This is a genomic window from Salipiger sp., assembly GCF_048261495.1.
GTDB lineage: Bacteria > Pseudomonadota > Alphaproteobacteria > Rhodobacterales > Rhodobacteraceae > Salipiger.
The window spans coordinates 169085-225302 of record NZ_JBLXFX010000005.1 but is presented as its reverse complement, the minus strand read 5'-3'; the positions used below and the strand labels follow the sequence as shown (position 1 = coordinate 225302).

Below are 56218 nucleotides of genomic sequence, written 5' to 3'. Positions count from 1 at the left end.
CCGGCGTGAAGATGTACACGGCCGAGTGGAACGGCGACTCCAAGGGGTGGGCGCTGAACGATCCCGCCGCCTACAGGTGCTTCGAGCTTTGCGAGAAGCTGGGGATCAAGAACATCCACGTCCACAAGGGCCCGACGATCATCCCGCTGAGCCTCGACGCCTTCGACGTGCGCGACGTGGATTACGCGGCGACCGACTTCCAGAACCTGAACTGGATCATCGAACACTGCGGGCTGCCGCGCCTCGATGAATTCTGCTGGATCGCCACGCAGGAAACCAACGTCTACGGCGGGCTCGCCGTTGCGCTTCCCTTCATCCATGCCCGCCCGCGCTATTTCGGCGAGGTGATCGCAGAACTGCTTTTCTGGCTCGGCGAGGACAAGCTGCTCTTCGGGTCGGACTACGCGATCTGGACGCCGCAATGGCTGGTCGAGAAGTTCTGGAACTACCAGATCCCCGAGGACATCGCGCAGGAACGCGGCGTGCAATTGACCGATGCGATCAAGGAAAAGATCCTCGGGCTGAACGCGGCGCGGCTCTACGACATCGACGTCGCGGCCAAGACGGCGCAGCTTTCCGGCGCTCCGGTGCAGATCGCGGCGGAGTAGGGCCATGCTGATGACGGACATCGTCAGGGCCGACCTCGAGATGGAGGTCTGGGAATGCCTGGAGACGGTGACCGATCCCGAACTCGACGAACCCGTCACCGAGATGGGCTTCGTCGAGCGCGTGGAGGTCATCGACGGCCGCCGGGTCGAAGTGGATTTCCGGCTGCCGACCTACTGGTGTTCGCCCAATTTCGCGTTCCTGATGGCCTTCGGCATCCGGCGCGCGGTCTGTGCGTTGCCCTGGGTCCAGGACATGCAGGTCACGCTGGGCGATCATTGCTTCGGAGAGGAGGTCAACGAGGGGGTGAACAGCGGCCGGGCCTTCGGCGAGGTCTTCGCGCACTATTGCGACGGCGCCGACCTGGCCGAGGTCGCGGACAAGTTCCTCGCCAAGGCCTTCGACCGCCGGCAGGAGGTCATGCTGCTGGGGTTGCGCAAGCGCGGGATGACGGCGGGGGAAATCGTCGCGATGACCCTCGGCGCGTTCGACCGGATCCGCTTCGAAAGCAGGCAGGAGGCGGCGCAGAAACCGCGCTACCGTGAGCTGCTCCTGTCGCGGGGGCTGGCGCGCGGCCCGGACGATCCGGCCTTTCCGACCTGGGAGGGCAGGCCCCTTTCGGCACGGGCGCTGCCGGATCACCTCGAACGGCTGCGGGGCACCCGCATCAACATGGAGTTCAACGGGGCGATGTGCCGGGGCCTTGCCTCGACCCGCTACAAGGAGGTCGAGATCGGTCCCGACGGGCCGACCCTGGTGGATTTTATCGCCGGTCGCGTGCCGCCGCGGGAGAGCGTGGCGACGCGCAAGTAACGGACAAGACCGAATGTTTAGGGAGGACACCCGCGGCAGGCCCGCGCGGTGAAGGAGGAAGACATGGCAAAACTGCTTGTACACGGAAAATTCGCCCGCAAGGCGCTGGCACGCGGGGTCGCGCGGCTTGCCGCAGCGGTGGAACCGACGCTGGGGCCCAAGGGCATGAACGCGATGGTGGACCGCCCGGTGGGCACCCCGCTCATCACCCGTGACGGGGTCAGCATCGCATCGGAAATCGAACTGCGCGACCGCTTCGAAAACATGGGCGCACAGGTGGTCCGCGAGGTTTCGATGCAGACCAACGAGGTGGCGGGCGACGGCACCACCACCGCCATCGTTCTGGCAAACGCGCTGATCCAGCGTGGCGTGGCCCTGACCGACAACGGCGTGAAGCCGGTCGATCTCTGCAAGGGCATCGACATGGCGGTGCAGCGCATCGTCAACGCGATCGACCAGTCGTCCCGCGATTGCGAGGCGAACCCCGACTACCTGAAAGCCGTGGCGCGGGTGTCGGCCACCGATCCAGACCTCGGGGATCTCGTGGCCGAGGCCTTTCGCAGGGTCGGCCGCGAAGGCGTCATCACCGCCGATTTCGGCGTCACCATCGAGACGACGATGGAGGTGATGGAGGGCATGTCCTTCGAACGCGGCTACATCTCGCACCACATGGTGACGGACCGCGAGCACATGGAGGCGGTGCTGCGCAATCCGCTGATCCTGATGACCGACCAGAAGATCCTGCAGCCGTCGATCCTGGACGGGGCCATTGCGATCGCCGAAGGTGAGGGGCGTCCGCTGCTCATCATCGCGGAGGAAATCGCGCCCGAAGTCGTGATGAAGCTGCTCGGCAACGGCGGGGCGGGCAAGTTCCTCATCGTGCATCCTCCGGAATACGGCCATTGGCGCAGCGCCATGATGGACGATCTGGCCATCATCACCGGCGGCGAGGTTCTGGCCCGCGACCTCGGCAAGAGGATCGAGGATGTCACCCGCGACCAGCTCGGCGGCTGCGAAATGGTCCGCTCGACCGCCTCCGCCACCAGCGTTCTGAGGGGCGAGGGCGATCACGACGCGGTCGTCGCCCGGCGCAACCAGGTGCAGCGGATGCATGACGTGGCACCGCCGAATATCGAACAGGACAAGCTGCGCGAGCGCCTTGCCAAGCTCTCGGGCGGCAGCGCGATCATCTATGCGGGCGGCTTCACCCCGGTCGAACAGAAGCGCAAGGTCCAACTGATCGAGGACGCGCTCTGCGCCGTCCGCGCGGCGGCCGAGGATGGCGTCGTCGCCGGGGGCGGCACGGCGCTGGCCCAGGCGGCGCCGGTGCTCGACAACCTCACCGCCATCGGCGACGTGGGCAAGGGGATCGCCCTGGTGCGGGGCATCCTGACCCAGCCTCTCCGGCGGATCGCCACCAACGCGGGGGCCGATGCCGACGCGGTGGTCGAGGCGATCACCGCCGGCGCGGCGGGGCACGGCTACGACGCTGCGACCGGTGTCTACGGCGACATGTTCGAGGCCGGGATCATCGACCCCGCGCGGGTGCCCGCCTCGGCGCTCGTGAACGCCGCATCGGTCGCCACGCTGATCCTCACGACGGAAACGCTGGTCGGCGATCTGGACGAAGGCGAGGCCGACCCGACCGAAGGCGCGGCCCGCGGCGGCGGCGCCGAACTGCTCGGCCGTCCGTAACACCGTGTCCGGCCGTGCGCCCGCAACGGCGCGCACGGCCCCGATCCCAGGAAAGGAGCCCGAAAAATGAAGGCTGCAAGACTATACGAATACGACCCCGCGATGAACGTGGAGCTGAAGATTGAAGACGTTCCCCCTCCCACAATCACAGCTCCGGACGAGGTGGTCGTCAAGGTCGGTGCGGCAGGCCTGTGCCGTACCGACCTGCATATCATCGAAGGTGTCTGGAAGGACATCATGGACGGCGAAGGCTCGCTTCTGCCCTATGTCATGGGGCACGAGAACGCCGGCTGGGTCGAGGATGTCGGCAGCGCCGTCACCTCGGTCAAGCCCGGCGACGCGGTGATCTGCCACCCGTTCCGCAGTTGCGGCATCTGCCTCAACTGCCGTTACGGGCACGACATGTACTGCGATCACGGGCTGTTCCCCGGGCTCGGCCTCGATGGCGGATTTGCCGAGTACTTCAAGACCAACGAAGCCTCGCTCATCAAGCTCAACACCGGGATCACGCCGTTGTCGGTGGCGCCCATGGCCGATGCGGGCATCACCGCCTACCGGGCGGCCAAGAAGGCGGCGAAGCTTCTCCAGCCGGGCGGCTACGTGCTGCTTCTGGGGATCGGCGGGCTGGGGCACATCGCGCTCCAGGTGCTCAAGCACACCTGCGGCGCGCGGGTCATCGCGGTGGACCGGGAACCGGGGGCGCAGCTTCTGGCCAAGGAGCTGGGCGCGGACATCGTCCTGTCCGGCGGGCCGGACCTGATCCAGGAGGTCAAGGACCTGACCGGCGGCGGTGCGCATGTGGCCATCGACTTCGTCGGCGAGCATGGCACCGAGAACACATGCTGGAAGCTGCTGCGCCAGGGCGGAGAGCTCATCATGGTGGGCTACGGCGGCACGGTCGAAGTGCCGACGCTCGAACTTGTCGCCAACGAGATCAAGATCGGCGGCAGTCTTGTCGGGGATTTCATCGAACTGGTCGAACTGATGGAGCTGAATGCCGACGGGAAGGTGAAGATGCACCAGACCGAATACAAGCTGGCGAACATCAACCAGGCCATCGACGATTTCAAGAACCGCCGCTTCACCGGGCGCGGCGTGATCGTTCCCTGAAACTGGCCTGAAACCGGAAAGCCGGGGCGGTGCGCCGTCCCGGCCCTTCCCCGGAAGAACGGAAGAGATCATGAAACATCAGTCACCCGACGCGCTGCGCCGCAGGGCGATCACCGGGGCAGGGGCCTTTGTCATCGGGTCGGGCTTCGTTGCCGGAACCGTCGGAGGCTGGGCGATGCAGCTCGACCACCTGCCCTCCGATACGATGGCGGGGCTGATCCTGCTGGCGCGCGACCTCCACGCCGGCGACGGCTTCCCGGACGAGGCCTTTGCCGTGGCGCTCAAGGGGTACGACACCAAGGAGGCGCGCCCGATGATCGAGACCGGGATTGCCGCGCTCGACGACGTGGCGCGGTTGCGCGGTTATCGCCGCTATCTCGACATGGACTACGAGGCCGACCGGCAGGAGGTCCTGCGCGAGGTTCACGACAGCGCCTTTGTCCGCAGCCTGCGCGCCGGTCTGGTGACGGCGCTGCACGGCCGGATGGCGCGCTCCGCGGTGCCCTGATCAGTCTCGGGGAATGTCGTACTGCTTGATCTTGCGGTAGAGCGTCGGGCGCGAAATGCCGAGGGTCGCGGCGACGCGGGTCAGATTACCCTTTTCCGCCAGCATGGCGCGCCGGATCGCCGAAGCCTCGACGTTTTCGAGGTTCACCGGCCCCTGCGACATCTCGATGTCATGGGACAGGCCGAAGCCGCCGACCGGCTCGAGGATTTCGGCCGGAAGATCGCGCAGCGTGACCTCGGTCCGGGTTTTGAGCAGGTGCAGTCTCTCGACCATGTTGCGCAGCTCGCGCACGTTTCCGGGCCAGCGATAGCTGCGCAGGCGCTCCAGCACGTCGGGCGGAAACTCCAGCCGCTCGCGCGAGAAGCGGGTGGCGTAGGTCTCGTTGAAATGTTCCAGCAGCAGCAGGATGTCGTTGCCGCGCTGGCGCAGGGGCGGGACGTCGATGGCGACGATGCCGATGCGATAGAACAGGTCGCGGCGGAACCGGCCGGTTTCCACATCGTCACGCAGGTTGCGGTTGGTCATCGCGACCAGCTGGACATTGACCGGACGCCGGGCGCTGTCGCCGATGCGGTAGACCGCCTTCTGTTCCAGCGCCCGCAGCAGGTAGGGCTGGAGTTCGACCGGCATGTCGCCGATCTCGTCCAGGCAGAGCACACCGCCGTCGGCCTGTTCGAACCTGCCGGCCTTGCCGCCGCGCACCGCGCCGGTGAAGGCCCCCTCGACATGGCCGAAGAGCTCGGCGCCGATCAGCTCCTTCGAGATGGCGGCACAGTTCACCGTGACATAGGGCGCGCCGCCCCGCGGCAGGCGGCTGTGGACGAGGCGGGCGAACAGCTCCTTGCCGACGCCGGTTTCGCCCTGGATCAGCACCGTCACGTTGGCGGCTGCGGCACGTTCCGCAAGTTCCATCGCCTCGAGCATCTTGGGCGCGGAACCGACGATGACGATCTCGTCCTCGTCGACATTGGCGCGGGCCTTGATGCGGACCGAATCCTCGAGCCGCACCCGCGCGGCACGGCTTTGCTTGAGGAACAGCGCGGCACCGCGCAGGCGGCCCTCGAACTCCAGCCGTTCGATTCCGTCGGTTTCCAGTTCCGGCGGCAGCGCGGCCTTGATGTCGCTGTCGGACATGCCGGCGCTGAGGGCGAGCAATTGACGACCGACGGCAAGGTCCGGACGCGGAAGGTGCAGCTTGTCGTCCAGCCCGCGGCGGAACAGGATGCGCCCGGCCTTGTCGAGCAGCAGAACGCTGTTGCCGGGGCGGGTGGCATCGGAATTCAGGAAGGCTTCGAGAAGCAGCGTCCGCTCCTCGCGCTGCTGTTCGGCCAGCGCGATCTCGATCTCTCGGGCGGCGGCGACGACGAGCGCGATGTTGTGGCGGCGGAAGATGTGCGGCGGCCCGGAAAGGTCGACGACCCCGATCACGCTGCGATCGAAGGGATCGAAGATCGGCACCCCGGCGCAGGTCCAGGCCTGCACGCCCTGGCAGAAATGCTCGGCGGCGTGCACGTATGTGGCCTTGCCGGTCTTGAGCGCGGTGCCGATGCCGTTGGTCCCGATGGCGTCCTCGTTCCAGATGCCGCCGATTTCGAGGTGGATCTCCTGACCCTCGTCCAGCACCGAATGGTCGCCGATGGCGTCGATGATGACGCCGTCCTTGTCGGTCAGGATCAGGATCGCCTTGGCCTCGGCCAGGTGCGGTTCGAGCCGGGCGAAGGCCGATTTCGCCGCCTGCCGCAGCGAGGCGTTGCGGCGGCGCAGGCGATGGAGGTTGTCCTGGTCCTCTATCTTGCGGGATTGCTGTTTCGAGGCGTCGACGCCCATGGTCAGGCTGCGCTGCCAGGATTGCACGATCTCGTTGCGCACCGGCGCATCGGCGACATCGGCAAGGGCATGGCCGGTCACGTAGTTCTCCCAGGCCTGCCGGGTCCGGCCTTCGGAATATTCCGGGCTGGACGTCCGGGGGGGCTGCGCACGCGTGAAGTAGCTTGATCTTCGCATATCTGGCTCAGTGTCTGCCTGGCTTGGAGCGTGTCGTGCTCTCGTGAAAGCGGAGGCGCCTGCGCCTCCGCCGGTCCCTCATGGCGCCGTCACTGTAGTCCGAGTTCCGTTCCTATGGCTTCGGCCAGCGCCTTGTCGTCGAAACCGCGATGGATTTCCGTGCCGTCGAGCGGGCGCAGCGCATCGAGCATCTCGCCTTCGACGGGTGAGTAGAAGCCGTTCTCGGCGGTGGCGAGAACAAAGCGTCTGCCCGAGAAATTGCCGCGGATCTCTCCCAGAAGCTGGATCTGCCTGCCGCTGTTCAGGTCCGCGAGAACGACGCGGTTGTTCATGCTGACCTTGACGTAGGGCCGGGGCGCTTCGGCGCCGCGCGACCGGCCGAGGTCGTGGATCAGCAGGCCGTCGGGTTTCGGCGTTTCCTTCGCCTTGGCCATGGTCTGCTGCATGGCGGTGTAGCCACCGCCGCTGATCTGGTCGGCGAGCTTTTTGATGACGTGAGAGTTTTCAGATATCAGTCGCTTGGCCTGCGCGTCTTCACGACGCGGCCCGTCGCGTTTCGAGAAAATATCCAAGTGCCGTCCTCCCTGCACAAAAGATTAACAGAATAGAAACATCCTGCATACGTTATTTTGTTGGCTCTGTCGGTGTCCGGCTGCCAATGCGCCGACACGGGTGCCACGGAAATGGCCGGTCCGGAAAGGCGGGCTTTGTGCGCGTCATGCGCCGCGCCGGGCTGTGCGATCCGGGCCGGATCGCGACGTGGCGCGGGTCGGTGACGGCGCCGGATGTCCTCCGGAAGGCGGCTCGTTGACGCAACGGCAGCTCCCCGAGGGAAACCGGGCGCGGGTTAATCCGCGCCCGGCAAGACCTTAGGCCAGATCGAAACGATCGGCGTTCATCACCTTGGTCCAGGCGCGGACGAAGTCGCGCACGAACTTGCCGGCGTTCCCGGTGGCGGCATAGACCTCGGCCAGCGCCCGCAGTTGCGAGTTGGAACCGAAGACCAGATCGACGCGGCTGGCCGTCCACTTGGGCGCGCCGCTGTCGCGGTCGGTGCCGACGAAGGTCTCGGTCGATCCGCCGTCCGATTTCCACGCCGTGCCCATGTCGAGCAGGTTGACGAAGAAGTCGTTGCTCAGGGTGCCGACGCGGTCGGTCAGAACTCCCGCATCCGAGCCGCCGTGGTTCGCACCCAGGACCCGCAGACCGCCGACAAGCACCGTCATCTCGGGCGCGGTCAGCGTCAGAAGCTGGGCGCGGTCGACGAGCAGTTTCTCGGTCGGAACGGTGTAGTCGGCCTTGAGATAGTTGCGGAACCCGTCCGCCTCCGGCTCCAGCACGTCAAAGCCTTCGGCATCGGTCTGCTCGGCGCCCGCATCGGTGCGGCCGGGGGTAAAGGGCACCTCGACGGCGTGTCCGCCCGCCTTTGCCGCGGCTTCGACGGCCGCCGTGCCGCCCAGAACGATCAGGTCGGCAAGCGAAACCTTCTTGCCGCCGGTCGCGGCCGCATCGAACTCCGCCCGGATGCCGTCAAGCACCGCAAGAACGCGCGAGAGCGACTCGGGCTCGTTCACGTCCCAGTCCTTCTGGGGCGCCAGACGGATGCGCGCGCCGTTGGCACCGCCTCGTTTGTCGGAGCCCCGGAAGGTCGCGGCAGAGGCCCAGGCGGTCTTGACCAGATCCGCCACCGACAGGCCGGAGCCGAGGATGCGGTCCTTGAGCGCGGCGATGTCGGCCGCATCCACCAGCGCGTGGTCGCGGGCGGGGATCGGGTCCTGCCAGAGCAGATCCTCGGCCGGCACGTCCTTGCCCAGATAGCGCGCCTTGGGGCCCATGTCGCGGTGGGTCAGCTTGAACCAGGCGCGGGCAAAGGCATCGCGGAAGGCCTCGGGATCGGCGTGGAACCGGCGCGAGATCTGCTCGTAGACCGGGTCCATCCGCATCGCCATGTCGGCGGTGGTCATGATGGTCTTGACCTTCTTCGAGGGATCGTGCGCGTCGGGCGCCATATGCGCCTCGTCGACACCGACCGGGGTCCACTGCTGCGCACCGGCGGGCGAGCGCGTCAGTTCCCATTCGTAGCCGAAGAGCAGGTCGAAATAGCCGTTGTCCCACTGCGTCGGGGAGGCGGTCCAGGCGCCCTCGATGCCGCTGGTGATGGTGTGGCCGCCCTTGCCGCTCTCATGGGTCGACATCCAGCCGAAACCCTGCGCGGCGATATCCTCGCCCTCGGGCTCCGCCCCGACCAGCGCGGCATCGCCCGCGCCGTGGCACTTGCCGAAGGTGTGGCCGCCGGCGGTCAGCGCGACGGTCTCCTCGTCGTTCATGCCCATCCGGGCAAAGGTCTCGCGGATGTCGCGGCCCGAGGCGACGGGATCGGGATTGCCGTCCGGTCCTTCGGGGTTCACGTAGATCAGGCCCATCTGCACGGCGGCCAGGGGGTTTTCAAGCACCCGGTCGCCGGAATAGCGGCTGCCCGGCTTGTCCGAGGTCGCCAGCCATTCCTCTTCCGTACCCCAGTAGATGTCTTCCTCGGGCTCCCAGATGTCGGCACGTCCGCCGCCGAAGCCGAAGACCGGGCCGCCCATGGATTCGATGGCGCAGTTCCCGGCGAGGATCATCAGATCCGCCCAGGACAGCGCGTCGCCGTATTTCTGCTTCACCGGCCAGAGCAGGCGCCGCGCCTTGTCGAGATTGGCGTTGTCCGGCCAGGAATTGAGCGGCGCGAACCGCTGCGAACCGGAGGAGGACCCGCCCCGCCCGTCGCCGGTGCGGTAGGTGCCCGCGCTGTGCCAGGCCATGCGGATGAAGAACGGGCCGTAATGGCCGTAATCCGCGGGCCACCACGGCTGGCTGTCGGTCATCAGCGCGTAGAGATCGGCCTTGACCGCGTCGAGATCCAGCGCCTTGAACGCCTCGGCATAGTCGAACTCCGTATCCATCGGGTCCGACAGCGGCGTGTTCTGGTGCAGGATCTTCAGGTTCAGCTGGTTGGGCCACCAGTCGCGGTTGCTGCGCAGGTTCACCGTGGTGTGCCGGGACGCGCCATGCATCACCGGGCATTTGCCCGGCATATCGTTACCATCCATTGAAGGACTCCTTTTGTCGAATGAAATCAGAGGTTTTCCGGCCGCTGCCGGGAGGATCGGGGCGATGTCCGGGAAAGTCGCAAAGCCGCGCCGCCACCTGTCGTGGCGCCGGTCCGGCGTGTCGATGTTCCTCCCCCGTGACGTTCCGGAATCACTCTAGCCTTGTGCGGCAATAAAAATAAGTTGAATGTTCTGATTGATGCGATAGATTTTTCTAATGGCGAACCTGACCCTGAAACATCTGCGCTATTTCGATGCGCTGGCGCTTCACGGGCATTTCGGGCGCGCGGCGGAGGCCGCGTCGATCACCCAGCCCGCCCTGTCGGTTCAGATCCGCGACATGGAGACCGAACTGGGCGTGACGCTGTTCGAGCGCGGGCCGCGCCAGGTCCGCCTGACGCAGGTCGGCGAGGATGTGGCGCCCCGCGTGCGCGACATCCTGAGGGCGCTGGACGAACTCGGCGACATCGCCCGCGCCTCGCGCGATTGCCTTGCGGGCCGACTCAGGATCGGGGTGATCCCGACCATCGCGCCCTATCTGCTGCCCTCGATCATCTCGCGGCTGTCGCAAAGCCATCCCGCGCTCGAGATCCATGTGCGCGAGACGCTGACCTCCCGCCTGATCCAGGAACTTTCCGACGGGCGGCTCGATGCGGCGATCGTGGCCTTGCCGGTCTCCGAACCCTCGCTGACCGAGGTGCCGCTGTTCTCGGAAACCTTCGTGCTGGTCCGTCCCGAGGTCGACGAAAGCGTCCCCGTTCCCGACCGCGAAACGCTGCGCGAGATGCGGCTGCTGCTGCTGGAGGAGGGGCATTGCTTTCGCGATCAGGCGCTGTCCTTCTGCAACGTGCGCTCCGCGCTCCCGCGCGAGATGCTGGACGGCAGTTCCCTGTCGACGCTGGTGCAGATGGTCGGCGCCGGCATCGGCGTGACGCTGATCCCGGAGATGGCGGTGCCGGTGGAGACCCGCGCGACGCCGGTTTCGGTGTCCCGCTTTCTCGGGGCGCAACCGACCCGCACCGTGGGCATGATCTGGCGCAACACCAGCCCGCTCAAGGAACAGCTTCACCAGATTTCCGAAACCGTCCGTGCCTGCGGAGAGGATCTGGCAGAGGCGCGCCGCGCCGCGGAGACAGGGCCCCGAAAGCCGCCTGTCTGAGGGCCGACCGGCCTCCGACCAAAGTCGCAGGTTGACGGGGGATCGGTTGCGTTATCCTGTTCCCCTCTCGATGGGAGGAGATCGCGACATGTGCCAAGTCTTCGCCGGGCAGGATCCTGCCCGATACACCTCGACCACACGCAGCCTGCGCCTGAACGGGCAAAGCACCAGCATTCGTCTTGAAAACGCCTTCTGGGACATTCTCGACCAGATCGCGGAGGCGGATGCGATGTCGACCCCGGCCTTTCTGTCCCGGCTGCATTCCGAGGTACTGGAAACCCGGGGCGAGCCGGTGAACTTCACCTCGCTCCTGCGCACGGCCTGCCTTGTCTTCATCGGTCAGTCCGGTGGCGTCACCGCAGACGCGGGCCTGGGAAAGATCGCAGCCGAGTAACGCGCGGCCGCAAAAAACCGCATGTAGTAGCCCCCTACTACCCGCGACCCGCCAAAGCGCGGCACCCTGATTTGGTCAGAAAACCGAACCGATTCAGGAGAACCCTTTGGCCAAAGCCATCCACAGCATGATCCGCGTTCTGGACGAGTCGCGGTCCGTCGACTTCTACCGCCGCGCTTTCGGGCTCGAGATCGCGGACCGGCTGGATTTCGATACGTTCACGCTGATCTATCTCAGCAATTCCGAGACCGGCTTCGAACTCGAACTGACGGTGAACAAGGACCGGACGGAGCCCTACGACCTCGGCGACGGCTACGGCCATTTCGCCGTTTCGGTCGGCGATCTCGATGCCGAGCACGCGCGTTTCGAGGCCGAAGGTCTGAACCCCCGCAAGCTGGTGGCCTTTGCCCCGGCGGGCGAGGTGGTCGCCCGGTTCTTCTTCGTCGCGGACCCGGACGGCTACCAGATCGAGGTGCTGGAGCGGTCGGGACGCTTCGGGTGATCCATTCCGCGGCGTCTTGAGGAGGGCGCCGCCTGTCTTGAAGGGAGGAGACAACAATGACCACAGCCAATCGCGGTCTGACCCGCAGGGAGCTTCTGTCGCGCGCCAGCGCGGCGGGGGCGGCCTTTGTCACGGGGGCGGGGTTCGTCGCCGCGCCGGACGCGGCATGGGCCTATGAGACGGCCCATATCGACCCGGGCGCCTTTGCGACGCTCGTGCAGATGGCGCGCGACATCTACCCGCACGACCGCATCCCCGACGAACACTATGTCCTCGCGGTCAAGGGCTACGACACGCCCGAGGCGGCGCCCGGCATCACCGCCGGGATCGCCGCGCTGGATGCGGCGGCGCAGGGCAGGGGTCATGCCTCCTACCTTGCCACCGGCTGGGAGCGCGACCGCGTCGACATCCTGCGCGGGATGGAGGACGGCGCCTTCTTCCAGCAGATCCGGGGCGGGCTCGTCACCGGACTCTACAACCAGAAAGCGGTCTGGCCGATCTTCGGCTACGAGGGGGAAAGCTTCTCCAAGGGCGGTTACATCGACCGCGGCTTCAACGACATCAACTGGCTTTGAGGCCTCGGGAGGTTTGGCACCATGACGGCACCTTTTGACCTGACCGACGACAGCGTCGTCGTCATCATCGGCACCGGCGCAGGCGGCGGCGTGCTTGCGAACGAACTGGCCCAGAAGGGCGTGAGCGTTGTCGCGCTCGAAGCGGGCGGGCGGTATCTGCCCGAGGACTACATCAACGACGAATGGGAAAGTTTCGGGCAACTTGCCTGGACCGATCCCCGAACCACCTCGGGCGACTGGCGCGTGGCCCGCGACTTCAGCGGGTTGCCCGCGTGGATCGTCAAGGCGGTCGGCGGCACCACGACGCACTGGGCCGGGGCCTCGATCCGGTTCCAGGATCACGAGTGGAAGGGCAGGACCACCTACGGCGACGTGCAGGGCGCGAACCTTCTGGACTGGCCGATCGACGGCGCCGAGATGGCGCCCTGGTACGACAAGGCCGAGAAGAAGCTCGGGGTGACCCGCACCAACGGCTGGCCCGGCCTTCCGGGCAACAACAACTACCTCGTCTTCGAAAAGGGTGCCAAGGCGCTCGGCTACAAGGAGGTGCACACCGGCCGCATGGCGATCATGAGCCACGAGGACGGCGAGCGCACCATGTGCCAGCAGACCGGCTTCTGCTTCCAGGGCTGCAAGTGGGGGGCAAAGTGGTCTTCGGCCTACACCGACATCCCGGCGGGCGAAGAAACCGGCAACCTCGAGGTTCGCGAACGCGCCCATGTCGCCCGCATCCTGCACGACGATGCCGGCAAGGTGACGGGGGTCGAGTATTTCGACGCCGACGGCGCGCTGCAGATGCAGAAGGCGCGGCTGGTCTGCGTGGCGGGCAACAGCTTCGAAAGCCCGCGGCTGCTGCTCAACTCGGCCTCGTCGATGTTCCCGGACGGGCTGGCCAACAGCTCGGGCCAGGTCGGGCGCAACTACATGCGCCACATGACGGGCTCGGTCTATGCGACCTTCGACAAGCCGGTGCGCATGTGGCGCGGCACCACCATGGCGGGCATCATCCAGGACGAGGCGCGGCACGATCCGTCGCGCGGCTTCGTCGGCGGCTACGAGATGGAGACGCTGTCCCTGGGCATTCCGTTCATGGCGGCCTTCCTCGATCCCGGCGGCTGGGGTCGCGAGTTCACCTCGGCGCTGGATTCCTACGAGAACATGGCCGGCATGTGGCTGGTGGGCGAGGACATGCCGCAGGAAACCAACCGCGTCACGCTGAACCACGAGGTGAAGGACCAGCACGGCCTGCCGGTCGTCAATGTCAATTTCGACGACCATCCCAACGATCTGGCGATGCGGGCCCATGCCTACGAACGCGGCATGGCGGTCTATGATGCGGTGGGGGCGACCCGGACCTTCCCGACGCCGCCCTATCCGTCGACGCACAACCTCGGCACCAACCGGATGTCCGAATCCGCGCGCGACGGCGTGGTGAACCGCTGGGGACAGACCCACGACATTGCCAACCTGTTCATCTCGGACGGGTCGCAGTTCACCACGGGCGGGGCCGAGAACCCGACCCTGACCATCGTCGCGCTGGCGATCCGGCAGGCGGATCACATCGCCAACGAGATGTCGCGCGGAAACATCTGACCCGCGCGGGATGCAACGAGGGCGCGTGCCGGACTTCCGGCGCGCGCCCATCCGATTCCGCAGGACGGGGGGCTGAGGGGCCAAGGACAGGCTCCCCCGCGTGGTCATGCGCAGGTTGGGGCCGTACCCCGAAGCAATCAGGACGGCCGATGCGCAGAAGCCGGCAGCCGGATCCATCGCCAGCCGTTCGGGCGGAATGCCCGCGCGGGGCGATGGGACGTGCGGGCGGTCAAATTTCCTTTGACTTGAGATGAGTTAATGCGGTCATATACACTCATAGCGTGTATTCACCTGTCGCCACCCCATTGCGACGACCCCCTCATTGTCACAGCCGCAAGGGACCGCCCGTGTCGAACGTTGCCGGAAAAGCCTATGCCATGAACGTGGTGACCCCCAGTCATCCCTGGCTGACCTGGATAAATCGCCTGCTCTTCATGGCCGCGCGCGGGATGCCGGAAAAGCTGACCGGATTGCTCGGCCTGTCGCTGATCCACTTCGCCCGCTGGGTCATCATCAAGCGCGACCAGTGGCCCGACCTCGGGCAGGGGCCGGAGCGACTCGACAACGACTACATGCTCTTCTGTTCCAATTTCAACGGAACTTGGGACCAGTATATCGACGCCTTTTCGGACGGCATTCCCGACGGGCTGAACCTGTTCTGGTATTCGGCGACCAAGTATCCGCAGTCGATCCCGATCTCGGCCTTCAAGAACTACATCACTTTCAACCAGATCGGCACCGACTATTATTACAACGCCACTCCCGGCTCGGCACAGCGCGACATCAAGGCCGCGCTCAGGGTCCGGGAGGCAGTGCTGGAACTGGCCGGGGTGCACGGTTCGGGCGGTGCCGACGCATTTGCCCGCGCCTACGGGCAGGCGCTGCTCAGGGTTCAGAACGACCTGGGCGATCCGGGGTTCGGCCCGGTTGCCAGCCTCGACACCGAACGTGCCGACGTGAACCGACTGGCCTATATCGCCGCGGCCCAGGCCCAATTCGCCCGCCGGAAAGGGGCCTGAGATGGCCGATCTGGAGTCCGGGCACCTGTTCCTGACCTATGTCATCCCGATCCGACGCGGCGGGCCGCGCAACGACGTCTCCTTCAAGCAGAAGCTGCGCATCGAACTGGCGCGGCTGCCGCCCGCGCATCAAACGCCGGCGACTGAGAAGACCGAATATGCCGCCCCCTTTGCCCGCAACCGTCGCACCCATTTCGCGCGGATGTTCGTGCTGGACAACGTGGTCTACAACGGACGCAACGGGCAGGATGCGCTGGTCGGAGCGCTGCGGAACGTCGGCACGCTCACCCCGCAGCATGTGGACGGGCTGCGGTCCGCGTATCTCGTCTTCACGGCGGATGTGGATGCCGTGGTCCGGGAGGGCGATCCGCTTCCGGACGACCTCGACCCCGACGCGCAGCGCAGGGTGCGGATGGCCTATGCGCGGACACTCTGGGACACCATGGGCAAGGAGATCGCCGCGATCTTCGGCAATTGCCACGGGTTCGAGGGCGTCAGCTCAGGCGAAGCCTTCGGCGCCTATCTCGAACGCTGCCACATCGAAACGACGATGCCCTTTCACGACTACTACCTTGTTCCGCCGGAGTTTCACGTCCTGCCGGTCCGGGCGCTGGCCCTCGCCGTCCTGATCCCCGGCGGCATCGCGCTCGGCGCGCTCTTGCTGCGCATCCTCGGGCTGGAGGCGCTGTTCGGGCTGAACACCCTGCTGCTGGCCGTTGCGGCGTTTCTGGTGACGCTTCTCGCCTTTGTCCTCGCGGTGCGCCACGCGCTGCGCAACGGGGCAATGCCGCTCGCCCCGGCACGGCATGACGACCTGCCTTCGGTGCTCAAGGCGCTCTACATCCAGCAGGCCTTTGCCGATTTCGTGGCCGAGCATCAGGGCCGCGACGCGGGCGCTCTGGCCGCGGGGTTCGGCGCCTTTCTCGACCGGAACGTGCCCGCCGACCCGAACGGCCCGACGCAGCGGCCGGGGGTCATCGCCTCGGATGCGCCGCAGCCCCGCGCCCGTGTCTGAGGAACAAACACAATGACCGATCCGCTGAACCTGCATGACATCCAGGGCAATGTGACCCGCGCCTACGGCCGGTTCTCCTTTCCCTTCGCGCGGTATTTCTTCTTCCAGATTCGCGACCCGGCGGCGGGCCGCGCCTTTGTAGACACGGTGCGCAAGGCGGTCACCACCTCGGCGCGCTGGCCCGAAGAGGCGGACAAGCCCGCCTGCACGGTCAACATCGCCTTCACCTTCATGGGCCTCTACTGGCTGGAGGTGCCGGACCGCACCCTTCAGGGCTTCCCGGACGTCTTCATCTCGGGGATGCGGGCGCGTGCGGCGATGCTCGGGGACCGCGATCCCACCCGGACCGAGGCCGACGACCCCGACTGGGACAGGGGGTGGGACCGGATCTGGCGCGCCAACCGCAGGCCGGGACTGGGCGGGGCCGGGGATGTCCACATCCTCGTGACGCTCAACGCGCAGCCCGACCTTGGCGAGGCCGCCTCCGGGACGCCCGAGTTCCTGTCGCGGCTGCGCGTGCCGCATCCGGAGCTCGAACGGCGTACCGACTGGCTCCGATCGCTGACCGGCGACGGACTGGTGCTGATCGAGGAGAACGGCCTCAGCGGCGCGGAGCCCTATCAGTCCGCCTCGGCGGTCTTCGACAGGTTCGACGGGCATGCCCTGCCCACCGCGCGGGAACATTTCGGCTTTACCGACGGCATCGGCGATCCGGTCTTCAAGGGCCAGTATCCGCCCGAAGCCGAAAGGACCGCCGTGATCGGGCGCGGCAAACGCATGGGCGACGGCTGGGAACCGCTGGAACCCGGCGAGTTCATCCTCGGTCATCCGGACGAGAGCCAGGAATTGCCGCCCACTGCCATGCCCCCGGAATTCATGCAGAACGGCACCTTCATGGCCTATCGCAAGCTGCACGAGAATGTCGGCACCTTTCACGACGTCGTCGGGGAGGAGGCGGAGACCTACGCGCGGGTCATGCAGGTCGGCGAGGTCGAGGCGCGGGAGACGATCCTTGCCAAGATCTGCGGCCGCTGGTCCGACGGCGTGCCGCTGGCCGTGGTGCCGACCTTTTCGGCCTGGATCGCGTTCGGACAGGCGGGCGGCTGGCGCGACGAGGCGGGACAGATCCGGATGGACGCCGAGGCCTGGAACCGGAACCTCGCCTATATCCGGTCTCCGGCGGCATCGGATTTCCGGTATGCCGACGACATGGCCGGGTTCAAATGCCCTGCCGGAGCGCACATGCGGCGGGTCAACACGCGCGATTATCTCGACCCGACGAACGCGGCCGGGGTCGATCCGGAAACCGGCCGCCAGCCCGTCAATGCCGAGGCGAACCACGCGCTCAACAAGCGCCGCCGCATCCTGCGTCGCGGACTGCCCTACGGTCCGCAGATGGCGGGCGAAGGCCGTGACGAGACGGAACAGGGGGTCATCATGATGATCCTCGGTGTCGATCTGTTCCGGCAGTTCGAATTCGTGCAGCAACAGTGGATCCAGTACGGGCTGGATTTCCACCAAGGGAACAACACCTGCCCGATGCTGGGGCGGCACGATCACCACAGACGGCACATGATCCCCTCGGACCCGGCGACGGGCAAGCCGCCCTACATGATGACACGGCTCAAGACCTTCGTGGAGTGCCGGGGCGGGGAGTATTTCTTTGTCCCCTCGCTGATGGCGCTCCGGATGCTGGCGATGGGGATCGTCGATCCGACCTGACCGGCCCGCCGCGACCGTGTCCGGCGCGGGGTGCCGAGTCGAAGCGCGCGGCCCGCCCGGGAGCGGGCTGACGATGGGCGCGCTGCCGGAATAACTTGCAGACCGCCCGCATCTCCGCCCAAGCGCTGAGCAACTGCCGTATTCGCTGCGGATGAACCACGGTTGCGGCACTGCAGAATTGCGCTTCCTTCCACATGCATACGACATTGCATGCATGTGGAAGGAAGGTGCGATGTCGTCTGAAATCATCTGCGGAACGAATATCTCCAAGGTCTACGCCACCGCGACCGGGCCGCTGGTGGCGCTGGACGATGTGAGCTTCGGTGTCGAGGAGGGCGAGTTCATCTCGCTCGTCGGGCCGTCGGGCTGCGGCAAATCGACCCTGCTGTCGATCCTCGGCGGGCTTGAGGACAGGAGCCTCGGGCATCTCGACATCGCGGGGAAACCGGCGGACAGCCCGCGCCCCGACGTCGGCATGATGTTCCAGACCTCGGTCCTGTTTCCGTGGCGCACCATCCGCGAGAACGTGCGCCTGCCGGGGCAGATCCTGAAGCTCGACAAGGCCCGGCAAAAGCAGCGAACCGAAGAACTGCTCGACATGGTGGGGCTGAACGGTTTCGGCGACCGCTACCCCGGAGAGCTGTCCGGCGGCATGCGGCAGCGCGTCGGGCTGGCGCGGCTGCTCGCCCATGATCCGCGCATCCTGATGATGGACGAGCCCTTCGGCGCGCTCGACGAATTCACCCGCGAGACCATGAACCTCGAACTGCTGAGAATCTGGGAGGCGACCCGCAAGACGGTGATCTTCGTCACCCACAACATCGGCGAGGCGGTGTTCCTCTCGGACCGCGTCTTCGTGATGACGCCCCGCCCGGGCCGTCTGGAAGGCATCGTCGAGATCGACCTGCCGCGCCCCCGCACGACCGGGATCATGCGCGATCCGCGCTATTCCGAACTCGTCTTCGAAATCCGCCGGATGCTCGGCGTGGATCACTGAGGCCCGATGATGACCATGACCGATACCACCCGCGTGCCCGGCACCACCGCGCAGACCAGCGCACGGCAGGGCGACGCCATCACCCGCTTCATCGAGGACGACCGTCGCCGTGCCCGGCGCGAGCTGATCACCAACCGCCTCCTCGCGCTCGGCTTCGGGGTCTTCGTCCTGCTGGTCTGGGCCGTCGCCACCCACGGCGGCTTTGTCCATTCGCTCATCATTCCGACCCCGATCGCGACGCTCGAAGCATCGGGGCGTGTTATGTCGGCGGATTACTTCCTTCCCAACGTCTGGGTGACATTGCAGGAAATCTTCTGGGGGTTCGTCATCGGCATGGCGGCGGGCGCGATCCTCAGCATCCTGGTGGCGATGTTCGCGCCGGTGCGGGCGACGCTCTATCCCTATCTCGTGGCTCTGCAGGCCCCGCCCAAGATCGTGCTGGCGCCGATCTTCATCACCTGGTTCGGCTTCGACATGGAATCCAAGATTGCCATATCGGTGGTGATGTGCTTTTTCCCGATGTTCCTGAACACGCTGACCGGGCTGTCCTCGGTCGATCCCAACGCGATCAAGCTCATGCGCTCGCTGACCGCGAACCGCTGGCAGACCTTCCGCCACCTGCTGTTGCCCAATGCCGCCCCGATCATGATGGCTGGGGTCAAGCTGTGCTGGACGCTGGCCGTCCTCGGCGTGATCGTGGGCGAATTCGTCGGCGCCTCGGCCGGGATCGGCTACCTGATCTACGCGATGAACTTCCAGCTCGACATTCCGGCGGTGTTCTTCCTCATCATCCTGCTCTCGCTGTTCACGCTGATCGTCTACCAGCTGATCGAATGGCTCGAGAACCGCGTGGTGTTCTGGACCTCGCTCTGATCGCGGCACACGGGCCCGACCCGACATTACCCGACTGCAAGAAACCGAACCAACAGTGGAGAGCGACATGACTTTTCTATCACCCGGATTCAGCGGGCTCATCAGGGCTGCCGTCCTCGGCGGGGCCTGCGCCGCCGGCGGCAGCGCGGCGCTGGCCGATGACCTGATCAAGTTCGACGGCGTCACGGCGCAGGGCGGCCCGACCGCGCAGATGTTCCCGATCTTCGTGGCGCAGGAGATGGGCTATTACACCGACGAAGGCCTGGACGTGACGCTGAACTATTCCAAGGGGTCCTCCGACGCCGCGCGCCAGCTTGCGGCGGGCAATGTCGAATGGGGCATCTTCTCGGCCGCGGCGACCATGCAGGCGGTGCAGCGGGGCTTTCCGCTCAAGGCGATCATGCAGGTCTACTACCCCGACACCTTCGACATCGTCGTGCCCGTCGACAGCCCGGTGCAGACCGTGGCCGACATGAAGGGCAAGACCATCGGCGTCTCCGATCTTGCCGGGGGCGAGGTGCCGATGGTGCGCGCCTCCATCGTCGACAGCGGGCTGGCCGAAGGTGCCGACGTCAAGCTGGTGATCGCGGGCGAGGGCGACCCGACCACGATCCGCTCGTTCGAACAGGACCGCATCCAGGCCTATGCCGGGGCCAAGCGGGACCTTCTCCTGATCCCGGCGCAGGGGATCGAGACCCGCTCGATCACGCCCGAAGCCATCGCCAGCTTTCCCGGCGACGCGCTGTCGGTGCGCGCCGAGACCTATGAATCCGATCCCGAGCTTCTGGTGAAGTTCACCCGCGCCACCCTCAAGGGCTGGGCCCGCGGGATGACCGATCCCGACGGGACCTTCGCGCTGCTCAAGACCAAGTACGCGGCGGCGAGCCTCGGCGACAACCCGGTGGCAGAGCCGTTCTGGGCGCTGGTACAGACCTATTACACCGCGCCCGACAGCGTCGAGAACCACGGCACCTTCCTGCCGGCCGGGTGGGAGACCTACATGTCCTACCTCCAGCTCGGCGAAGGCGAGCAGAAGGCGCTGGCCGGTCCCGTGGACCTCGGCGCGATGCTGGTCGACGACATCGTGCTCGAGGCCTGGGACGGTCTCGACATCGAAAAGCCCTGAACGATGCGCTTCGGGCCTGCCCGGCGGGCGGGCCCGTTTCCCGATGCGACCGGCGCGGACGCCCGGCCCAGGTACTGGATTGACATGACCGAACAGACTTCGACCGCCTCCGCCGACCCGGGGATGATCCCGCTTGCCGTCGTCGGCGCCCATATCACCGGGATGCCGCTCAACCACGAACTCACCACGCCGGGCGGGCATCTGATCCGCGCCGCGCGGACCGCACCGCTCTACCGGTTGTTCGAACTGCCGGGCACGACGCCGCGCAAGCCGGGGCTGTTGCGCGTCGGACCTGAGTCCGGCGCGGCGATCGAGGTCGAGATCTGGGCGCTTCCCGCCGCCGCCTTCGGCCTGTTCGTCAGCCGCATTCCCGCCCCGCTCGGCATCGGTACGCTGAGCCTGTCCGACGGTACGCAGGCCAAGGGCTTTCTCTGCGAAGAGATCGGCACCCGCGATGCGCGCGACATCACCGCCTTCGGAGGCTGGCGCGCCTGGATCGCCGAGGTCTCCGGCGTACCCGCCGCCGACCGGGCGTAGCGCGCGCCGGGGATCAGCTGCGCAGCGCCGGAGCCACGGAACCGACCGAGGTGCGCACGACGCGGATGTGGTCGCGCGCCAGCCGCGCGGCGCCGTCCGCATCCCGCGCGAGGATCGCCTCGACGATGGCGGCATGTTCCTCGATCGACTGGTGAATCCGCCCCGAAGAGCCGAACTGCGCGCGGCGGAAGGGCTGCAGCCGGTTGCGCACGCCGCGCGTCACGTCGGCCAGGAAATCGTTGTCGCCCAGACTGTAGATCAGCTCGTGAAAGGCGGCATTGGCCTCGTAATAGCCGGCCACGTCCTCGGCCTCGGCCCGCGCGCGGCAGGTCTCGTGCGCGGCGGTGAGCTGACCCGATTTGTCGGCGGGCATGTTCTCGGCCGCAAGGCGGGCACAGAGGCTTTCGAGTTCGGCCATGACGTAGAACATCTCGTTCACCCGCTCCGGGGTGAAATTCGGCACGACCGCCCCGCGATGCGGCCGCGCTTCGACAAAGCCGATGGCCTCGAGCTGGCGGATCGCCTCGCGTACCGGCGTCCGGGACACTTCGAACCTCTGCGCAAGCGAGGTTTCGTCCAGCACCACGCCCGGCCCGATCATGCCGCGCACGATTTCATCGGCGAGGGTGACGCGGATGCGCTCGGTCGAGGTGGGCTTTCTCTTGACGACGTTCAGGGCCGTTTCCTCGCGTTGCATGCAATCGGAATCTATCGGCAAGGCAGTCGGTTGTCCATTCCGCTTCTCCCCGCGGGGGGCGGATCACGCGTCCTGCCCGCCGTCCGTGCAGGACCCCGGTTCTGTCCGCAGGCCCCGTGCAGGGTGCCGCAGTCCCCGGCGGTCTTGTGCCGGAATTTCATACGTCCTATGCATGAATGCGGAGGCGGGAATGGATCTGGCGCTGCTCGAGGATTTTCTGGAACTGGCGCGCGAGCTGAACTTTTCCCGCGCGGCGGAAAAGCGCAACATGACGCAGCCGGCCTTCAGCCGCCGCATCCGCGCGCTGGAGGACGCGATGCGCACCCCGCTTGTCCTGCGCACGACGCGGCAGGTTGCCCTGACCCCCGCCGGGAAGGCCTTCCAGCCGCGCGCCGCCGCGATCGCGCGGGCCTTCGCGGATGCGCAGCGCGAGGCGCTGGAGGCCGCGGGGCGGACCCAGCGGAGCCTCAACCTCGCCGCCACGCATGCGCTGTCCTACACCTTCGTGCCGCGCTGGCTCATGCATGTCGCCGGCCCGGCCGAGGTCGGGACGCTCAACATGGTGTCGGACACGCATCGGCAATGTGTCGATCTGGTGCAGCGGGGCGAGGCGAGCTTTTTCATAAGCCATCGCGGGCCCGACACTCCGCAGGACCTGTCCGAACGGCAGTTCCGCCACCACGTGATCGGGAGCGACCGGCTCGTGCCGGTCTCCGCGCCCGACGCGGCGGGGCGCCCGCGCTGGAGGCTGGCCACCGATGACGGCCCGGCCCCCTACATCGGTTACGGCGCCGCCTCCGGACTGCACGCGATCCTCGAAGCGCATTGGGCGCTGCATGGCCGCCCCGACCTGCGCCAGGTCATGAGTTCGGTCCTTGCGGCGACCAATCTCGAGATGGCGAAGGAGGGGCAGGGCATCGCCTACCTGCCCGGCAGCCTCGCGGAACGGGACCTCGACCGCGGCCGTCTCGTCCCTGCCGGGGATGCATCGCACCATGTGTCCGTGCAGGTGGTGATCTATCGCCCCCGCTCCCGGCTGTCCGCCCATTGCGAGGCGTTCTGGCAGAAGGTCGTCAGGGGCTCTGCCGTCTGATTGATGCCGAAAGGGGATGAATTGACGCGCAATCGGCATTGGCCTGCGGGGGGATGCGCCCGCTAGGGTCCCGCCGAACGCCGGACTCCGGTGCCCGCGACAAAGGAAGACAGCCCATGCGCATCATCGACATCTGCGAGGTCACGAAGCCGATCTCCTCGCCCATCCGCAACGCCTATATCGACTTCAGCAAGATGACGGCGAGCCTTGTCGCCGTCGTCACCGACGTGGTGCGCGACGGGCGGCGCGTGGTGGGCTACGGGTTCAACTCCAACGGTCGCTACGGCCAGGGCGGGCTGATCCGCGAACGCTTCCGCGACCGCATTCTCGAGGCCGACCCGGCTTCGCTGATGAACGACGAGGGCACCAATCTCGACGGACACCGGATCTGGGCCGCGATGATGCAGAACGAAAAGCCCGGCGGCCATGGCGAGCGATCGGTCGCCGTCGGCACCATCGACATGGCGGTCTGGGATGCCATCGCCAAGATCGAGGGCAAGCCGCTGTTCCGCCTGCTGGCCGAACGCAAGGGGGTCGAGGCCGATCCGCGCGTCTTCGTCTATGCGGCGGGTGGCTATTACTATCCCGGCAAGGACGATACCGCCCTGCGCAGGGAGATGCGCGGCTATCTCGACCGGGGCTACACTGTCGTCAAGATGAAGATCGGGGGCGCATCGCTCGACGAGGACCGCCGGCGGATCGAGGCGGTGCTGGCCGAAATCGGCGACGAGGCGCAGCTTGCCGTGGATGCCAACGGCCGGTTCGATCTGGAAACCGCCATCGCCTATGCCAAGATGCTGCGCGCCTATCCGCTGTTCTGGTACGAAGAGATCGGCGACCCGCTGGACTACCAGCTTCAGGCGGCGATGTCCGAATTCTATCCCGGCCCCATGGCGACGGGCGAGAACCTGTTCTCGCATCAGGACGCGCGGAACCTGATCCGCCACGGCGGCATGCGCCCCGACCGGGACTGGCTGCAGTTCGATTGCGCGCTGTCCTACGGGCTTGTCGAATACCTGCGTACGCTCGACGTTCTGGAACAGCTCGGCTGGTCGCCCACACGCTGCATTCCGCATGGCGGGCACCAGATGTCGCTGAACATCGCTGCCGGTCTCGGACTTGGCGGGAACGAAAGCTATCCCGACCTGTTCCAGCCCTATGGCGGCTTTCCGGACGGCGTGCGTGTCGAGGACGGCCATATCGTCATGCCGGAGCTGCCGGGCATCGGGTTCGAGGGCAAGGCGGATCTCATCAGGGTGATGCGCGACCTGGCGGAGTGAACGGCGGACCCGTCAGGTCAGCCGCCTGCGCAGTCCCACGTCCCTGGCCGAGGCCATGTCGTACATCGCGCGGTAATGGGGCAGGAACCGCTCCATCCGCTTGTCGGCCCGCGCCATGGCGGGCCGCCTGGCGGCAAAGGTCTCGGCGGCTTCGCGCAGCAGCGCGGCTTCGTCGACGCGGGTGAGGCGGCCGTTTTCCGCGACGATCTCGCCCTGCACCATGGTCAGCCGGACCGAAGTGCCGGATTCGCAATGCACCAGTTGGCGCGCGACGTCGTTGAGCGGCACGAAGGGCAGCGCATCGAGATCCACCAGCACGAGGTCGGCGGGCGCACCCGGCACCAGCGTGCCCAGCCCCGGCTCCCGCATCGCCCGCGCGCCGCCGGTGGTGGCGGCCCGCAGGATCTCGGGCGCGGTGGGCCAGCGGTCGAAATCCGGCGAATCGAGCGTGTGGATCAGCGCGGCGGTCTTCATCACCCCCCACATGCTGATCGCGTCATCGGCAATCGCCTCGTCCACCCCGAGGCACAGCGGAATGCCCCGGTCGAGCATGTCGCGCCAGCGCATGATGCCGCTGCCGAGCCGCAGGTTCGAAACGGGGTTGTGCGCGACGGAGCAGCCGCTGTCGGCGAGCAGGTCCAGATCGTCATCGTCGACCCAGATGGCGTGGATCACGTTCATCCGTTCGGAGAGCAGTCCGAGGTCCTGTGTGTAGCGCACGAGCGACCGCCCGCCGAGACAGTCCTCGCCGAACACCCGCTGCAGGCGGGTTTCCAGCATATGCGCATAAAGCGGCAGGTCATGCGTTCGGCTGAGGGCGTCGAGCGCGGCGACGTACTCGGGCGTCACGCGCTGCGGCGCGGAGCAGGACACCGCCGCCTTGATCCGCCCGTTTCCCGCCCCGTGCCAGTGCCCGATCAGGTGATCGTAGAGGGCCAGCAACTCCTGCGCCGAGCGGCGCGCCGGTCGCGACAGGGGTTCGGCAAGGTCCGGGGGAAGCAGGTCGCGCAGGAAGGGCAGCTTGTCGAGTTCGGGAACCTCGGGCTGGTCCAGCGCCAGCCGCGCGCGCATGCCGCTGTCGAGATAGGCGCGGGCCACGGCGTCGATGATCTCGGGTTCGGGGAAGGGGACGAAAAAGCAGTCGTCCTGGACCGAGGTCGTCCCGCCGCGCAGCATCTCGATGCAGCCCAGCATGGTGCGCAGGTAGGCCTCGCGCGGGGTCGGGCGCAGGTCGTCGAGCTCCGGGGATTCGTAGAGCATGAAGATTTCGAGCGGCAGCGAAGGCAAGCGCCCCTTCATGTGGTTGACCGAGGAATGGAAGTGCCCGTTGACGAGGCCCGGCATCAGCAGGTGGCCGCGGCCGTCTATGACGGTCTCGCCCTCCGCGGGGGACAACGTGCCCGTCGCGGCGATCCGGCCGCCGGAGACGCGCAGATCGCAGGACGCGCTCAGCCCGTCCCCGGCCTCCGGATCGAGCAGGCGCACGTTGCGGAACAGCGTTCCGGTCGGGGCGGTTTCCGGGCGCGGATCAGTCATGGCGGGGCCCCAGCCCGAGGACGGTTTCCAGCGCCCCGGTCCGCGCGGGCGGCGTGTCGAGATCGACCTGCGCGCGTATGGCGTCGATATGATCGAGGATCCGCGTGCGCAGGTCGCCCCAGTCCTTCCGTTCGAGCGCGTCGACGATGCGCGAATGGTCGGTGGACGAACATCCGCTGTCCGACGGGCGTTCGTAAAGCTGGATGATGAGGGATTCGCGCGAAACGACCTCGTTCAGGAACTTTGCGAGAATGGCATTGTCGGCGAGCGAGGCAAGCCGACGGTGGAAGCCCCCGGACAGCACCAGCGCCTCCTGCCGGTCCCCCGCTTCGGCGGCGCGGGCTTCGAGCGCGAGATGGCCGCGCAGCATGGCGATTCCCTCATCGTCGCAGGCGTCGAGCGCGGCACGGGCGACGGCGGTCTCGATCGCCTTGCGCGCCTCGAACAGGTCGCGGGCATACTTGGGCGACGGCTGCGCGACCGAGGCGCCGCGATTGGGTGCGATCTCGACCAGTCCCGCGTAGGCGAGCCGCTCCAGGACGCGGCGCACCTGCCGGCGCGAGGCGGCATAGATGTCCGAAAGCTGCTGTTCGCGCAGCCGGGTGCCGGGCGCGAGCCGCCGCTCGACGATCGCGGCGCGGATCTGGTCGTGAATCTGGTCGTCGCTGGGGCCCGTGCCGGTCATTTGCGCCGCTTTTTGTGGCAGATACCCGCATCTCAACAGCAACTTCGCAACGGGATCAATCGGGACGTTTTCCGGCTCGCCCTTGGGACGCTGACCGTAATGCATTGAAATACATATATGATTTAAGAAAGTGCCTTCCGGGCCGGCGATCCGGATGCCCTGTTGCCGCAACTTTGTGCGCAAAAATAAGTTTGATTGTGCACAATTATGCCGCCGATGCTTCCCGACAGGCCGATACGGCGCGCCCGGCGCGTTCGTGACGGTGAAAAACTTACCAACGGGGGACACGACCATGACTTCGAAACTCTTCGCCCTTCTGCTGGCCGGCACGGCGGCACTGGCCACGCAGGGCGCGCAGGCCCAGTCGATGCGCTGGCTTAGCCAGTCGCAGGAGCAGGCGGCACAATATCCGATCGAAATGGCGGCCATCGAGGATCTGACCGGCGACGGCTTTGCCGTGACGCGCAACGAATTCGCGGCGCTCGGGCTCAATCTCGCGGATGCGCTGCGGCTGCTGAACACCGGCGCCTTCGACCTTGCCACGGTGCAGGTCGGCAGCGTGGCCAAGGACGACCCCTTCCTCGAAGGCATCGACCTGATCGGCGTGTCCACCGACATGACCGAGCTCAAGGAGGCGGTCGACGCCTATCGCGAGCCCTTCAACGCCCGCCTCGCCGAGAAATTCGGCGTCAAGGCCGTGGCGATCTGGCCCTTCGGTCCGCAAGTTTTTCTCTGCAACCAGCCGGTGGCCTCGCTGGCCGACATGGAGGGGCTCAAGATCCGTTCCTTCACGGCCTCCATGTCCAAGCTTCTGGAAGAACTCGGCGCGACGCCCGTCACCCTGTCCTTCCCCGAGGTCTACCCGGCGCTTCAGCGCGGCGTGGCCTCCTGCGGCGTGACATCGCCCACCTCGTCGAACACCGGCAAGTGGCCGGAGGTGACGACGCACCTCTATCCGCTCTCGGTCTCGGGGTCGGTGCAGGCGCACATGGTCAGCATGGCCTGGCTCGACGGGCTGGCACCCGAAGCGCGCGAAACCTTCGAAACCGAAATGGCCGAGATGGAAGCCGGGCTCTGGGAACTGGCGATGACCACCAACGACACCGCGCAGGCCTGTTCGACCGGCGGCGACTGTGCCGAAGGCGGGCTCTACACCTCCTATGACATGACGCTGGTTCCGGTCTCGGACGAGGACAAGGCCAAGGTCGCCGAGATCTCGACATCCGCCGTGCTGCCGGCCTGGGCCGAAACCTGCAACGCCTCCTTCCCGGATTGCACCCGGATCTGGAACGAGACCGTGGGCAAGGTGCGCGGCATCACCATCGAGTGACGCGCATGGACCCCGCAATCCTGCGGGTGACGCGGAAGGTCGCCACCATGCTCGCGCTCGGCGCGGGCATGGCGGTCGCCGTGCTCGCCCTGCTCATCACCGTCGACATCGTGGGACGGGACGGCTTCGGCGTCTCGCTTCAGGGGACCGACGAACTCGGCGGCTACGTGCTGGCCTTCGTCGGCTCGCTCGGGATGGCGCTGACGCTGCTCGACCGCGCGCATCCGCGCATCGACATCTTCTTCCGCGTCTTCCCGGCGGGATTGCGCGCGGTGCTGCACGTGCTGGCGCTGGCGGTGATGGCGGGGTTCGCGCTGTTCATGACCTGGCAGGCGCTGTCCGAATTCCGGCAGACCGTCCGGTTCGGCGCGATCACCAACACGCCGCTGCAGACCCCGCTCTGGGTGCCGCAGATCGTCTGGCTGGCGGGCACCGCTTTCTTTGCGCTGACCGCCTGCATTCTCATGGTCCACGGACTGCTCCTGCTGCGGCGGGACCGGGCGCGGATCGAACGCCTCTACGGCCCGCCCACCGTCGAGGAGGAAGTGGCCAGCTACACCGAAACGGAGACCCGACATGCTGGGGATTGAAGGCGCGGCCATCGGTTTCGCGCTGCTGCTGTTCCTTCTGTTCATAGGGCTGCACATCGCTTCGTCGCTGTTCCTCGTGTCGCTGCTGGGCGCCTGGCTGTTCTTCGGAGACGCGATGATCCGGCCCTTCGGCACGATGATGTGGGGCACGCTGAACAACTTCCTGCTGGTCGCCATCCCGCTGTTCGTCTTCATGGGCGAGGTGCTGGTGCGTGGCGGCGTGACCGAACGCATGTACCGCGCCCTGTCGGACTGGACCCGGCCGCTGCCGGGCGGGCTGCTGCACACCAACATCGCCGCCTCGACGATCTTTGCCGCGATCTCCGGGTCGTCGGTCGCCACGGCGGCTACCATCGGCACCGTCGCGTTCCCGACCTTCCGGCAACACGACTATGACGAGGCCTGGGTGGCGGGCAGCGTCGCATCGGGGGCGACGCTGGGCATCCTCATTCCGCCGTCGATCAACCTCATCATCTACGGCGCGATCACCAACACCTCCATCGGGGCGCTGTTCGCGGCGGGCATCCTTCCGGGCATCCTGCTGGCGCTCTGCTTCATGGGCATCATCATCGTCGCCTGCCTGCGCAATCCCCGGATCGCCGGGCGCACTCAACCGCTTGCCCCGTGGTCGGAACGCCGCCGCAGGCTGGTCGACCTGCTTCCGCCGCTGGTGATCTTCGTGCTGGTCATGGGGTCGATCTACCTCGGCTTCGCCACACCGACAGAAGCGGCGGGCGTGGGCGTGGTCGCGGCGCTGATCCTCACCGGTTTCTATCGCTCCCTGAACTGGGCGATGCTGCGCGAGGCGATGCTCTCCACGGTCAAGACCACGGCGATGACGCTGCTGATCCTGATCGCGGCCTTCTACCTGAACTTCATCCTCGGAGTGCTCGGCGTCCCGGCGCAGGTGTCCTCCTTCGTGTCGGATCTCGATGTGTCGCCCTTCGTGATGATGGCGCTGCTGGTGGCGCTCTACCTCGTGCTCGGCTGCTTTCTGGACGCGCTGGCGATGATGATCGCCACGATCCCCGTGGTGATGCCGGTCGTGGCGCACCTGGGCTATGACAGCATCTGGTTCGGCATCTTTCTGGTGATGATGTGCGAACTGGCCCTCATCACGCCGCCGGTCGGCATGAACCTCTACGTCACGCAAAGCGTGCGGGGGCGGGGGCATGTGGGCACGGTCATCGCGGGCGTGCTGCCGTTCCTCGGCTGCATCCTCTTCGTGGTGGGGCTGATCTCGGTCTTTCCGGGCATCCTGATCTGATGACCCGGCTGCTGGTGATCAATCCCAACACCTCGCCCGAGGTGACGGAGGCGGTGGTGGACGCCGTGCGCGCCGTCGCTCCCGAGGCGCATGTGTCCGGCGTCACCGGCCGCTTCGGGGCGCGGATCGTGACGACCGAGGCCGAGAATGCCATTGCCGCCCATGCGGCGCTGGATCTGGCCGCGGTTCATGCGGGGATGTGCGACGGGGTGATCCTGGGGATCTCGTTCGACAGCGGGTTGCGGGCGCTGCGCGACGTGTTGCCGGTGCCGGTGGTGGGCATCACCCAAGTCGCCGTCGCCGTCGCCGCGACCGGCGGCCGCCCCTGGGGCGCGGTCCTGTTCGGAGAATCGGCGCGTCCGCTCTACCTCAGGCTGTTCGCGGACTACGGTCCGCCGCCGGTGGCGGTCGAGGTGGTCGAACTGGCGTCGGTGGCGGATTACCTCGCGCCGCAGGATCGCGATGCCCGCGTCCTCGCGGCCGTCGCGCGGCTCGCAGGGCAGGGGGCAGAGGCGGTGGTGATCTGCGGCGCGGCGATTGCCGGCATGGCGGCGCGCTTGGCACGCGACACGCCGGTGCCGCTGTACGATGCGGCGGCCTCGGTCCCCGTCCTTCTCGACGCGATCGCGGGCGGAGGGCCTTTCGGCGGCCAGCCGCAGGTTCTGGGCGACAGCGTCGGCCTGCCGGAGGCGCTTGCGGACCTCATCGCCGGCAGGGGCCGGGGCGGATGATGCTGCCGATCTCCGGGCTGCCCGTAGCTCCGCGCCCCGACTTCCGCTGGCCGGGCGGCCGGCGCATGGCGCTCTGGGTCGCGGTGGGGGTCGAAAGCTACCGGCCCGACGAGGGGCGGACCGAGGATATCCTTCCCCGCAGCGCCGCGCCCGATCACGTCAACGCCGCCTGGCGGGCCTATGGCAACCGGGTCGGGGCGATGCGCCTGTTCGAACGGCTGTCCGGGGCGGGCATTGTGCCGACCGTGCTTCTCAATACCGATGTCTATGACGAGGCGCCCGAGGTGATCGCCGCCGCGCGCCGCGCCGGGGCCGAGATCGTGGCGCACGGCCTGTCCAATTCCGACTGTCTGGCCGACATGGGCGCAGAAGAGGAACTGGCCTACCTGCGCCGGACCCGCGACCGGATCGCCGCCGAAGAAGGCACCGCACCGCGCGGCTGGTCCTCGCCCTGGCTGGCGCACGGGGCCCGGACCCTGCCCAACCTCGCGCGGGCGGGCTTCGACATCCTGCTGGACCTGCGGATGGACGACCGACCGGTGACGCTCGACACCGGAGCAGGGCCGCTGCTGGCCGTGCCCTATGCCGCCGAATTGAACGACAGCACCACGATGATCGGCCGGCAGGTCACCGCACGGGCCTTTGCCGGGATGATCGCGGACGAGGCGGAAGAGCTTCTGCGCAATCCCGACGGCCCGCCGGTGGTGATGAGTGTCGTGTTGCACAGCTTCATCGCCGGCCAGCCCTTCCGCGCCGGGCCGGTCTGCGACGCCCTTGCCGGGCTGGCGCGGCGCGGCAGCGAGATCTGGTGCGCGACGCCGTCGCGCATCGCGGACGCCTGGCACGGGGCAGGCTGACCCCGGACAGGAGCAGCGCGGTCAAATCGCGATATCCACACGGAAAATCATGTCGACAAAGAATATTTTTTGCGCCAGTCTGGGACCGGGACGAACCCCGTCCGGCACAGGGAGGCCGCTTTGGGCAAGGCAACGACAAAACAGACGGAAAGCGCAAAGCGCAAGCGCGGGTCCGGCGTTGCCACCGCCTACGATATCCTCAAGCGCGAGATCCTTGAACTGCGTCTTGCGCCGGGCAGTCCCATCGACGAAATGAAACTGTCCGAGCGGTTCGGCATGTCGCGGACTCCGATCCGCGAGGCGCTGGTCAAGCTTGCAAGCGACGGCCTGGTCGTGACGCTGACCAACCGTTCGACCATCGTCGCGCCCATCGACTTTCTCGACCTGCCGCAGTTCTTCGACGCGCTGACGCTGATGTACCGCGTCACCACGCGCCTCGCCGCCGCCAACCGCACCGAGGCGGAAATCACCCTTATCCGCGAGTTGGAAAAGGGCTATGCCGATGCGGTTCAGGCCAAGGACGTGGCCGCGATGATCGAGCTGAACCGCGATTTCCATTCGATGATCGCGCGAGCCGGCAAGAATCACTATTACGCCGACCTGTTCGACCGCCTGCTGGACGAAGGCCGCCGCCTGCTGCGCTTCTACTACTCGTCCTTCAACGACCAGTTGCCGCGCATTTATCTCGACGAACACGAAGAGATCGTCGCCTCCATCGCCGCGGGTGACGTGGCCGCCGCCGACCGCATCGCGCGCCAGCACGCCGACCAGATCGTGCGCCAGATCCAGGCCTACATCACCGCCGACCGGCGCATGAACGCGGCGATTCCCCTCTAGGACGCGGTCCGTCCGCGACTCGCTCGACAGCACGCAGCACCATCGCAGCGGGATATCGCTTCCGCCGTGAGCGGGAGTGTTTTCCGAATTGATTCAAGGCCTAAGGTGCGGTTTCCCCGTGCCTGCATTGTCTGAATATTTTTCATGTCGACATATAAAATACTTTTGCTATGGTTCCGTCATCGTCACCACGATGCCCTGCGGCGCTTCCGCCGGACGACCACCGACAAGACCGAGCGCCCCGAGGCGCCGAACAACAGGAGAGATGAAACCGAGATGCTGAAGACACTCAAAAGCTGGGCGCTGCTTGCCCCCCTGCTGGCCACGGCGCTGCCCGCGGCCGCGCAGGATATCACCTGGCAGGTTCCGACCTCCGTTCCCGAAGGCTCGCCCTTCTATGTCAACTTCCTCGAACGCTTTGCCGACAACGTCGACGAACTGACCGCCGGAAGGGTCGAGATCGAACCCTTCGGTGCGGGCGTTCTGGTTCCCGCGCTTCAGGTCTACGAAGGCGTGAAGGACGGGATCATCCAGGCCGGGCACTCCACCCCGAGCTATCTGGTCAACCAGGACCCGATCAACGCGATCTTCGCGGGCTTCCCCGGCGGCATGGGGCCCGAGGCCTACATCACCTGGATCTACGAGGACGGCGGCAAGGAAGCGCTCTACGCGCTGCGCGCCGAAGAGGGCTTCAAGAGCCTCATCGTCGGTATCGGCTCCTCCGAGATCATGGCCCATTCCAACGTGCCGGTGCAGAAGGCCGAGGATCTGAAGGGGCTCAAGTACCGCACCTCCGGCCCCTGGGCGGAAGTGATGAAGGAATATTTCGGCGCCGTCCCCACCGTGGTTCCGCCGGGCGAGATCTACACGCTGCTGCAGCGCAAGGGCGTGGATCTGATCGAATGGGGCCCGCCGTCGGGCAACCTGCCGGAAGGCTTCCACGAGGCCGCCAAGTACATCATCGTGCCGGGCGTGCACCAGCCGACCTTCCTCTGGGAAGTGGTGCTGAAGCAGGAGACCTGGGACGCGCTCGACGAGGATCTGAAGCCGCTGATCGAAACCGCGGCGGATCTGACCACCATGCAGGGCCTGCTGCACTTCTACAGCCAGGACGTGAAGGCGATGAAGAGCTACCGTGAAGGCAAGAACGAGATCATCACGCTCGACCCCGCCTTCGTGACCGAGCTTTCCGATGCCGGGATCGACTGGATCACCAAGAAGGCCGCTTCCGAGAAGGACGCGGGCAAGGGCGCGATGTCCGATCTGCTGGCCGACTACATGGCCTTCAAGGACAGCTGGTCCGCCGAAAGCAGCTACCTGATCCGCAACCAGGACTGATCGTCCGACCGGACTGCCGGGCCTCCCGCGGGGCCCGGCATCCCCCACAGGAAGGAGACGCACCGCCATGACACGGCTGTTCGACATCGTGGACCGGATATCGGCGGCACTGTCCCGGATCGCGGATCTGGTGACGCTGGTTCTCGTGGCGTCGATGATCTACGAGGTCGCCGCGCGCTACGTCTTCGGCGCCCCGACGATCTGGGCCTTCGACATTTCCTACATGTGCACCGGCACGCTGTTCATCCTGGGCGCGGCCAACGCCCTGCGCGAGGATGCCCACGTGCGCATCGACTTCCTCGCGCAGAAGATGCCCGCCGCCCTGCGCCGCGCGGTCGAGGCCGTGATCTTCCTGCTGTTTCTCGGGCCGATCTTTGCCCTGCTGACCGATTTCGCCATCCGGCGTGCCTGGCGCGCCTGGAGCACGGCCGAAGTCGAGATGGTCAGCCCCTGGGCGCCGCTGATGTGGCCGTTCTACAGCCTGCTCGCGCTGGGTCTGCTGGCGCTGACGCTGCAGATCGCCGTTCACGGCCTGCGGGCCGCGCTGGGGCGCGACGCCGCCGGCACCGATTTCGAACTGAAAGCCTGATCCCATGTCCGTCGCCGCCTTCATGTTTCCCGTGCTGTTCCTGCTCGTGCTCGCGGGCATCCCGGTCGCCTTTTCGCTGGCGATCGTCTCTGCCGGGGCCGGCCTGTTCGTCTTCGGCCCCAACACCTTCGCGCAGCTCTACGGGTCGTTCTACGCCGCGGCGACCAACTTCATCCTCGCCGCGATCCCGATGTTCGTGCTGATGGGCGCCATTCTCGAACGCTCCGGCATCGCCGAGCGGCTGTTCAAGGTGATGCAGATCTGGCTGGGCCGGCTGCCCGGGGGCCTTGCCGTGGCGACCATCGCGATGGGCGCGATCTTTGCCGCGGCGGCCGGTGTCGTCGGTGCGGTCGAGGTGATGATCGGCATGATGGCGATCCCCGCCATGCAGCGGTTCCGCTACGACAACAGCCTGATCGCGGGCACGATCTGCGCCGGAGGCTCGCTCGGCACGATGATCCCGCCCTCGGTGATCGCGGTGATGTATGCCTCGCTGGCGCAGATGTCGGTGGGAGAACTGCTGGCGGGCATGATGCTGCCGGGCCTGCTGATGGTGGCGTTGTTCATCGGCTACCTGATCGCCCACGGCATGATCCGCCCGCCCGAACCCGTGGCCGAAACCGACGAGGTCGCCGCCATGCCGCTCGCCGACAAGCTGCGCCTGACCGTCACCTCGCTGCTGCCGATCTGCGCGCTGATCTTCGCGGTTCTGGGCTCGCTCCTCGCGGGGATCGCCTCTCCGACCGAGGCGGCATCGGTGGGCGCGGTGGGCGCGCTGCTGCTCTGCGTCTGCTACGGCCGGTTCAGCATCGCCATGCTGCGCGAATCGTTGCGGATCACCGTGCGCATCTCGGCGATGATCCTGCTGATCGTCGCGGCGGGGACCATGTTCATGGGCACCTTCGCGGCCAACGGCGGCTCCAGGTTGATCCGGGGCGCGGTCGAGGGCGCGGGCTTCGGCGACACCGGGGTGATCGTGTTCTTCCTGGCCATCGTGCTGCTGCTGGGCTTCGTGCTGGACTGGACGGCGAACGTGCTGATCTGCGTGCCGCTGTTCACGCCCTTCATCCGGCAGGCGGGAATCGACCCGGTATGGTTCGGCACAATGGCGATCATCGTGATCCAGACCAGCTACCTGACGCCGCCCATGGCCTCGTCGATCTTCTACCTGAAATCCATCGCCCCGCCCGACATGACCTATGGCCAGATGTGCCGGGGGGTGGTGCCCTTCATCCTCCTGCAACTGGCGACCCTGGCCATCGTGGCACTCTATCCGCCCATCGCCACCTGGCTGCCCGACCAGATCGTCGGCTTCTAGACACCGGCACCCCGTTCACCGCCATCCGGATCGGCCCCGCCGCGGGCCGGCTCTCCCCGCTCGCCTGCCCGTCAGGCCCCCATCGAAAGGACCAACCCATGACCAGCACCATCTTCAGCGGCACCATTCCCGCGCTCATGACCCCCTGCACCCCGGACCGGACGCCCGACTACGACGCGCTTGTCGCGACCGGCAAGCACCTGATCGCCGAAGGCATGTCCGCCGTGGTCTATTGCGGTTCGATGGGCGACTGGCCGCTGCTGACCGACGACCAGCGCCGTGAAGGCGTGGCGCGGCTCGTCGCGGCGGGCGTGCCCGTCATCGTCGGCACCGGCGCCGTCAACACCCGCGAGGCCGTCGCCCACGCCGCCCACGCCGCCGAGGTTGGGGCGCAGGGGCTCATGGTGATCCCGCGCGTGCTGTCTCGCGGCACCTCGCCCGCGGCGCAGAAAGCGCATTTCAAGGCGATCCTCTCGGCCGCGCCCGATCTTCCGGCGGTGATCTACAACAGCCCGTATTACGGCTTTGCCACCCGCGCCGACCTGTTCTTTGCCCTGCGCGCCGAGCATCCGAACCTCATCGGGTTCAAGGAATTCGGCGGATCCGCGGATCTGCGCTACGCGGCCGAGAACATCACCTCGCAGGATGACGACGTGACCCTGATGATCGGCGTCGACACCAACGTCTTCCACGGCTTCGTCAATTGCGGCGCGACCGGAGCCATCACCGGCATCGGCAACGCGCTCCCGCGCGAGGTGCTGCATCTCGTGGCGCTCTGCCAGAAGGCGGCGACCGGCGATGCGCAGGCGCGTCTGCGGGCGCTGGAACTCGACGCGGCGCTGGCGGTGCTGTCCTCCTTCGACGAAGGCGCGGACCTCGTGCTCTACTACAAGCACCTGATGGTTCTGGGGGGCGACGATGCCTACCGGCTGCATTTCAACGCCGACGACGCGCTGTCCGATGCGCAGCGCAACTATGTCGAGGCGCAGTTCGCCCTGTTCCGCACCTGGTACGCGGACTGGTGCCGCCAGCCCGGCGTGATGGCCGCCGCCGCCTGATCGCAGGATCGCACGACGGGGAAGGGGGCGCGGCCGGTCCGTGCCCCCTTGCGCATTCCGTCGGGGCTCAGGGCTTCATCAGGTCGGGAAGGTCGCCGGTCAGGCCCGCCGCCTCGCGCAGGAAACCGCGCCGCAGTGTCGGCGCGGCATTGATCGCCGCCATGCCGATGTCCCGTCCCAGGCGCAGGACGGGGTTGTCGTTGGAAAACAGTCGGTTGAACAGGTCCGTCGCCGCTGCCAGCGTCGCCGTGTCGAACCGCCGCCACTGCTGGTAGCGGTCGAGGACCAGCGAAGAGGCCACGTCCTCCCCGCGCCGCGCCGCATGATCCAGGACATGGGCCAGCGCCGCGACGTCCCGCAGACCGGCGTTCAGACCCTGTCCCGCGATCGGGTGCACCCCGTGCGCGGCATCGCCGACCAGGGCAAGGCGCTCGGCCACGAAGCTTTTCGCCAGGCTCAGCGACAGCGGGTAGAGATGCCGCTTGCCGGCCAGTTCGATCGGCCCGAGGAAATCGCCGAAGCGCGGGCGCAGCACGTCGAGGTAATCGGCATCCGGCAGCGCATGAATCGCCCGCGCCGCCGCGTCGCGTTCGCTCCAGACGATGGAACTGCGATTGCCGGTCAGCGGCAGGATCGCCAGCGGGCCGGGCGGCAGGAAGAGCTGATGGGCGATCCCTCCGTGGGGGCGCTCGTGGGCGATGGCGCAGACCAGCGCGGTCTGGCCGTAGGGCCAGCCCGTGCGGCGCACCCCGGCACGGGTCGCGGTGCCGCTGTTGCGCCCGTCCGCGCCGACCAGCAGCCGCGCCCGGAGGACGGTGCCATCCGCCAGCGTCACGTTCGCGCCCGCCGGGCCCGTCTCCTGCGCGATGACGGTCACGCCCGAGCGCTGCGCGGTCAGCGGCTCGACCTCGAGTGCGTCCTGAAGCGCGCGGCGCAGGTGGCGGTCCTCGATCATCTGGCCCATCGGGCCTTCCTCGATCTCGGCGCTGTCGAAATGCAGCCCGAAGAAGACCCGCGCATCGCTCACGCGCCCGTCGCTGACCTTGATCTCGTTCATCGGCTGGGCGTCCGCCGCCAGGCTCTCCCACAGGCCGAGCTTGTCCAGGAGCCGCGTCGAGGCGAGCGACAGCGCATAGGCGCGACCGTCGAAATCCGGCGCGCTGCGGGTGTCGGCGGGCAGCGCGTCGAGCACGATCGAGCGCAGCCCGGAGCGGGCGGCGGCCAGGGCGAGGGCGGGGCCGTTCAGCCCCCCGCCGATGATGAGAATGTCGCAATCTTGGTCCATGCAGGGCACTATGGAGCGCCACGCGGGATTGTCCATGCGCCGCGCTGCCGCTACCGTCGCGACAGCATCGGAAAGGGCAGGGCATGAGCGACTGTACAGGCATGAGCGCGGCGGAACTCGGGCGCGGAATCGCGGCGGGGAGCATCGACCCGGTGGCGCTGGCGCAGACCTTTCTGGACCGCATCGCCGCGCATCCCCTGCGCGACCGGATCTATGCCCGGGTGACGCCGGAACGCGCGCTCGCCGAAGCCGCCGCCGCGCGGCAGCGGGCCAGGTCCGGGCGCAGGCTGTCGCCGCTCGACGGGGTGCCGGTGAGCTGGAAGGACCTGTTCGACACCGCCGGCACCGCGACAGAGGCAGGCTCGGCGCTTCTCAAGGGGCGGGTGCCCTCCGAGGATGCCGAGGTGCTGAAGGTCGCCACGGCCATGGGCCTCGTCTGCCTCGGCAAGACCCACATGTCGGAACTGGCGTTCTCCGGCCTCGGGCTGAACCCCGTGACCCAGACGCCGCCCTGCGTGAACGATCCCGACGCGGTGGCGGGCGGCTCGTCCTCCGGCGCGGCGGCCTCGGTCGCCTTCGGGCTGGCGGCGGCGGCGGTCGGTTCCGACACCGGCGGCTCGGTGCGCATTCCGGCGGTGTGGAACGACCTCGTCGGCCTCAAGACCACCTCCGGGCGGCTGCCCCTCACCGGCGTCGTGCCCCTGGCCAAGCGGTTCGACACGATCGGCCCGCTCTGCCGGACGGTGGAGGACGCGGCAGAGATGCTCGCCGCGCTGGAAGGCCGCGCCGCGCCGGATCTGCGCGGGGTCTCGCTCGAGGGGCGGCGGTTCGCGGCCCTGAGCACCATCGTGATGGACGACATCCGCGACGCGCCGGGCGATGCCTACAGCAATGCGCTGGACCGGCTGGCCAATGCCGGGGCCCGCATCGAGAAACTGGATGTCCCAGAGGTCGCGATCCCCATGGGGGACGCCGGCCCGCTCTACACGGTCGAGGCCTGGGCCGAGTGGGGCGACACCATCAGCGCCGACCCGGAGGCGATGTTCGCCCCCATCCGCGAGCGGTTCGAGGCGGGCCGGGCCTTTTCCGGGGCCGATTACCTGCGCGCGCTCGACCGCATGGCGCGGGCGAGGGCGGCCTGGGCGGCGGCGACGGCGGGCTTCGACGCGGTGCTGTGCCCGACCTCGGCCAGCCTCCCGCCCGATGCCGCGCGGCTGCTGAGCGACCCGGCCTACCACGTCCGCGAAAACCTGCTCGCGCTGCGCAACACCCGTGTCGGCAACGTCATGGGGCTCTGCGTCACGACCCTTCCCACCGGCATCCGGAGCTGCGGCATCTCGCTCATGTGCCCGCCGGGCGACGAGGACCGGCTGCTGCGCCTCTCGGCCGCGGCAGAGCGCGCGCTGGCCTGATCCGGCGCGCCCCGATTCGCCCGGGAGGATGGGCGACGTCGGGGCAGGCGCCGCCCGGTGGCAACCGGGAAAATGCAACCACACGGGGGAGTTGCGCCGAAATCGGCGTCGCTGCGGCATTCCCGCCACATCCGGCTGCGCTCTCAACCGGACGGTAGACGAAGCGCATCACGATCCCGTATCCTCCCCTCAAACGGGGCGAAAACGATCCCGAAGATCCGAGGCAGTTGAAGATGTTTCCCGAGCGGTTCTCGAACCTACCGGCCTATGCGTTCCCGCGTCTGCGGGCTCTTCTCGACGTGCACGAACCGGGCGGGTCGGTGATCCACATGTCCATCGGCGAGCCGAAGCACCCCTTTCCCGCCTGGGTGGGCGAGGTGCTTGCCGCCAATGTCGGGGAGTTCGGGAAATATCCGCCGAACGACGGCACGCCGGAGCTGCTCGACGCGATCGCGGGCTGGGTCGCGCGCCGCTACGGCGTGACGGTGGATGCCGCGACGCAGGTGATGGCGCTGAACGGCTCCCGCGAGGGGCTCTACAACGCCGCGATGGCGCTCTGCCCCGAACGCAAGAACGGGCAGCAGCCGGTGGTTCTGATCCCGAACCCCTTCTATCAGGTCTATGCCGTCGCCTCGGTGTCGGTGAACGCCGAGCCGGTCTTCGTCAACGCGACCCGCGACAACGGGCACCTGCCGGATTTCACCGCGCTGCCGGTGGAGACGCTGGACCGCGCCGCGCTGATCTACATCTGTTCGCCCGCCAACCCGCAGGGCACCGTTGCCGGGCGGGAGTACTGGGAACGCCTGATCGCGCTGGCCGAACGGCATGACATCCGCATCATCGCGGACGAATGCTATTCCGAGATCTACCGGGGCGATCCCCCTCCCGGCGCGCTCGAGGTCGCGGCGGAAATGGGCGCGGATCCCGAGCGCGTGGTGAGCGTGCATTCGCTCTCCAAGCGATCGAACCTGCCGGGGCTGCGCTCGGGGTTCGTCGTGGCGGGACCGGAGAGCATGAAGCGCATCCGTCAACTGCGCGCCTATTCCGGCGCACCGCTGCCGCTGCCGATCCAGCGCGTTTCCGAACGCGCCTGGTCCGACGAGGCGCACGTGACCGGGAACCGCGCGCTCTACGGCGAGAAATACGCCATGGCCGACCGCATCTTCGGCAACGTGCCGGGGTACGAGCCGCCGCGGGCGGGGTTTTTCCTCTGGCTGCCGGTCGAGGATGGCGAAGCCGCCGCCCTGAAGCTCTGGCAGGAGACCGGGGTGCGGGTGCTGCCGGGGGCCTACCTGTCGCGGGACACGGCGGCAGGCAACCCGGGCAAGGGATATATTCGGGCCGCGATGGTGGCGCCGATGCAGGAGACAGAAGAAGGGCTGACCCGGATCCGGGACTGCCTTTATGGGCAATAAGAAAAAGACGAGGCAAACGATGGCATATCAGACACGGGGGCGGGATCCCCTTTTCGACAGCAACATGCAGGCCGCGATCGAAAAGCGCGGCAAGGAACTGGCGGGACTCGCGCTGGTGGTGCTGGGTCTGATGGCCGCCGCGATGATCGGGTCCTACACGCCGGACGATCCGAGCTGGCTGTCGGCAACCGATGCGCCGGTGCAGAACTGGATGGGGCGTCTCGGCGCCTCGATCGCGGCACCGCTGTTCATGATCGTCGGCTGGGGTAGCTGGGGCCTCGCGCTGGTTCTCATCGTCTGGGGGGTGCGCCTCGCCCTTCATGCCGGTGAGGAACGCGCCATGTCCCGGATCGTCTTTGCCCCGATCTGGATCGCGCTTGCCTCCGTCTATGCCGCCGGTCAGGTGGTCGGATCCGAATGGACCCACAGCTTCGGCCTCGGCGGTCTGTTCGGCGACATGATGATGGGCTCGGTGCTGAGCTTCCTGCCGATCGGCACGGGCATGGGCGTCAAACTGGTCATGCTGGTGCTGGGCTTCGGGCTGGTCGCGCTCGGCACCTTCGTGCTGGGATTCACCAAGGTCGAGGTGCAGTCCATCGGGCGATTCCTGCTGGTCGGCCTCGTGATGGCCTATGCCACGCTGCTGAATCTGCTCGGTCGCGGCGCCTCCGGTGCCGTGGGCACGGCGCAGCGGATGCAGGCCGCCCATGCCGAACGCCGCGAGCGCCGCCGCCAGGAGGCCGCCGAGGCCGCCGCCTGGGCCGCCGCGCAGGAGGCCGTTCCGATGCCCCGCGCGGCCGCGGCCGCCCCCCACCACCACGTCGAGCCGGTGACGGGCGCCGCGCCGCGGGCCCCGGTCGTGCGCCGTGCACCTGCCGCTCCGCTGCCGCAGGCTCCGGTCGAGGAGCCGCTGATCGACGACGATCACTACCCCGAAGAGACCGAGGCCTGGGCCGTCGAGCCGCAGCCGAAAAAGGGTCTGCTGGCCCGAATGCCCTCGCTCATGAAGCGCTCCGAGCCGATGCCCGAACCGGAGCTGGTCGAGAACGGCGGCATGTTCATGGACATGGACATTCCCGGTGAGGACCGCATCCGCGCCAAGATCGCCGACGTGGTGAAAGCGCGGATGAAGCCGGAACCGGCGCCCGAACCCGCCTTCGTGCCCGACCCGACCAAGCCGCTGACCAAGGGCCGCGGCCGCCGGCCCGAGCCGCTGATCTACAAATCCGCAGGGACCGCGCGCCGTGAACCTCCGGTCACGGCCGAGCCTGCCCATGCGCGCCACCTGCCGCCGGAACCGCCGGTCACCGCGCCGCGCGCCGTTCCGCCGATGACCGTGCCCGCCGCGCCGCGCATGGCGCCGGTCGCGGAACCCGCCTTCGAGGAGGACTGGGCCGAAGACGAGACCGTCATGTTCGCGCCCGAGCCGGAACTGCCGGCCGAACCGGCCCCCTCCCCTGCCGCGGCTCCGGCCGCCGCGCCGCGCGTGTCGCGGGGAGGCGCCTCCGCGCCGGTCGAGGATGACCAGGACGACGACGCCTATTCCGACTTCCGCGATTTCGACGATTACGGCGACGAGGATGACGACGATTTCGGCATGACCGCCTACAGCCCCGCGACGGATCGCCCGGCGGTTCCGCTGCCGGAACCGAAGAAGGTCGTGCAGCAGCCCCAGCGCAAGCCGGTCACGCCGTCGCGCCGGGCGCAGGAGGAAAAGCAGCCGCGCCTCAGCTTCGAGGACCGCGAGGTTGCCTACGAATTGCCCCCGCTCGGCCTGCTGTCGAGCCCGGACGCGATCGAGCGGCACCACCTCTCGGACGAGGCGCTGGAAGAGAACGCGCGGATGCTGGAGACGGTGCTGGACGATTACGGCGTCAAGGGCGAGATCGTCTCGGTCCGTCCCGGCCCCGTCGTCACGATGTACGAACTGGAACCGGCGCCGGGCCTCAAGGCGTCGCGCGTGATCGGACTGGCCGACGACATCGCGAGGTCCATGTCGGCGCTCTCGGCGCGGGTGTCGACGGTTCCGGGCCGCTCGGTCATCGGGATCGAACTGCCCAACGACAACCGCGAGATGGTGTCGTTCCGCGAGATCCTGTCGTCGCGCGACTACGAGGACGGCAACCGCAAGCTGCCGCTGGCGCTGGGCAAGGACATCGGCGGCGATCCCGTGGTCGCCAACCTCGCCAAGATGCCCCACCTGCTGATCGCCGGGACCACCGGCTCGGGCAAGTCGGTGGCGATCAACACGATGATCCTGTCGCTGCTCTACAAGCTGACGCCCGAGGATCTGCGGCTGGTGATGATCGACCCGAAGATGCTGGAACTGTCGGTCTATGACGGCATTCCGCACCTGCTGTCCCCGGTCGTGACCGACCCCAAGAAGGCGGTGGTCGCGCTCAAGTGGGTGGTCGGCGAAATGGAAGACCGCTACCGCAAGATGTCCAAGATGGGCGTGCGCAACATCGACGGCTACAACGGCCGCGTCGCCGAGGCGCTCGGCAAGGGCGAGATGTTCAAGCGCACCGTCCAGACCGGCTTTGACGACGAGACCGGGGAACCGGTGTTCGAGACCGAGGAATTCGAGCCGCGGAAGATGCCCTACATCGTCGTCATCGTCGACGAGATGGCCGACCTGATGATGGTCGCCGGCAAGGAGATCGAGGCCTGCATCCAGCGCCTCGCGCAGATGGCGCGGGCCTCGGGCATCCACCTCATCATGGCGACGCAGCGCCCGTCGGTCGACGTCATCACCGGCACGATCAAGGCGAACTTCCCCACACGGATCTCGTTCCAGGTGACCTCCAAGATCGACAGCCGCACCATTCTGGGCGAGATGGGCGCCGAGCAATTGCTGGGCATGGGCGACATGCTCTACATGGCGGGCGGGGCCAAGATCACCCGCTGCCACGGGCCCTTCTGTTCCGACGAGGAGGTCGAGGAGGTGGTGAACCATCTCAAGGCCTTCGGACCGCCGGAATACGTCGGCGGCGTGGTGCAGGGACCGGACGAGGACAAGGCCGACAACATCGACGCGGTTCTGGGCCTGAACACCGGCGGCAATACCGACGGCGAGGATGCGCTCTACGATCAGGCGGTCGCGATCGTCATCAAGGACCGCAAATGCTCGACCTCCTACATCCAGCGCAAGCTGGGGATCGGCTACAACAAGGCCGCGCGCCTCGTGGAGCAGATGGAGGACGAAGGAGTCGTGTCCTCGGCCAACCACGTCGGCAAGCGCGAGATCCTGGTTCCCGAACAGGCCTGAGGGTCGGACCGGAACGGGGGGCCTCCCACACGGGAACAAGCGGGGGCCAGCCCCCGCACACGGTAAGAAGCGGGGGCCAGCCCCCGCACCCCCGGGATATTTCCGGCCAGAAGAAGCTGCAGGAGCGCGGATGAGCGGGGCCGTGCCGGTGTCGGGCAGGGGTCTGTAAATGCGGGAAATCCGGCCTATCTAGGCGAGGGACGCGGGTTGCTATCGCATAACCGGCCACGGTTTGCCATATCGACCCGGACGACCCGAGCAGGAAGGACCAAGGATGCTCCGACTCATCACCGCCGCGCTGACCGCGCTGATGCTGACCGCCATTCCGGCGGCGGCGCAGAAGCTGTCGCTCAGCACGATTTCGCAATATCTGAACTCGATCCAGTCGGCCAAGGGGCAGTTCACCCAGATCAACGGCGACGGCTCGATCTCGACCGGGACCATCTCGATCAAGCGGCCCGGCAAGGTGCGCTTCGAATACAACCCGCCCGAGCAGGCGCTGGTGCTGGCCTGGTCGGGCGCGGTCTACGTGTTTGACCGGAAGGTGGGCGGGCAGCCCGAGACCTATCCGCTGAACCAGACCCCGCTGTCGATCATCCTGGCGCGCAACGTCAATCTGGGGCAGGCCGGGATGGTGACGGAGCATGGTTATGACGGCACCGCGACGACGGTGACGGCGCAGGATCCCCAGCGCAGGGAATACGGGTCGATCCAGATGAAGTTCACCGGCAACCCGGTGCAGCTGCGCCAGTGGATCGTCACCGATTCGAACGGGTCGAAGACGACGGTCGTCCTGGGCGATCTGAGCAAGGCCGATCTGCCGAACAGCGTCTTCGACGTCCGCCGGCAGACCGGGCAATAGCGCCGGTGGCGCGACGCGGGCTCAGCGCGCGTCGCGGCAATCCCGCAGCTGCACCTGGTAGACGAGCGAGCGCGAGCCGACATCGTCCGCCACCCGCACCAGCCAGGCCTTGGCATTGTAGCTCCCCCGGGAGAAGCCGCTCCGGCCCTCGTGATAGGCGAGGTACTGGTTGCGGGCATCGTGCATCGAGATCCCGAGACTGCGGTTCGTGCCCGCCATGTACCAGCCCATGAAGTCGGTGGCGTCCCGGATGTCGTCCCGGCGGGCGCGGCGATTGCCGGTCTCGGCCAGGTATTCGTCCCAGGTGCCGTCCAGCGCCTGGCTGTAGCCGAAGGCCGAGCTTTGCCGTCCGAAGGGGATCACGCCGAGCGCGTAGCGGAACGGGGTCCGGGCGTCGGGATCGAACTTGCTTTCCTGGTAGATGGTCGCCATCTGGACGTGGACCGGCACCCCCCATTTGCGTTCCGCGGCGCGGAAGGCGCGGAAATAGGTGGGGCGTTGCTTGAGAATGGCGCAGGCATCCTCGAGCGAGTGGGGCGAATCACCTCCGCCACCGCCACCCCCGCAGGATGCCACCAAAAGAAATATCGCCGCCGCGCGCAGCCAACTGCTCATCTGACCCTCGCATTTGTTTGTTTTTCAGGTCTTCTGCCTCGGGGTCCACTTTACCCGATTGCACCCGGAGTGGGAATCACATTTCCTGCAGCGCGGGGACACGGCAGGATCGCGCTGGAGACTGACGTGCCCCGAGGGGCGGAGGAGGACTGTTGGGCAGCCTGCCACAATATGTTTCCGTCAAATCTGTCCCAATTCCGGGCAATTTGCCTTACAAATGTCTAAAACCGGCCACAGAGGGTGTCATGCATACACAGCGCGCGAAATATTACCTGGGGCAGGTCGTCCGTCACCGCAAACATCCGTTTCGCGGCGTTGTGTTCGATGTGGACCCGGAATTCAGCAATACCGACGAATGGTACGAAGCGATTCCCGAAGAATCGCGCCCGGTGAAGAAGCAGCCCTTCTATCACCTGCTGGCCGAAAACGATCAGAGTTTCTACGTCGCCTATGTTTCGGAGCAGAACCTCATCGCGGATTATTCCGGCGAGCCGGTGGATCATCCCGACATCCCCGACCTGTTCGGACGTTTCGAGGACGGCAGTTACGAGCTGCATTTTCAACTGAACTGAAAGGTGGGGCGGGGAATTCCCGTCCGTGGCCATGGATCTTGCATCAGCCCTGACATTGATGGTCGCGACGGCGGCGCTGGTGGCGATCCCGGGTCCGAACGTCGCCCTCATCATCGGCAACACCCTGACCCACGGGGCGCGCTACGGCGTCGCCACGGTGCTTGGCACGACGCTGGGCGTCGGCTGCCAGGTGGTTTTCGTCGTCGCCGGCCTTGCCGCGCTGCTGGAGCTGGCGGCATCGGCGCTGCACTGGTTGCGCTGGGCCGGGGTGGCCTATCTCCTGTGGCTCGGGATCGCGGCCTGGCGGCAGGGCGGGGCCGCGCTGGCCGAGGTCGTGCCGGTGCGCCGTCCGCCGTGGAAGCTGTTCCGGCAGGGCGCGGTGATGGCGGTGCTGAACCCCAAGACGCTGTTGTTCAACGCCGCCTTCCTGCCGCAGTTCGTGACCGCCGAAAGCGGCGCCGGGGCGCTCGGGACGGCGGCGGTGCTCTATCTCGGGGTGTTTCTCTGCGGTGATCTGCTCTGGGTGCTGGCGGCGCGCTCGGCGCGGGGCTGGCTGTTGCAGGCGGGTCGGCTCCGGCACCGGCTGACCGGCGCGCTCTATATCGCGGCGGGGGCCGGGCTGGCGCTGGCGCGGGTCGACCGGATCTGAGGCCGCCCGGCTCAGGCCGCCTTCAGTGCAGCCAGAAAGGCCGCCACGTCCTCGGGCGTCAGCGACCATCCGCAGACCAGCCGGCCCATGACGATCTCGTCGTCGGGGCCGTCTTCCGATCCCCAGATGTGATAGACCGCGCCCTCTGCCATCACTGCCCGGTGCAGGGCGCGGGGGGCTTCGAAGAACACGAGATTGGCCGGGGCCTCGGTCAGCACGGTCAGTCCCGCCTCCTTCAGCCCGGCGACGAGCTGGTCGCAACGGTCGTTGGCGCGTCCCGCCAGATCGCGCCAGAGGTCGCCGTCCAGATAGGCCGCCATCTGTGCGGCGAGATAGCGATGCTTGGAGAACAGGTGCGCCCCCCGCTTGCGGCGGAGTTCGAATTCCCGCGCGCGCGCCGGGTCGAACAGGATCACCGCCTCGACGCCCATCAGACCGTTCTTGGTGCCGCCGAAGACGCAGACATCCACCCCCGCCTTCCAGCTCATCTCGGCCGGGGTGACGCCGAGCTTCACGCAGGCATTGGCAAAGCGGGCGCCGTCCAGGTGCACCGGCAGGCCGTATTCCTTCGCGACGTCGCAGAGGGCGCGCAGTTCCTGCATGGAATGGACGTTGCCGCGTTCGGCGACCTGGGTGATCGAGACCGGCCCGCGCAGGGGGCCGTGCACGCCGCGCGTCTCCTCGGCCTCGATTGCGGCGCGCAGGGCCTCGGGGGTCATGCGGTCGCCCTCCCCGACAAGGGTCAGCTTGGCGCCGCCGGAGTAGAATTCCGGCGCGTTGCACTCGTCCTCGTGGATATGCGCGACGGGCGAGCAGAACACCGTCCCGTAGGGCGGGCAGAGGCAGGCGAGCGCGAGGGCATTGGCCGCGGTGCCGGTCGGCACGAGATAGACCGCCGCCTCCGGCGCCTCGAACAGGGTGCGGATGCGGTCCGCGACACCGGCGCTCAGGGGATCGCCGCCGTAGCCCATGGCATAGCCTTCGTTCGCGGCGCCCAGGGCGGTCAGGACCTGCGGCGGGACCGGGCCGGAATTGTCGGAGGCAAAGAACATCAGACGGGCTCCTCGATGATGTAGTCTTCCCAGTCGTCCTCGTCGATTTCGAACTCGGGAACGGTGCGGTGCTGCATCGACACGCCCGCCTCGTGGACGCTGTCCGGGGTGCCGGTCAGCAGCGGGTGCCAGTCGGGAAGGGGGTTGCCCTCCCACAGCAGGCGATAGGCGCAGGTCTGCGGCATCCAGTAGGCGTGGCTGTCGATGTTGGAGGGTTTCAGCACGATGCATTCCGGCACGAACTGGTGGCGGATGTCATATTGCGCGCAGCGGCAGGTGGTGTCGTCGAACAGGCGGCAGGCGACGCAGGTCAGGGCGACCTCGCCGGTTTCCTCGTCTTCCAGCTTGTTGAGGCAGCACTTGCCGCAGCCGTCGCACAGCGCTTCCCATTCGGTTGGCGACATGTCGGTCAGACGCTTGCGCTCCCAGAAGCGCGGCTGAAGGCCGGAGCGGTCGATGGGGTCGCTCATGGCGCGCCCAGGATGCGGCGCGCCTCGGTGCAATCGGCCTCCATCTGCGCGACCAGCGCGTCGAGGCCGTCGAACTTCATCTCGGGGCGCAGATATTCCACCAGCCCGACCGAGAGCGTCGCGCCGTAGAGATCGCCCTTGAAGTCGAAGAGATAGGTTTCCAGGTTCGCGCGGTTTTCCCCGAACATCGGCCGCACCCCGAGCGAGGCAGCGCCGTGGTACTGGCCCCTGTGTTCGCCGGTCAGAACGTCGACCAGAACCGCGTAGACGCCGTGCATGGGCGGATGCAGGCCTTCGATCGACATGTTCGCCGTGGGAAAACCCAGTTCGCGCCCGCGCTGTTCGCCGCCGATCACCATGCCCTCGATGCGGTGCCAGTGGCCAAGCTGCGCGGCGGCGTCGCGCGGGCGGCCCTCGGTCAGCGCCTCGCGGATGGCGGTGGAACTGACCTGACCGCCGTCGATCTCGATCAGATCGGCCACGGTCACGCCAAAGCCCATCTCCGCGCCGAAGCGCTTCAGGTGCGCGACCGTGCCCGCCCGCCCCTGGCCGAAACAGAAATCCGCGCCGACGACCACATGCGACAGGCCGAGCCCGTCGCGGATCACCCGCGCGGCGAACTGCTCGGGTGTCAGCGCGGCGAGGGCGGCGTTGAAATTCAGCTCGTAGAGGCGCTCGACCCCCAGCTTGGCCAGCCGCGAGGCGCGCGCCTTGGACGACATCAGCCGGAACGGCGGCGCCTCGGGGGCGAAATATTCGCGCGGATGGGGTTCGAAGGTCAGCACGCCCAACGGTGCATCGCCCCCGGCGCGCCGCGCGAGGTCGATCACCGCCTGATGGCCGCGGTGCACTCCGTCGAAATTGCCGATGGCGGCGCTCGCACCCCGGTCTTCAGGCTCGACGTAAAGATAATCCCGCACGATCCGCATGGGGCAAGCCCTAGCTTCCTCCGCCGACCTGTGCAAGCGCCTCCGCGATCAGGGCGAGCCCTGCGCCGATGCGCTCGGAGGGGATCGAGGAATAGCCGAGCCGGTAGTAGGTCGCCGGCGGGTTTTCCCGCGCGAAGAAGGCGGCCCCCGGTTCGATCAGCACGCTGTCGGCACGCAGGGTCCGGGCAAGCGCGGTGGTGTCGGTGCCCTCGGGCGCGCGCATCCAGAAGGACGACCCGCCATGCGCCCCGCGCCCGGCGATGGTCAGCCCGTGGCGGGCGATCTCCGCCTCCATCACGCGGCGCCGCTCGGTCAGCGCGCGTCCGGTGCGGCGCACGAGGCTGTCATGGTGGCCGAGGCTCAGGAAATAGGCGGTGGTGCGCTGGATATGGCCGGGCGGATGCCGCAGGATCGACGCCCGCAGCGCCCGGGCCTCGCGGATGAAGGCGGCGGAGCCGACGAGATAGCCGAGCCGCAGACCCGGAAACAGCGATTTCGAGAAGCTGCCGACGTAGATCACCCGCCCGTCCGTATCGAGCGATTTCAGCGCCGGGGCGGGCGGCTTGAGATAGGCCATCTCGAACTCGTAATCGTCCTCGACGATCAGCGCGTCCATCTCGCGGGCGCGGGCAAGTAGGGCCATCCGCCGCTCCAGCGGCATGGTTGCCGAGGTCGGGCATTGGTGGCTGGGCGTGGTGAAGATCACGTCGGCGCTGTCGGGCAGCGACCCCGGGGGCAGGCCGTGCGGATCGACCGGAACCGGCACCAGCGCGCAGCGCGACTGGGCGAGGATGTCGCGCAGGGCGGGGTAACAGGGGTCCTCGATCACCGCGCGGCGGCGGCGGTTGAGCAGCACCTGCGTGGTCAGCCAGAGCGCGTTCTGCGCCCCGAGCGTCACGAGGATCTCGTCCGGTCCCGCGATGATGCCCCGGCGCGGCAGGGTCTGGCGCGCGATGAAATCCACCAGGTGCGGATCGTCGCGGTCGTAGTAATCCTCGGTCAGCGCACCGAAATCCCGCGCCCCCAGCGCCTGCACCGCGCAAAGCCGCCAGTTGGCATGGTCGAACAGCCTCGGATCGGCCTGGCCGTAGATGAAGGGATAGCGGTAGCGCGCCCAGTCCGGCGGCCGGATCAGCGCCGCGCCGCCGCTGAAACGCTGCGCCAGGGCGCGGGACCAGTCGACGCGGTCCTCGCGTGCCGGGGGGGTGAATTCCGGCGGCTCGGGCGCGTTGTCGGAGACGAAATAGCCCGACCGCCCGCGCGAGGCGAGGTAGTCGCTGGCGACCAGCTCGGTATAGGCGAGGGTCACGGTGATGCGGCTCACCCCGAGGTGCATCGCCAGCCTGCGGGTCGAGGGCAGCCGTTCGCCGCGCCGGAAGCGTCCCGAGAGGATGCCTTCGGCGACCATCTGCTGGATGCGCGCCTGCAGCGTGCCCTGCGCGCCGGGGGTCAGGAAGAAGGTTTCGACCGGAATAGCCATCGGCGCAGGTTACGGCAGGCGCGCGATCCGGCGCAACCGGGCCGCTGCGGTCCCCGGCGCGGGCCGGGCGGCTCTCATCCCCGCCTCTGCACCCAGTGGTCCAGCTCCCGCTGCGCGGTCTCCAGCACCTCGACGTTCAGGGTCCGGGTGGTGATCGCGCGGCTGAGCGCGCGCACGCGCTTGTTCATCGCCGGGGCATCCTCGTCCCCGACGCCCAGCTTGTCGTAGAGCGACAGCAGCCGGTTCTGCACGGTGCGCAGCGACATGCCCCGCCGTTCGGCGATGGTCTTGTCCTGCAACCCCAGCGCCAGGTCCAGCAGCACGCCGTATTCGCTGTCGTCCAGCGCATTGCGCGGCGAGGCGGTGCGGCGCTGAAGCCGGTGCACCTCGCGGTCGACGATGATCTGGCCCTCGATCAGCACCGCCCGCAGCGCCAGCTTCAGCCGTTCCCGGCTGGCGGTCTTCAGCACGTAGCCATAGGCGCTGTCCTCGGGCACGATGCGGGAGATCCCGCGCAGATAGGCCTCGTCCGAATAGTTCGACCAGAACAGGATGCGGGTCTGCGGCCGTTCGGCCCAGATCGACCGGGCGGCCTCGATGCCGTTGCGCCGCTCCATCTGCAGATCCATGACCACCGCCTCGATCTTGCCGGCGCGGGCCTCGGCCTCGCCCTCGAAGCCGTCGACGGCGTGCAGGGTCTCGGTCACTTCGGGCAGGGCCTCGGCCAGCGCGTCCTGAAGGTAGCTTGCGTGAAACTGGTCATCCTCGACCAGGAGTACCTTCATGTCCGTGCCTCCGCCAGGGTGACGGCGACGCAGGTGCCGCCGTCGTCCACGATGTCGAGCTCTGCGCCGATCAGGTCGGCCCGCGTGCGCATGTGCATGAGCCCCGAGCGCCGCGTCGTCCCGTCGCCGAGACCGCAGCCGTTGTCGTTGATGGTGATGCAGAGCCGCTGCCCCACGTCGCGCCCGATGCCGACCCCGATGCGGGTCGCCCCGGAATGGCGCGCGGCATTGTTGATGGCCTCCTGCGCGATGCGGAACAGGGCGGTGCGGGTGGTCCGGTCCAGCGCGTCGGGCGCGCCGTCGGTGTCGTCGTCCACGTCGATCGCCACGCTCGACACGCCCACCGCGCGTTCCAGGTGGACCCGCACCGCATGGGCAAAGCCGAACAGGTCCAGCAGGGTCGGCACCGCCGTGTCGATGATGCGCCGCAGGTCGACGATGCAATCGTCGATCTTGCGGGCCAGCGCCGCGCGTCCCGGCACCGGGCCGTCGCCCGAAACCTCGCGCAGCAGCCGCGTCAGATCGGCAAGGGTCTGGTCGTGCAGGTCCATGCCCACGCGCTGGCGCTCGGCCTCCAGCGCCTGCGTCAGCTCCAGCGCGCCCTGGCGCAGCCCTTCCTCGCGGGCCTGGGCCATCGCGCGCACCTTGGTCGCCTGCTGGGCCTTTTCCGAAGCGTGGAGCGCGTGGAAATAGGGGGCGAGCACATTGGCCAGGTGCTGCGCCTCGGCGGCGGTGCCGTGATCGTAGAGCGACTCGATGCTGTGCGAGAAGTTCAGCGTGCCGATCACCCGGCCCATGACCTTCATCGGGACGTTCACCCGCGAGCGCATCTGGTGGTTGATGATCGGCTCGCAGGCGGCGCCGGGATAGATGTAGCGCGGATCGCGCATGGCATTGCCGGTGAGCATGAGGTCGGTCCTGCCGGTCAGCAGGTCGCGGACCGGGGAATACTGCACCCGCGTCCGCTTGCGCGACCAGCGGGTGCGGATGCCGACCTCGTAGCTCACCACCCAGCCGGGCGAATCGTGCAGGCAGATGTCGGCGTGAGTATAGGGGATGATCTCGGAAATCTCGGTCGCCACGGCCGACAGCGCCGAGCGGATGTCGACCTCTCCGGCCAGGTGTTCCGAGATGCGCAGGTGCACGTCCGGCCCGCGCAGGACCGCGTCAGCGATGAATGTCACAGTGTCCTCCCGACGGCGTCGTTGCGCCTGACCGCAAGGATGCGCCGCCTGCCCGGCAAAGAAAACACCGATTCCCGCAGATGAGATGCGGGAACCCGCAACAGATCTGCGGTCCGCACACTTTACAGCGCCCGGCCCGCCGGATCAGCATGGGCGCGTGCCGGAGGAGACGGCGCACGGAGGAGAACGGCGCGCCGATCAGAATGCGTGCCAAGGGAGGAAGAACCATGACCATGTCCCGACTGCTGCTGAGCGCGGCAGCCATTGCCGTGACCGCGGGTGCGGCCCAGGCCGATACCGCCGACAAGCGCATCGCGCTGTCCAACAACTACGCCGGAAATTCCTGGCGGCAGGCGATGTTGCAGACCTTCGAAGAGGTCGGCTCGCAGGCCGTGACCGATGGCGTCATCGCCGCCGCAGACCCCTACACCACCTCGGAAAACCAGGCGACCGAACAGGCCGCGCAGATCCAGAACATGATCCTGCAGGGCTACGATGCCATCGTGCTCAACGCCGCCTCGCCCACCGCGCTGAACGGCGCGGTCAAGGAAGCCTGCGACGCCGGCGTGACCGTGGTCAGCTTCGACGGCATCGTGACCGAACCCTGCGCCTGGCGCATTGCCGTCGATTTCAAGGAGATGGGCCGCCAGGAGGTCGAATACCTCGCCTCGCGCCTGCCCGACGGCGGCAAGCTGCTGGAGATCCGCGGCCTTGCGGGCGTCTTCGTCGATGACGAGATCAGCGCCGGTATCCACACCGGGATCGAGGAGAACCCGCAGTTCGAGATCGTCGGCTCGGTCAACGGCGACTGGGCGCAGGACGTGGCGCAGAAGGCCGTCGCGGGCATCCTGCCCTCGCTGCCCGAAGTGGTCGGCGTGGTGACGCAGGGCGGCGACGGCTACGGCGCGGCGCAGGCGTTCAAGGCCGCGGGCCGCGACACGCCGCTCATCGTGCTCGGCAACCGGCAGGACGAAATGGCCTGGTGGAAGCAGCAGCACGACGAAAACGGCTACGAGACCATGTCGCTGTCGATCGCGCCGGGCGTTGCCTCGCTCGCGCTCTGGGTCGCGCAGCAGATCCTCGACGGCGAAGAGGTGCCGAAGGATCTGACCGTGCCCTTCCTCAAGGTGACGCAGGACACGCTGGACGAGGCGCTTGCCAGCACGCCCGAAGGCTCGGTCGCCAACACGGTCTATTCGCTCGACGACGCCAAGGCGGTCATCGCCGAAGCCAAAGGGGCGATGTAAGACCTCATGAACAGCGCAGCCGACCCGGCTGCGCCGCTGGTCGCCCTGACCGACGCCGCCAAGCATTTCGGCGCGGTCAGGGCGCTTGACGGCGTGAGCCTTGCGATCAGACCCGGAGAATGCCTCGGCCTTGTCGGCCACAACGGCGCCGGGAAATCCACGCTGGTGAACGTCGTGAACGGCGGGCTTGCGCCCTCCGCCGGGACCGTCGCCTTCCCGGCCTCGGGCGCGACCGGCGCGCTGGGGGCCGGGGTGCGCTCGGTCTTTCAGGAGCTGTCGCTCTGCCCCAACCTGACCGTGGCCGAGAACCTGCGCATCTCGCATTCCGCGCTGTCCGGTGCCGGCTGGCGCCGCGCCGCGCGGACCGAGATCCTGCGCGCCCTGGACACGGTGTTTCCCGACCACGGCATCGACCCCGACGCCGAGGTCGGCGCGCTGACCATCGCCGAACGCCAGATGGTCGAGATCGCCATCGGCTTCGCCCCGCGCGGCACCGAGGCGCGGCTGGTCATCCTGGACGAACCGACCTCCTCGCTCGATGCCGGGATCGCCGAACAGCTTCTCGACCATATCCGCCGCTTCTGCGCGGCGGGCGGGGCGATCATCTTCATCTCCCACATGCTGGGCGAGATATTCTCGGTCGCCACCCGCATCCTCGTCATGAAGGACGGCAGGGTCGTGGCGGACCGCCCGGCCGGCGGCTTCACCCGGCAGGGGCTGGTCGATGCCATGGGCCATGTCGCCGCCGAAGGCACCGGCGCCGCGCAGGCCGCCCGCGTCCGGGGCGAAGAGGTTCTGTGCACCCCCGAGGGGCTGAGCGCCCGCAGGGGCGAGATCGTCGGCCTCTCCGGGCTTGCCGGTCACGGGCAGGCCGAGGCGCTGGCCCGGCTCTATCTCGGCGCCACCTCGTCGTGGCGCCGCCCGAAGGACACGCGGATGGTCTTTGTCGCGGGCGACCGGGGGCGGGACGGCATCCTGCCGCTCTGGTCGATCCTGCGCAACGCGACCCTCACCATCCTGTCCGAAACCGCCCGGCGCGGGCTGGTCGACCGCGAGGCCGAAAGCGCCACCGCCGCCGACTGGAAGCGCCGAATCGGCATCCGCACCGACGACGTGCGCAACAACATCCTGTCGCTTTCGGGCGGCAATCAGCAAAAGGTGCTCTTCGCCCGCGCGCTCGCCTCCTCCGCCCCCGTGGTGGTGATGGACGACCCCATGCGCGGCGTCGACGTGGGCACCAAGCAGGACGTCTACGCCATGATCCGCGCCGAGGCCGCCAGGGGCCGCACCTTCCTGTGGTATTCCACCGAAACCGAAGAGGTCTGCCAGTGCGACCGGGTCTTCGTGTTCCGCGACGAACGGATTTCCGCCGAACTGACCGGCGCGGACATCACCGAGGAGCGCATCCTCGAAGCCTCCTTCGAGATGATGGAGGCGTGACATGACCTTCATCGCACGGCACCGCATCCTGCTGCCGGTGGTTTCGCTGGCGGTCCTGCTCGCCGCCACCTTCTACATGCAGCCCCGCGCCATGAGCTATTTCGGGGTGAACCTGCTGTTCAACCTCGCCGTGCCCATCGCGCTCGCGACCATCGCGCAGATGTGCATCATCATGGTCAACGACATCGACCTGTCGCTCGGCGCCTTCGTGTCGCTGGTGGCCTGCATCACCGCGACCTACCTCAACGACACGCCGGCGCTGGGCCTGCTGATCCTGCTGGCGCTGATCCTGTGTTATGCGCTGCTCGGGGCGCTGATCCACGCGCTCGACCTGCCCGCCATCGTGGTGACGCTGGGCATGTCCTTCGTCTGGGGCGGGCTCGCGCTGTTCATCCTGCCCTCGCCGGGCGGCGCCTCGCCCGGCTGGATCCGCAGCATCATGACGGTGAAACCGCCGCTGGTGCCGATGGCGGTGGTTGCCTCGGTGCTGATCGCGGGGGTGACGCACCTGCTGGTCATGCGGTCGGGCATCGGCACGGTGCTGCGCGGAGTCGGGGGCAATGCCCGCTCGGTCCAGCGGGCGGGCTGGCCGGTGATCCGGCTCAAGGCGCTGGCCTACGGGCTGGCCGGGCTGTTCGGCGTGCTGGCGGGCATGGCGCTGGTCGGTCTGACGACCTCGGCCGATGCCAATATCGCGCTGCGCTACACGCTCCTGTCCATCGCCGGGGTGATCCTGGGCGGCGGCGAGTTCATCGGCGGGCGCGTGTCGCCCACCGGCGCGGTGATCGGCGCGCTGACGCTGACCCTCGCCGCGTCCTTCCTGAGCTTCATGCGCCTGTCGCCGGACTGGCAGATCGGCGCGCAGGGGGCGATCCTGATCCTCGTCCTGACCGCGCGGCTGCTCTTCACCCGCCGCGACGGCGCGGCATAGGGGGGCGGATCATGCAGACGCTCGTCTCCCGCCCCTGGATCTGGTCCTGGATCGCCGCCGCCGTCGCCTTTGCCTTCAC

Annotated in this window: 53 protein-coding genes (2 of these 53 cut by a window edge); 39 read left to right on the top strand and 14 right to left on the bottom strand. The window is 67.7% G+C overall.

Features of this window, described 5'->3' with window-relative positions:
* From ACN0RJ_RS12390 to ACN0RJ_RS12370, 5 genes are all read left to right on the top strand, one after another.
* Nucleotides 1–608, top strand: the 3' portion of a protein-coding gene (locus ACN0RJ_RS12390; protein ID WP_417720186.1) for an amidohydrolase family protein. The gene continues 415 nt to the left of window position 1, outside the view; 608 of the gene's 1023 nt are visible here — the last part of the coding sequence; its start codon lies off the left edge, out of view; its stop codon occupies nt 606–608.
* A 4-nt stretch (nt 609–612) separates the two neighbouring features.
* Complete coding sequence (locus ACN0RJ_RS12385; protein WP_417720185.1) at nt 613–1419, top strand: metal-sulfur cluster assembly factor; 807 nt, start codon at nt 613–615, stop codon at nt 1417–1419.
* A 63-nt stretch (nt 1420–1482) separates the two neighbouring features.
* Nucleotides 1483–3114, top strand: coding sequence for a molecular chaperone GroEL (locus ACN0RJ_RS12380; RefSeq protein WP_417724456.1), 1632 nt, complete (start codon nt 1483–1485; stop codon nt 3112–3114).
* 66 nt (nt 3115–3180) lie between these two features.
* Nucleotides 3181–4224 (top strand): NAD(P)-dependent alcohol dehydrogenase, encoded by a 1044-nt coding sequence (locus ACN0RJ_RS12375; RefSeq protein ID WP_417720183.1) that lies wholly within the window; start codon nt 3181–3183, stop codon nt 4222–4224.
* 70 nt (nt 4225–4294) lie between these two features.
* Nucleotides 4295–4732: a Twin-arginine translocation pathway signal gene (locus tag ACN0RJ_RS12370; RefSeq protein WP_417724455.1), complete on the top strand. Its 438-nt coding sequence runs from the start codon at nt 4295–4297 to the stop codon at nt 4730–4732.
* Here the strand turns inward: ACN0RJ_RS12370 and ACN0RJ_RS12365 are convergent, their stop codons facing one another.
* The 3 genes from ACN0RJ_RS12365 to katG all read right to left on the bottom strand — a co-directional run bounded on the left by ACN0RJ_RS12365 (nt 4733) and on the right by katG (nt 9825).
* On the bottom strand, nt 4733–6736 hold the full coding sequence (locus ACN0RJ_RS12365; protein ID WP_417724454.1) for a sigma-54-dependent Fis family transcriptional regulator: 2004 nt from the start codon (nt 6734–6736) through the stop codon (nt 4733–4735). It abuts the gene before it with no gap.
* Between the two features lie 89 nt (nt 6737–6825).
* Nucleotides 6826–7308 (bottom strand): hypothetical protein, encoded by a 483-nt coding sequence (locus tag ACN0RJ_RS12360; RefSeq protein ID WP_417724453.1) that lies wholly within the window; start codon nt 7306–7308, stop codon nt 6826–6828.
* A gap of 297 nt (nt 7309–7605) precedes the next feature.
* Nucleotides 7606–9825, bottom strand: coding sequence for a catalase/peroxidase HPI (gene katG, locus ACN0RJ_RS12355; protein WP_417724452.1), 2220 nt, complete (start codon nt 9823–9825; stop codon nt 7606–7608).
* 217 nt (nt 9826–10042) lie between these two features.
* Between katG and ACN0RJ_RS12350 the strand changes: the two genes are divergently transcribed.
* The 12 genes from ACN0RJ_RS12350 (at nt 10043) to ACN0RJ_RS12295 (ending at nt 21337) form a co-directional block, all read left to right on the top strand.
* Nucleotides 10043–10984: a LysR substrate-binding domain-containing protein gene (locus ACN0RJ_RS12350; protein ID WP_417720178.1), complete on the top strand. Its 942-nt coding sequence runs from the start codon at nt 10043–10045 to the stop codon at nt 10982–10984.
* Nucleotides 10985–11072: 88 nt separating this feature from the next.
* Nucleotides 11073–11378, top strand: a complete 306-nt coding sequence (locus ACN0RJ_RS12345) for a ribbon-helix-helix domain-containing protein (RefSeq protein ID WP_417720177.1) — start codon at nt 11073–11075, stop codon at nt 11376–11378.
* A 106-nt stretch (nt 11379–11484) separates the two neighbouring features.
* Nucleotides 11485–11880: a VOC family protein gene (locus ACN0RJ_RS12340; protein ID WP_417720176.1), complete on the top strand. Its 396-nt coding sequence runs from the start codon at nt 11485–11487 to the stop codon at nt 11878–11880.
* A gap of 56 nt (nt 11881–11936) precedes the next feature.
* On the top strand, nt 11937–12455 hold the full coding sequence (locus ACN0RJ_RS12335; RefSeq protein ID WP_417724451.1) for a Twin-arginine translocation pathway signal: 519 nt from the start codon (nt 11937–11939) through the stop codon (nt 12453–12455).
* Between the two features lie 21 nt (nt 12456–12476).
* The gene (locus ACN0RJ_RS12330; protein WP_417720174.1) at nt 12477–14048 is read left to right on the top strand and encodes a GMC family oxidoreductase; all 1572 of its coding nucleotides are present in this window, start codon (nt 12477–12479) and stop codon (nt 14046–14048) included.
* 347 nt (nt 14049–14395) lie between these two features.
* Entirely contained in the window at nt 14396–15067 is a 672-nt protein-coding gene (locus tag ACN0RJ_RS12325; protein ID WP_417724450.1) for a hypothetical protein, read from the top strand.
* Between the two features lies 1 nt (nt 15068).
* A complete protein-coding gene (locus ACN0RJ_RS12320) occupies nt 15069–16082 on the top strand; it encodes a hypothetical protein (protein ID WP_417724449.1) in 1014 nt (337 codons plus the stop codon).
* Between the two features lie 12 nt (nt 16083–16094).
* Nucleotides 16095–17804 carry a Dyp-type peroxidase gene (locus ACN0RJ_RS12315; protein WP_417724448.1) on the top strand — a complete coding sequence of 570 codons (1710 nt, stop codon included), beginning with the start codon at nt 16095–16097 and terminating at the stop codon, nt 17802–17804.
* 232 nt (nt 17805–18036) lie between these two features.
* Nucleotides 18037–18801, top strand: coding sequence for an ABC transporter ATP-binding protein (locus ACN0RJ_RS12310; RefSeq protein WP_417720170.1), 765 nt, complete (start codon nt 18037–18039; stop codon nt 18799–18801).
* A gap of 9 nt (nt 18802–18810) precedes the next feature.
* Nucleotides 18811–19674: an ABC transporter permease gene (locus tag ACN0RJ_RS12305; RefSeq protein WP_417724447.1), complete on the top strand. Its 864-nt coding sequence runs from the start codon at nt 18811–18813 to the stop codon at nt 19672–19674.
* Nucleotides 19675–19741: 67 nt separating this feature from the next.
* Nucleotides 19742–20800 (top strand): ABC transporter substrate-binding protein, encoded by a 1059-nt coding sequence (locus ACN0RJ_RS12300; RefSeq protein ID WP_417724446.1) that lies wholly within the window; start codon nt 19742–19744, stop codon nt 20798–20800.
* 84 nt (nt 20801–20884) lie between these two features.
* On the top strand, nt 20885–21337 hold the full coding sequence (locus ACN0RJ_RS12295; RefSeq protein WP_417724445.1) for a hypothetical protein: 453 nt from the start codon (nt 20885–20887) through the stop codon (nt 21335–21337).
* Nucleotides 21338–21350: 13 nt separating this feature from the next.
* On the opposite strand, the gene ACN0RJ_RS12290 is transcribed toward ACN0RJ_RS12295, so the two are convergent.
* A complete protein-coding gene (locus tag ACN0RJ_RS12290; RefSeq protein WP_417724444.1) occupies nt 21351–22034 on the bottom strand; it encodes a GntR family transcriptional regulator in 684 nt (227 codons plus the stop codon).
* A 190-nt stretch (nt 22035–22224) separates the two neighbouring features.
* Here ACN0RJ_RS12290 and ACN0RJ_RS12285 point away from each other — a divergent pair, with 190 nt between their 5' ends.
* Together ACN0RJ_RS12285 and ACN0RJ_RS12280 are read left to right on the top strand one after the other, a co-directional pair.
* Nucleotides 22225–23127, top strand: coding sequence for a LysR family transcriptional regulator (locus tag ACN0RJ_RS12285; protein WP_417724443.1), 903 nt, complete (start codon nt 22225–22227; stop codon nt 23125–23127).
* A gap of 116 nt (nt 23128–23243) precedes the next feature.
* Entirely contained in the window at nt 23244–24407 is a 1164-nt protein-coding gene (locus ACN0RJ_RS12280) for a mandelate racemase/muconate lactonizing enzyme family protein (RefSeq protein WP_417720164.1), read from the top strand.
* Between the two features lie 12 nt (nt 24408–24419).
* Here the strand turns inward: ACN0RJ_RS12280 and ACN0RJ_RS12275 are convergent, their stop codons facing one another.
* Nucleotides 24420–25943 carry an amidohydrolase family protein gene (locus ACN0RJ_RS12275; RefSeq protein ID WP_417724442.1) on the bottom strand — a complete coding sequence of 508 codons (1524 nt, stop codon included), beginning with the start codon at nt 25941–25943 and terminating at the stop codon, nt 24420–24422.
* Nucleotides 25936–26628 (bottom strand): GntR family transcriptional regulator, encoded by a 693-nt coding sequence (locus tag ACN0RJ_RS12270; RefSeq protein WP_417724441.1) that lies wholly within the window; start codon nt 26626–26628, stop codon nt 25936–25938. The genes ACN0RJ_RS12275 and ACN0RJ_RS12270 overlap by 8 nt, the downstream gene beginning before the upstream one ends.
* Before the next feature lie 292 nt (nt 26629–26920).
* On the opposite strand from ACN0RJ_RS12270, the gene ACN0RJ_RS12265 reads away from it, so the two are divergent.
* The 10 genes from ACN0RJ_RS12265 (at nt 26921) to ACN0RJ_RS12220 (ending at nt 36543) form a co-directional block, all read left to right on the top strand.
* A complete protein-coding gene (locus ACN0RJ_RS12265; protein ID WP_417724440.1) occupies nt 26921–27958 on the top strand; it encodes a TRAP transporter substrate-binding protein in 1038 nt (345 codons plus the stop codon).
* 5 nt (nt 27959–27963) lie between these two features.
* Nucleotides 27964–28548 (top strand): TRAP transporter small permease, encoded by a 585-nt coding sequence (locus tag ACN0RJ_RS12260; RefSeq protein WP_417724439.1) that lies wholly within the window; start codon nt 27964–27966, stop codon nt 28546–28548.
* Entirely contained in the window at nt 28535–29815 is a 1281-nt protein-coding gene (locus tag ACN0RJ_RS12255) for a TRAP transporter large permease (protein ID WP_417720159.1), read from the top strand. Before ACN0RJ_RS12260 ends, ACN0RJ_RS12255 begins: the two co-directional genes overlap by 14 nt.
* Nucleotides 29815–30546 (top strand): aspartate/glutamate racemase family protein, encoded by a 732-nt coding sequence (locus ACN0RJ_RS12250; RefSeq protein ID WP_417724438.1) that lies wholly within the window; start codon nt 29815–29817, stop codon nt 30544–30546. The genes ACN0RJ_RS12255 and ACN0RJ_RS12250 overlap by 1 nt, the downstream gene beginning before the upstream one ends.
* Nucleotides 30543–31403, top strand: coding sequence for a polysaccharide deacetylase family protein (locus tag ACN0RJ_RS12245; protein WP_417724437.1), 861 nt, complete (start codon nt 30543–30545; stop codon nt 31401–31403). The genes ACN0RJ_RS12250 and ACN0RJ_RS12245 overlap by 4 nt, the downstream gene beginning before the upstream one ends.
* 120 nt (nt 31404–31523) lie before the next feature.
* Nucleotides 31524–32240 (top strand): GntR family transcriptional regulator, encoded by a 717-nt coding sequence (locus ACN0RJ_RS12240; protein ID WP_417724436.1) that lies wholly within the window; start codon nt 31524–31526, stop codon nt 32238–32240.
* A gap of 276 nt (nt 32241–32516) precedes the next feature.
* Nucleotides 32517–33578 (top strand): TRAP transporter substrate-binding protein DctP, encoded by a 1062-nt coding sequence (gene dctP, locus ACN0RJ_RS12235; protein ID WP_417720155.1) that lies wholly within the window; start codon nt 32517–32519, stop codon nt 33576–33578.
* Between the two features lie 67 nt (nt 33579–33645).
* Entirely contained in the window at nt 33646–34167 is a 522-nt protein-coding gene (locus ACN0RJ_RS12230; RefSeq protein ID WP_417724435.1) for a TRAP transporter small permease subunit, read from the top strand.
* 4 nt (nt 34168–34171) lie between these two features.
* Nucleotides 34172–35485: a TRAP transporter large permease gene (locus ACN0RJ_RS12225; protein ID WP_417720153.1), complete on the top strand. Its 1314-nt coding sequence runs from the start codon at nt 34172–34174 to the stop codon at nt 35483–35485.
* A gap of 98 nt (nt 35486–35583) precedes the next feature.
* Nucleotides 35584–36543, top strand: a complete 960-nt coding sequence (locus tag ACN0RJ_RS12220) for a dihydrodipicolinate synthase family protein (RefSeq protein ID WP_417724434.1) — start codon at nt 35584–35586, stop codon at nt 36541–36543.
* Between the two features lie 67 nt (nt 36544–36610).
* Here ACN0RJ_RS12220 and ACN0RJ_RS12215 read toward each other — a convergent pair whose 3' ends face one another.
* The gene (locus tag ACN0RJ_RS12215; RefSeq protein ID WP_417724433.1) at nt 36611–37864 is read right to left on the bottom strand and encodes an FAD-dependent monooxygenase; all 1254 of its coding nucleotides are present in this window, start codon (nt 37862–37864) and stop codon (nt 36611–36613) included.
* A gap of 47 nt (nt 37865–37911) precedes the next feature.
* Here ACN0RJ_RS12215 and ACN0RJ_RS12210 point away from each other — a divergent pair, with 47 nt between their 5' ends.
* The 4 genes from ACN0RJ_RS12210 to ACN0RJ_RS12195 all read left to right on the top strand — a co-directional run bounded on the left by ACN0RJ_RS12210 (nt 37912) and on the right by ACN0RJ_RS12195 (nt 44785).
* A complete protein-coding gene (locus ACN0RJ_RS12210) occupies nt 37912–39240 on the top strand; it encodes an amidase (RefSeq protein WP_417724432.1) in 1329 nt (442 codons plus the stop codon).
* A 233-nt stretch (nt 39241–39473) separates the two neighbouring features.
* The gene (locus ACN0RJ_RS12205) at nt 39474–40655 is read left to right on the top strand and encodes an aminotransferase class I/II-fold pyridoxal phosphate-dependent enzyme (RefSeq protein WP_417724530.1); all 1182 of its coding nucleotides are present in this window, start codon (nt 39474–39476) and stop codon (nt 40653–40655) included.
* A 19-nt stretch (nt 40656–40674) separates the two neighbouring features.
* Complete coding sequence (locus ACN0RJ_RS12200) at nt 40675–43923, top strand: DNA translocase FtsK 4TM domain-containing protein (RefSeq protein ID WP_417724431.1); 3249 nt, start codon at nt 40675–40677, stop codon at nt 43921–43923.
* 274 nt (nt 43924–44197) lie between these two features.
* The gene (locus ACN0RJ_RS12195; RefSeq protein ID WP_417720148.1) at nt 44198–44785 is read left to right on the top strand and encodes a LolA family protein; all 588 of its coding nucleotides are present in this window, start codon (nt 44198–44200) and stop codon (nt 44783–44785) included.
* Nucleotides 44786–44806: 21 nt separating this feature from the next.
* Here ACN0RJ_RS12195 and ACN0RJ_RS12190 read toward each other — a convergent pair whose 3' ends face one another.
* On the bottom strand, nt 44807–45400 hold the full coding sequence (locus ACN0RJ_RS12190) for a transglycosylase SLT domain-containing protein (RefSeq protein WP_417720147.1): 594 nt from the start codon (nt 45398–45400) through the stop codon (nt 44807–44809).
* Nucleotides 45401–45645: 245 nt separating this feature from the next.
* On the opposite strand from ACN0RJ_RS12190, the gene hspQ reads away from it, so the two are divergent.
* Both hspQ and ACN0RJ_RS12180 read left to right on the top strand, forming a co-directional pair.
* On the top strand, nt 45646–45972 hold the full coding sequence (gene hspQ / locus ACN0RJ_RS12185; protein WP_417720146.1) for a heat shock protein HspQ: 327 nt from the start codon (nt 45646–45648) through the stop codon (nt 45970–45972).
* A 31-nt stretch (nt 45973–46003) separates the two neighbouring features.
* Nucleotides 46004–46621, top strand: coding sequence for a LysE family translocator (locus tag ACN0RJ_RS12180; protein ID WP_417724430.1), 618 nt, complete (start codon nt 46004–46006; stop codon nt 46619–46621).
* 11 nt (nt 46622–46632) lie between these two features.
* On the opposite strand, the gene ACN0RJ_RS12175 is transcribed toward ACN0RJ_RS12180, so the two are convergent.
* From ACN0RJ_RS12175 to ACN0RJ_RS12150, 6 genes are all read right to left on the bottom strand, one after another.
* Entirely contained in the window at nt 46633–47673 is a 1041-nt protein-coding gene (locus tag ACN0RJ_RS12175) for a threonine aldolase family protein (protein WP_417724429.1), read from the bottom strand.
* On the bottom strand, nt 47673–48143 hold the full coding sequence (locus ACN0RJ_RS12170; protein WP_417720143.1) for a YcgN family cysteine cluster protein: 471 nt from the start codon (nt 48141–48143) through the stop codon (nt 47673–47675). Before ACN0RJ_RS12170 ends, ACN0RJ_RS12175 begins: the two co-directional genes overlap by 1 nt.
* Nucleotides 48140–49072: a bifunctional riboflavin kinase/FAD synthetase gene (locus tag ACN0RJ_RS12165; protein WP_417720142.1), complete on the bottom strand. Its 933-nt coding sequence runs from the start codon at nt 49070–49072 to the stop codon at nt 48140–48142. Before ACN0RJ_RS12165 ends, ACN0RJ_RS12170 begins: the two co-directional genes overlap by 4 nt.
* A gap of 10 nt (nt 49073–49082) precedes the next feature.
* Complete coding sequence (locus ACN0RJ_RS12160) at nt 49083–50552, bottom strand: PLP-dependent aminotransferase family protein (protein WP_417724428.1); 1470 nt, start codon at nt 50550–50552, stop codon at nt 49083–49085.
* 74 nt (nt 50553–50626) lie between these two features.
* Nucleotides 50627–51337: a response regulator gene (locus ACN0RJ_RS12155; protein ID WP_417720140.1), complete on the bottom strand. Its 711-nt coding sequence runs from the start codon at nt 51335–51337 to the stop codon at nt 50627–50629.
* Nucleotides 51334–52521, bottom strand: coding sequence for a GAF domain-containing sensor histidine kinase (locus ACN0RJ_RS12150; RefSeq protein WP_417724427.1), 1188 nt, complete (start codon nt 52519–52521; stop codon nt 51334–51336). The genes ACN0RJ_RS12155 and ACN0RJ_RS12150 overlap by 4 nt, the downstream gene beginning before the upstream one ends.
* A gap of 227 nt (nt 52522–52748) precedes the next feature.
* Here ACN0RJ_RS12150 and ACN0RJ_RS12145 point away from each other — a divergent pair, with 227 nt between their 5' ends.
* The 4 genes in view from ACN0RJ_RS12145 to ACN0RJ_RS12130 are tightly spaced (at most 11 nt apart) and all read left to right on the top strand, a layout consistent with a single transcriptional unit that may run on beyond the window.
* Complete coding sequence (locus ACN0RJ_RS12145) at nt 52749–53768, top strand: ABC transporter substrate-binding protein (RefSeq protein ID WP_417720138.1); 1020 nt, start codon at nt 52749–52751, stop codon at nt 53766–53768.
* 6 nt (nt 53769–53774) lie between these two features.
* Nucleotides 53775–55208, top strand: a complete 1434-nt coding sequence (locus tag ACN0RJ_RS12140; protein WP_417724426.1) for a sugar ABC transporter ATP-binding protein — start codon at nt 53775–53777, stop codon at nt 55206–55208.
* 1 nt (nt 55209) lies between these two features.
* Nucleotides 55210–56139, top strand: a complete 930-nt coding sequence (locus ACN0RJ_RS12135) for an ABC transporter permease (protein ID WP_417720136.1) — start codon at nt 55210–55212, stop codon at nt 56137–56139.
* Between the two features lie 11 nt (nt 56140–56150).
* On the top strand, nt 56151–56218 hold the start of the coding sequence (locus ACN0RJ_RS12130) for an ABC transporter permease (RefSeq protein ID WP_417720135.1). 871 nt of this gene lie beyond the right edge of the window; 68 of the gene's 939 nt are visible here — the first part of the coding sequence; it begins with the start codon at nt 56151–56153; the stop codon falls past the right edge of the window.

Excerpts from the sequence above, each read along its gene's own strand:
- ACN0RJ_RS12385 (WP_417720185.1), top strand. The coding sequence starts at position 613 with ATGCTGATGACGGACATCGTCAGGGCCGACCTCGAGATGGAGGTCTGG.
- ACN0RJ_RS12380 (WP_417724456.1), top strand. The coding sequence starts at position 1,483 with ATGGCAAAACTGCTTGTACACGGAAAATTCGCCCGCAAGGCGCTGGCA.
- ACN0RJ_RS12375 (WP_417720183.1), top strand. The coding sequence starts at position 3,181 with ATGAAGGCTGCAAGACTATACGAATACGACCCCGCGATGAACGTGGAG.
- ACN0RJ_RS12370 (WP_417724455.1), top strand. The coding sequence starts at position 4,295 with ATGAAACATCAGTCACCCGACGCGCTGCGCCGCAGGGCGATCACCGGG.
- ACN0RJ_RS12365 (WP_417724454.1), bottom strand. The coding sequence starts at position 6,736 with ATGCGAAGATCAAGCTACTTCACGCGTGCGCAGCCCCCCCGGACGTCC.
- katG (WP_417724452.1), bottom strand. The coding sequence starts at position 9,825 with ATGGATGGTAACGATATGCCGGGCAAATGCCCGGTGATGCATGGCGCG.
- ACN0RJ_RS12350 (WP_417720178.1), top strand. The coding sequence starts at position 10,043 with ATGGCGAACCTGACCCTGAAACATCTGCGCTATTTCGATGCGCTGGCG.
- ACN0RJ_RS12345 (WP_417720177.1), top strand. The coding sequence starts at position 11,073 with ATGTGCCAAGTCTTCGCCGGGCAGGATCCTGCCCGATACACCTCGACC.
- ACN0RJ_RS12335 (WP_417724451.1), top strand. The coding sequence starts at position 11,937 with ATGACCACAGCCAATCGCGGTCTGACCCGCAGGGAGCTTCTGTCGCGC.
- ACN0RJ_RS12330 (WP_417720174.1), top strand. The coding sequence starts at position 12,477 with ATGACGGCACCTTTTGACCTGACCGACGACAGCGTCGTCGTCATCATC.
- ACN0RJ_RS12320 (WP_417724449.1), top strand. The coding sequence starts at position 15,069 with ATGGCCGATCTGGAGTCCGGGCACCTGTTCCTGACCTATGTCATCCCG.
- ACN0RJ_RS12315 (WP_417724448.1), top strand. The coding sequence starts at position 16,095 with ATGACCGATCCGCTGAACCTGCATGACATCCAGGGCAATGTGACCCGC.
- ACN0RJ_RS12310 (WP_417720170.1), top strand. The coding sequence starts at position 18,037 with ATGTCGTCTGAAATCATCTGCGGAACGAATATCTCCAAGGTCTACGCC.
- ACN0RJ_RS12305 (WP_417724447.1), top strand. The coding sequence starts at position 18,811 with ATGACCATGACCGATACCACCCGCGTGCCCGGCACCACCGCGCAGACC.
- ACN0RJ_RS12300 (WP_417724446.1), top strand. The coding sequence starts at position 19,742 with ATGACTTTTCTATCACCCGGATTCAGCGGGCTCATCAGGGCTGCCGTC.
- ACN0RJ_RS12295 (WP_417724445.1), top strand. The coding sequence starts at position 20,885 with ATGACCGAACAGACTTCGACCGCCTCCGCCGACCCGGGGATGATCCCG.
- ACN0RJ_RS12290 (WP_417724444.1), bottom strand. The coding sequence starts at position 22,034 with ATGCAACGCGAGGAAACGGCCCTGAACGTCGTCAAGAGAAAGCCCACC.
- ACN0RJ_RS12285 (WP_417724443.1), top strand. The coding sequence starts at position 22,225 with ATGGATCTGGCGCTGCTCGAGGATTTTCTGGAACTGGCGCGCGAGCTG.
- ACN0RJ_RS12280 (WP_417720164.1), top strand. The coding sequence starts at position 23,244 with ATGCGCATCATCGACATCTGCGAGGTCACGAAGCCGATCTCCTCGCCC.
- ACN0RJ_RS12275 (WP_417724442.1), bottom strand. The coding sequence starts at position 25,943 with ATGACTGATCCGCGCCCGGAAACCGCCCCGACCGGAACGCTGTTCCGC.
- ACN0RJ_RS12270 (WP_417724441.1), bottom strand. The coding sequence starts at position 26,628 with ATGACCGGCACGGGCCCCAGCGACGACCAGATTCACGACCAGATCCGC.
- ACN0RJ_RS12265 (WP_417724440.1), top strand. The coding sequence starts at position 26,921 with ATGACTTCGAAACTCTTCGCCCTTCTGCTGGCCGGCACGGCGGCACTG.
- ACN0RJ_RS12260 (WP_417724439.1), top strand. The coding sequence starts at position 27,964 with ATGGACCCCGCAATCCTGCGGGTGACGCGGAAGGTCGCCACCATGCTC.
- ACN0RJ_RS12255 (WP_417720159.1), top strand. The coding sequence starts at position 28,535 with ATGCTGGGGATTGAAGGCGCGGCCATCGGTTTCGCGCTGCTGCTGTTC.
- ACN0RJ_RS12250 (WP_417724438.1), top strand. The coding sequence starts at position 29,815 with ATGACCCGGCTGCTGGTGATCAATCCCAACACCTCGCCCGAGGTGACG.
- ACN0RJ_RS12245 (WP_417724437.1), top strand. The coding sequence starts at position 30,543 with ATGATGCTGCCGATCTCCGGGCTGCCCGTAGCTCCGCGCCCCGACTTC.
- dctP (WP_417720155.1), top strand. The coding sequence starts at position 32,517 with ATGCTGAAGACACTCAAAAGCTGGGCGCTGCTTGCCCCCCTGCTGGCC.
- ACN0RJ_RS12230 (WP_417724435.1), top strand. The coding sequence starts at position 33,646 with ATGACACGGCTGTTCGACATCGTGGACCGGATATCGGCGGCACTGTCC.
- ACN0RJ_RS12225 (WP_417720153.1), top strand. The coding sequence starts at position 34,172 with ATGTCCGTCGCCGCCTTCATGTTTCCCGTGCTGTTCCTGCTCGTGCTC.
- ACN0RJ_RS12220 (WP_417724434.1), top strand. The coding sequence starts at position 35,584 with ATGACCAGCACCATCTTCAGCGGCACCATTCCCGCGCTCATGACCCCC.
- ACN0RJ_RS12215 (WP_417724433.1), bottom strand. The coding sequence starts at position 37,864 with ATGGACAATCCCGCGTGGCGCTCCATAGTGCCCTGCATGGACCAAGAT.
- ACN0RJ_RS12210 (WP_417724432.1), top strand. The coding sequence starts at position 37,912 with ATGAGCGACTGTACAGGCATGAGCGCGGCGGAACTCGGGCGCGGAATC.
- ACN0RJ_RS12205 (WP_417724530.1), top strand. The coding sequence starts at position 39,474 with ATGTTTCCCGAGCGGTTCTCGAACCTACCGGCCTATGCGTTCCCGCGT.
- ACN0RJ_RS12200 (WP_417724431.1), top strand. The coding sequence starts at position 40,675 with ATGGCATATCAGACACGGGGGCGGGATCCCCTTTTCGACAGCAACATG.
- ACN0RJ_RS12195 (WP_417720148.1), top strand. The coding sequence starts at position 44,198 with ATGCTCCGACTCATCACCGCCGCGCTGACCGCGCTGATGCTGACCGCC.
- ACN0RJ_RS12190 (WP_417720147.1), bottom strand. The coding sequence starts at position 45,400 with ATGAGCAGTTGGCTGCGCGCGGCGGCGATATTTCTTTTGGTGGCATCC.
- hspQ (WP_417720146.1), top strand. The coding sequence starts at position 45,646 with ATGCATACACAGCGCGCGAAATATTACCTGGGGCAGGTCGTCCGTCAC.
- ACN0RJ_RS12180 (WP_417724430.1), top strand. The coding sequence starts at position 46,004 with ATGGATCTTGCATCAGCCCTGACATTGATGGTCGCGACGGCGGCGCTG.
- ACN0RJ_RS12175 (WP_417724429.1), bottom strand. The coding sequence starts at position 47,673 with ATGTTCTTTGCCTCCGACAATTCCGGCCCGGTCCCGCCGCAGGTCCTG.
- ACN0RJ_RS12170 (WP_417720143.1), bottom strand. The coding sequence starts at position 48,143 with ATGAGCGACCCCATCGACCGCTCCGGCCTTCAGCCGCGCTTCTGGGAG.
- ACN0RJ_RS12165 (WP_417720142.1), bottom strand. The coding sequence starts at position 49,072 with ATGCGGATCGTGCGGGATTATCTTTACGTCGAGCCTGAAGACCGGGGT.
- ACN0RJ_RS12160 (WP_417724428.1), bottom strand. The coding sequence starts at position 50,552 with ATGGCTATTCCGGTCGAAACCTTCTTCCTGACCCCCGGCGCGCAGGGC.
- ACN0RJ_RS12155 (WP_417720140.1), bottom strand. The coding sequence starts at position 51,337 with ATGAAGGTACTCCTGGTCGAGGATGACCAGTTTCACGCAAGCTACCTT.
- ACN0RJ_RS12145 (WP_417720138.1), top strand. The coding sequence starts at position 52,749 with ATGACCATGTCCCGACTGCTGCTGAGCGCGGCAGCCATTGCCGTGACC.
- ACN0RJ_RS12140 (WP_417724426.1), top strand. The coding sequence starts at position 53,775 with ATGAACAGCGCAGCCGACCCGGCTGCGCCGCTGGTCGCCCTGACCGAC.
- ACN0RJ_RS12135 (WP_417720136.1), top strand. The coding sequence starts at position 55,210 with ATGACCTTCATCGCACGGCACCGCATCCTGCTGCCGGTGGTTTCGCTG.